The 57,671-nt window shown below is 63.3% G+C and carries 40 protein-coding genes (2 of these 40 running past the window's edge); 26 read left to right on the top strand and 14 right to left on the bottom strand.

Features of this window, described 5'->3' with window-relative positions:
• The 4 genes from AC0IYS_RS15650 to AC0IYS_RS15665 all read left to right on the top strand — a co-directional run.
• A protein-coding gene (locus AC0IYS_RS15650) for an arsenate reductase ArsC (RefSeq protein ID WP_471706010.1) crosses the window boundary here: on the top strand, positions 1-440 show its 3' portion. Its footprint begins 55 nt before the window's first position; the window shows 440 of its 495 coding nt (coding positions 56-495); the start codon falls outside the window, past its left edge; the stop codon is at positions 438-440.
• A 25-nt stretch (positions 441-465) separates the two neighbouring features.
• The gene (locus AC0IYS_RS15655; protein WP_471706011.1) at positions 466-1,746 is read left to right on the top strand and encodes an arsenic transporter; all 1,281 of its coding nucleotides are present in this window, start codon (positions 466-468) and stop codon (positions 1,744-1,746) included.
• A 25-nt stretch (positions 1,747-1,771) separates the two neighbouring features.
• A complete protein-coding gene (gene arsH / locus AC0IYS_RS15660) occupies positions 1,772-2,488 on the top strand; it encodes an arsenical resistance protein ArsH (RefSeq protein ID WP_471706012.1) in 717 nt (238 codons plus the stop codon).
• Positions 2,489-2,642: 154 nt separating this feature from the next.
• The gene (locus AC0IYS_RS15665; protein WP_471706013.1) at positions 2,643-4,856 is read left to right on the top strand and encodes an OsmC domain/YcaO domain-containing protein; all 2,214 of its coding nucleotides are present in this window, start codon (positions 2,643-2,645) and stop codon (positions 4,854-4,856) included.
• A 466-nt stretch (positions 4,857-5,322) separates the two neighbouring features.
• Here AC0IYS_RS15665 and AC0IYS_RS15670 read toward each other — a convergent pair whose 3' ends face one another.
• Together AC0IYS_RS15670 and AC0IYS_RS15675 are read right to left on the bottom strand one after the other, a co-directional pair.
• Entirely contained in the window at positions 5,323-6,291 is a 969-nt protein-coding gene (locus tag AC0IYS_RS15670) for a hypothetical protein (protein ID WP_471706015.1), read from the bottom strand.
• A gap of 133 nt (positions 6,292-6,424) precedes the next feature.
• A complete protein-coding gene (locus AC0IYS_RS15675; RefSeq protein ID WP_471708885.1) occupies positions 6,425-6,916 on the bottom strand; it encodes a rolling circle replication-associated protein in 492 nt (163 codons plus the stop codon).
• Positions 6,917-7,196: 280 nt separating this feature from the next.
• On the opposite strand from AC0IYS_RS15675, the gene AC0IYS_RS15680 reads away from it, so the two are divergent.
• The gene (locus AC0IYS_RS15680) at positions 7,197-7,334 is read left to right on the top strand and encodes a winged helix-turn-helix transcriptional regulator (RefSeq protein ID WP_471706016.1); all 138 of its coding nucleotides are present in this window, start codon (positions 7,197-7,199) and stop codon (positions 7,332-7,334) included.
• Between the two features lie 275 nt (positions 7,335-7,609).
• On the opposite strand, the gene AC0IYS_RS15685 is transcribed toward AC0IYS_RS15680, so the two are convergent.
• The 3 genes from AC0IYS_RS15685 to AC0IYS_RS15695 all read right to left on the bottom strand — a co-directional run bounded on the left by AC0IYS_RS15685 (position 7,610) and on the right by AC0IYS_RS15695 (position 11,155).
• Positions 7,610-8,086 carry a helix-turn-helix domain-containing protein gene (locus tag AC0IYS_RS15685; protein WP_471706017.1) on the bottom strand — a complete coding sequence of 159 codons (477 nt, stop codon included), beginning with the start codon at positions 8,084-8,086 and terminating at the stop codon, positions 7,610-7,612.
• Between the two features lie 70 nt (positions 8,087-8,156).
• On the bottom strand, positions 8,157-9,599 hold the full coding sequence (locus AC0IYS_RS15690; protein ID WP_471706018.1) for a DUF1593 domain-containing protein: 1,443 nt from the start codon (positions 9,597-9,599) through the stop codon (positions 8,157-8,159).
• A gap of 47 nt (positions 9,600-9,646) precedes the next feature.
• Complete coding sequence (locus AC0IYS_RS15695) at positions 9,647-11,155, bottom strand: tryptophan halogenase family protein (RefSeq protein ID WP_471706019.1); 1,509 nt, start codon at positions 11,153-11,155, stop codon at positions 9,647-9,649.
• Positions 11,156-11,399: 244 nt separating this feature from the next.
• Here AC0IYS_RS15695 and AC0IYS_RS15700 point away from each other — a divergent pair, with 244 nt between their 5' ends.
• From AC0IYS_RS15700 to AC0IYS_RS15735, 8 genes are all read left to right on the top strand, one after another.
• The gene (locus tag AC0IYS_RS15700; RefSeq protein WP_471706020.1) at positions 11,400-12,686 is read left to right on the top strand and encodes a hypothetical protein; all 1,287 of its coding nucleotides are present in this window, start codon (positions 11,400-11,402) and stop codon (positions 12,684-12,686) included.
• A gap of 50 nt (positions 12,687-12,736) precedes the next feature.
• The gene (locus AC0IYS_RS15705; RefSeq protein ID WP_471706021.1) at positions 12,737-15,895 is read left to right on the top strand and encodes a TonB-dependent receptor; all 3,159 of its coding nucleotides are present in this window, start codon (positions 12,737-12,739) and stop codon (positions 15,893-15,895) included.
• Positions 15,896-15,970: 75 nt separating this feature from the next.
• Positions 15,971-19,042 carry a family 43 glycosylhydrolase gene (locus AC0IYS_RS15710; RefSeq protein ID WP_471706022.1) on the top strand — a complete coding sequence of 1,024 codons (3,072 nt, stop codon included), beginning with the start codon at positions 15,971-15,973 and terminating at the stop codon, positions 19,040-19,042.
• Positions 19,043-19,178: 136 nt separating this feature from the next.
• Positions 19,179-20,705 carry an alpha-N-arabinofuranosidase gene (locus AC0IYS_RS15715; RefSeq protein WP_471706024.1) on the top strand — a complete coding sequence of 509 codons (1,527 nt, stop codon included), beginning with the start codon at positions 19,179-19,181 and terminating at the stop codon, positions 20,703-20,705.
• Positions 20,706-20,779: 74 nt separating this feature from the next.
• Positions 20,780-22,393, top strand: a complete 1,614-nt coding sequence (locus AC0IYS_RS15720) for a cellulase family glycosylhydrolase (RefSeq protein WP_471706025.1) — start codon at positions 20,780-20,782, stop codon at positions 22,391-22,393.
• Positions 22,394-22,524: 131 nt separating this feature from the next.
• Entirely contained in the window at positions 22,525-24,504 is a 1,980-nt protein-coding gene (locus AC0IYS_RS15725) for a peptidase U32 family protein (protein WP_471706026.1), read from the top strand.
• Positions 24,505-24,830: 326 nt separating this feature from the next.
• Positions 24,831-27,917: a TonB-dependent receptor gene (locus AC0IYS_RS15730; protein ID WP_471706027.1), complete on the top strand. Its 3,087-nt coding sequence runs from the start codon at positions 24,831-24,833 to the stop codon at positions 27,915-27,917.
• A gap of 32 nt (positions 27,918-27,949) precedes the next feature.
• Positions 27,950-29,608: a glycoside hydrolase family 43 protein gene (locus AC0IYS_RS15735; protein WP_471706028.1), complete on the top strand. Its 1,659-nt coding sequence runs from the start codon at positions 27,950-27,952 to the stop codon at positions 29,606-29,608.
• Positions 29,609-29,651: 43 nt separating this feature from the next.
• On the opposite strand, the gene AC0IYS_RS15740 is transcribed toward AC0IYS_RS15735, so the two are convergent.
• The gene (locus AC0IYS_RS15740; RefSeq protein ID WP_471706029.1) at positions 29,652-30,587 is read right to left on the bottom strand and encodes a DNA-binding protein; all 936 of its coding nucleotides are present in this window, start codon (positions 30,585-30,587) and stop codon (positions 29,652-29,654) included.
• A gap of 196 nt (positions 30,588-30,783) precedes the next feature.
• Between AC0IYS_RS15740 and AC0IYS_RS15745 the strand changes: the two genes are divergently transcribed.
• On the top strand, positions 30,784-31,182 hold the full coding sequence (locus tag AC0IYS_RS15745; protein ID WP_471706030.1) for an ACT domain-containing protein: 399 nt from the start codon (positions 30,784-30,786) through the stop codon (positions 31,180-31,182).
• Positions 31,183-31,187: 5 nt separating this feature from the next.
• Here the strand turns inward: AC0IYS_RS15745 and AC0IYS_RS15750 are convergent, their stop codons facing one another.
• Complete coding sequence (locus AC0IYS_RS15750; RefSeq protein WP_471706031.1) at positions 31,188-31,817, bottom strand: FxDxF family PEP-CTERM protein; 630 nt, start codon at positions 31,815-31,817, stop codon at positions 31,188-31,190.
• 219 nt (positions 31,818-32,036) lie between these two features.
• Here AC0IYS_RS15750 and kefC point away from each other — a divergent pair, with 219 nt between their 5' ends.
• On the top strand, positions 32,037-33,878 hold the full coding sequence (gene kefC / locus AC0IYS_RS15755; RefSeq protein ID WP_471706032.1) for a glutathione-regulated potassium-efflux system protein KefC: 1,842 nt from the start codon (positions 32,037-32,039) through the stop codon (positions 33,876-33,878).
• A 104-nt stretch (positions 33,879-33,982) separates the two neighbouring features.
• Here kefC and AC0IYS_RS15760 read toward each other — a convergent pair whose 3' ends face one another.
• Positions 33,983-36,265, bottom strand: a complete 2,283-nt coding sequence (locus tag AC0IYS_RS15760) for a putative bifunctional diguanylate cyclase/phosphodiesterase (protein ID WP_471706033.1) — start codon at positions 36,263-36,265, stop codon at positions 33,983-33,985.
• Positions 36,266-36,597: 332 nt separating this feature from the next.
• Here AC0IYS_RS15760 and AC0IYS_RS15765 point away from each other — a divergent pair, with 332 nt between their 5' ends.
• From AC0IYS_RS15765 to AC0IYS_RS15775, 3 genes are all read left to right on the top strand, one after another.
• On the top strand, positions 36,598-37,518 hold the full coding sequence (locus AC0IYS_RS15765; protein WP_471706034.1) for a hypothetical protein: 921 nt from the start codon (positions 36,598-36,600) through the stop codon (positions 37,516-37,518).
• Positions 37,519-37,550: 32 nt separating this feature from the next.
• Positions 37,551-38,042, top strand: coding sequence for a hypothetical protein (locus AC0IYS_RS15770; RefSeq protein WP_471706035.1), 492 nt, complete (start codon positions 37,551-37,553; stop codon positions 38,040-38,042).
• A gap of 307 nt (positions 38,043-38,349) precedes the next feature.
• A complete protein-coding gene (locus AC0IYS_RS15775; RefSeq protein WP_471706036.1) occupies positions 38,350-39,882 on the top strand; it encodes a CitMHS family transporter in 1,533 nt (510 codons plus the stop codon).
• 2 nt (positions 39,883-39,884) lie between these two features.
• Here the strand turns inward: AC0IYS_RS15775 and AC0IYS_RS15780 are convergent, their stop codons facing one another.
• From AC0IYS_RS15780 to AC0IYS_RS15790, 3 genes are read right to left on the bottom strand one after another with little or no spacing between them, the layout of a single operon-like run.
• Positions 39,885-41,327 (bottom strand): efflux transporter outer membrane subunit, encoded by a 1,443-nt coding sequence (locus AC0IYS_RS15780; protein WP_471706037.1) that lies wholly within the window; start codon positions 41,325-41,327, stop codon positions 39,885-39,887.
• The gene (locus AC0IYS_RS15785) at positions 41,324-44,443 is read right to left on the bottom strand and encodes an efflux RND transporter permease subunit (RefSeq protein ID WP_471706038.1); all 3,120 of its coding nucleotides are present in this window, start codon (positions 44,441-44,443) and stop codon (positions 41,324-41,326) included. The genes AC0IYS_RS15780 and AC0IYS_RS15785 overlap by 4 nt, the downstream gene beginning before the upstream one ends.
• A complete protein-coding gene (locus tag AC0IYS_RS15790) occupies positions 44,436-45,572 on the bottom strand; it encodes an efflux RND transporter periplasmic adaptor subunit (RefSeq protein ID WP_471706039.1) in 1,137 nt (378 codons plus the stop codon). The genes AC0IYS_RS15785 and AC0IYS_RS15790 overlap by 8 nt, the downstream gene beginning before the upstream one ends.
• 116 nt (positions 45,573-45,688) lie before the next feature.
• On the opposite strand from AC0IYS_RS15790, the gene AC0IYS_RS15795 reads away from it, so the two are divergent.
• Positions 45,689-46,381 carry a response regulator transcription factor gene (locus tag AC0IYS_RS15795; RefSeq protein ID WP_471706040.1) on the top strand — a complete coding sequence of 231 codons (693 nt, stop codon included), beginning with the start codon at positions 45,689-45,691 and terminating at the stop codon, positions 46,379-46,381.
• Positions 46,374-47,771, top strand: coding sequence for a sensor histidine kinase (locus AC0IYS_RS15800; protein ID WP_471706041.1), 1,398 nt, complete (start codon positions 46,374-46,376; stop codon positions 47,769-47,771). The genes AC0IYS_RS15795 and AC0IYS_RS15800 overlap by 8 nt, the downstream gene beginning before the upstream one ends.
• Positions 47,772-47,800: 29 nt before the next feature.
• Here AC0IYS_RS15800 and AC0IYS_RS15805 read toward each other — a convergent pair whose 3' ends face one another.
• Complete coding sequence (locus tag AC0IYS_RS15805; protein WP_471706042.1) at positions 47,801-49,144, bottom strand: carbohydrate porin; 1,344 nt, start codon at positions 49,142-49,144, stop codon at positions 47,801-47,803.
• Between the two features lie 264 nt (positions 49,145-49,408).
• Positions 49,409-50,353 (bottom strand): carbohydrate kinase family protein, encoded by a 945-nt coding sequence (locus AC0IYS_RS15810; RefSeq protein WP_471706043.1) that lies wholly within the window; start codon positions 50,351-50,353, stop codon positions 49,409-49,411.
• 209 nt (positions 50,354-50,562) lie between these two features.
• On the opposite strand from AC0IYS_RS15810, the gene AC0IYS_RS15815 reads away from it, so the two are divergent.
• From AC0IYS_RS15815 to AC0IYS_RS15840, 6 genes are all read left to right on the top strand, one after another.
• Positions 50,563-51,534, top strand: coding sequence for a substrate-binding domain-containing protein (locus AC0IYS_RS15815; protein ID WP_471706044.1), 972 nt, complete (start codon positions 50,563-50,565; stop codon positions 51,532-51,534).
• 60 nt (positions 51,535-51,594) lie between these two features.
• A complete protein-coding gene (locus AC0IYS_RS15820) occupies positions 51,595-52,554 on the top strand; it encodes an ABC transporter permease (protein ID WP_471708887.1) in 960 nt (319 codons plus the stop codon).
• 2 nt (positions 52,555-52,556) lie between these two features.
• The gene (locus AC0IYS_RS15825) at positions 52,557-53,351 is read left to right on the top strand and encodes an ATP-binding cassette domain-containing protein (protein WP_471706045.1); all 795 of its coding nucleotides are present in this window, start codon (positions 52,557-52,559) and stop codon (positions 53,349-53,351) included.
• On the top strand, positions 53,344-53,796 hold the full coding sequence (locus AC0IYS_RS15830) for an RbsD/FucU family protein (RefSeq protein ID WP_471706046.1): 453 nt from the start codon (positions 53,344-53,346) through the stop codon (positions 53,794-53,796). The genes AC0IYS_RS15825 and AC0IYS_RS15830 overlap by 8 nt, the downstream gene beginning before the upstream one ends.
• Before the next feature lie 109 nt (positions 53,797-53,905).
• On the top strand, positions 53,906-55,069 hold the full coding sequence (locus AC0IYS_RS15835) for an ROK family transcriptional regulator (protein ID WP_471706047.1): 1,164 nt from the start codon (positions 53,906-53,908) through the stop codon (positions 55,067-55,069).
• Positions 55,070-55,281: 212 nt separating this feature from the next.
• Positions 55,282-55,782: a hypothetical protein gene (locus AC0IYS_RS15840; protein ID WP_471706048.1), complete on the top strand. Its 501-nt coding sequence runs from the start codon at positions 55,282-55,284 to the stop codon at positions 55,780-55,782.
• A gap of 87 nt (positions 55,783-55,869) precedes the next feature.
• Here AC0IYS_RS15840 and AC0IYS_RS15845 read toward each other — a convergent pair whose 3' ends face one another.
• Positions 55,870-57,671, bottom strand: partial view of a beta-glucosidase gene (locus AC0IYS_RS15845; RefSeq protein WP_471706049.1) — the 3' portion only. It continues 478 nt past the right edge of the window; only the last 1,802 of its 2,280 coding nucleotides appear in the window; its start codon lies beyond the right edge, outside the window; it ends in the stop codon at positions 55,870-55,872.

Here is a 57,671-nt window from a genome sequence, read left to right on the forward strand (position 1 = left end):
CCGTCCTCTCCGAAGCGACCTTCAACCACCTCGCGCCGGCGGGACTGAAGGCGATCAGCGCCGGCAGCCAACCGGCCGGCAAACTGCATCCGCGCGCGGTATCGCTACTGGCCAGCAAGGGCATCTCGACCGAGGGCTATTTCAGCAAGTCCTGGAACGATCTGCTGGTGACACCGGATATCGTCGTCACCGTTTGCGGCAGCGCCGCCGGAGAAACCTGCCCGGCCTACCTGGGACCGGTGACGCGCACGCATTGGGGTGTCGACGACCCCGGCCACGTGGTCGGCACGGAGGAGGAGATCGACATTGCGTTCGAGCACACTTACGGCATCATCCGCGCCCGCATCGAAGCCTTCCTCGCGTTGCCGCTGGCGGAGCTTATGATAGACAAGACCGCACTGAAGGCCGAGCTCGAAAAAATCGGTCACATCACCGGCTAATCCAAATCCGTTCCAAGGACTCGCCGTGTGTGCTGCATTTTTGATTTTCCTTTTTACATTGATCCTCGTTATCTGGCAGCCGCGCGGGCTGGGCATCGGTTGGAGCGCGGCCGCCGGGGCTGGCGTGGCGCTGCTGGCGGGTGTGATTCATGTCGCCGATATTCCGGTGGTGTGGCACATCGTCTGGAACGCGACCGGCACTTTTGTGGCCGTGATTATCATTAGCTTGTTGCTGGATAAGGCCGGCTTCTTCGAGTGGGCCGCGCTGCACGTGGCACGCTGGGGCGGCGGCAGCGGCACGCGCTTGTTCGTGCTGCTGGTCCTGCTGGGCGCCGCCGTCGCCGCGCTGTTCGCCAACGACGGCGCAGCGCTGATCCTGACGCCGATCGTCATCGCCATGTTGCGCGCGCTGCGTTTCTCCGCCAAGGCCACCCTGGCCTTCGCGATGGCGGCCGGCTTCATCGCCGACACGGCCAGCCTGCCGCTGGTGGTGTCCAACCTGGTCAATATCGTGTCGGCCGATTACTTTGATATCGGTTTCGCCCGCTACGCCGCCGTCATGGTGCCGGTCAACCTGGTCTCCGTGGCCGCCACGCTGGCCGCGCTCATGTGGTTCTTCCGCAAGGACATTCCGGCCAACTACGAGCTGGCCCACTTGAAGGCGCCGCATGAGGCGATCCATGACCGCGCCACCTTTATCACCGGCTGGTGGGTGCTCGCGCTGTTGTTGGTCGGCTTCTTCTGGCTGGACCAATTGGGCGTGCCGATCAGCGCTGTCGCTGCGGCCGGCGCGGCCTTGCTGCTGGTGGTCGCGGCGCGTGGCCACAAGATTTCGACGCGCGACGTAGTTCGCAACGCGCCCTGGCAGATCGTGGTCTTCTCGCTTGGCATGTATCTGGTGGTTTATGGCTTGCGCAACGCCGGCCTGACCGATTATCTGACCGGCGTGCTGAATCAATGCGCCGGCTACGGTGTGTGGGGCGCGGCGCTGGGGACCGGCCTGATCACGGCGTTGCTTTCCTCGATTATGAACAATATGCCGACCGTGCTGATCGGAGCGCTGTCGATCGACGCGACCACTGCACAAGGCGCGGTGCGCGAGGCGATGATCTATGCCAATGTCATCGGTAGCGACCTCGGCCCGAAAATCACGCCGATCGGCAGCCTTGCCACCTTGTTGTGGCTGCACGTGCTGTCGAGCAAGGACATCGAGATATCGTGGGGCTACTATTTCCGCGTCGGCATCGTGTTGACCTTGCCGGTGCTGTTGATCACCCTGGCCGCGCTGGCCTTGAGACTCGCTTGAGAACCCTGAACAACCCGGACCAATCATGGAAAAGATCACCAACCTGCCCAACATCAATCCAGACCAGCTCGACTTGCCAACGATGGACAAGCTGGCCCAAGCCGGCGAGCTGAGCCACCCGCCACGCATCCTGATGCTTTACGGTTCGCTGCGGGAGCGCTCGTTCAGCCGCTTCCTGACCGAGGAGGCCGCACGCATCCTGGAACACTTCGGCGCCGAAGTGAAGATCTTCGATCCAATCGCGTTGCCGATGGCGGGCAGCGTGGCGAAAGACCATCCGAAAGTGGTCGAGCTGCGCGAACTGTGCCTATGGTCAGAGGGCCAGGTATGGTGCAGCCCGGAACGTCACGGCGCCGTCACCGCCGTGATGAAGAACCAGATCGACTGGATTCCGCTGGAGATGGGCGCGGTCCGCCCGAGCCAGGGACGCACCCTGGCCGTGATGCAAGTGTGCGGCGGATCACAGTCGTTCAACGTGGTCAATACGCTGCGCCTGCTCGGGCGCTGGATGCGTATGTTCACCATTCCCAACCAGTCGTCGGTGCCGATGGCGTACAAGGAGTTCGACGACGCGGGGCGCATGCGGCCTTCCGCCTACTACGACCGGGTGGTGGATGTGATGGAAGAACTGTTCAAAATGACGTTGTTGCTGCGCGGCCGGTCGGATTACCTGACGGACCGCTACAGCGAGCGCAACGAACGGCAAATGAAGTTGATCGACGCGGCTGTCAGAAAAATATAAGCGCGCAGTAATGTCAGCGCCCCGCGCAGCAACTCAGTGAACCGCCCCCGATCAGGATTCTGCCGGCCGCGTCCGCCAACCGTCCTTTGCCTGACGGCCAAAACAACGGATAATGGCGGCCAACTCATTTTTGCGCACCAGATTGGAAATCCCCATGGAAATCAAGGTCAATTTTCTCGATAAGCTACGTCTCGAAGCTAAGTTCGACGATTTCACGGTCATCGCCGACCAGCCCATCCGCTACAAGGGCGACGGTTCGGCGCCAGGTCCGTTCGACTATTTCCTTGCCTCGTCGGCGTTGTGCGCCGCTTACTTCGTCAAATTATATTGCGTAACGCGCAATATTCCGACCGAAAACATCCGTCTGTCGCAGAACAATATTGTCGATCCAGAAAACCGCTACCAGCAGATTTTCAAGATCCAGGTCGAACTGCCGGCGGATATTTCGGAAAAGGACCGCCAGGGTATCCTGCGTTCCATCGACCGTTGCACGGTTAAAAAGGTGGTGCAGGCAGGCCCCGAGTTCGTCATCGAAGAGGTCGAAAACCTGGATGCCGACGCCCAGGCGTTACTGACCATGAAACCGGCAGGGGAGGCCAACACCTATATCGCCGGCAAAGACCTGCCGCTGGAGCAAACCATCGCCAACATGTCCGGCGTTCTCGCGGGCCTTGGCATCAAAATCGAAATCGCGTCGTGGCGCAATATCGTTCCCAACGTCTGGTCGCTGCATATCCGCGATGCGCATTCGCCGATGTGCTTCACCAACGGCAAGGGATCGACCAAGGAAAGCGCGTTGGCGTCTGCCTTGGGCGAGTATATCGAGCGTCTGAACTGCAATCACTTCTACGCCGGCGCGTATTGGGGCGAAGACATCGCCAACGCCGCCTTCGTCCACTACCCGAACGAACGCTGGTTCAAGCCCGGCCGCAAGGATGCGCTGCCGACCGAAATCCTCGATGAGTACTGCCTGGAAATCTACAATGCCGATCGCGAATTACGTGCCTCGCATCTGTACGACACCAACTCGGGCAACAAGGAACGCGGCATCTGTTCGCTGCCGTTTGTGCGGCAGACGGACGCCGCGGTCGTGTATTTCCCGTCGAATCTGGTTGAAAACCTGTATGTCAGCAACGGCATGAGCGCCGGCAACACGCTGGCGGAGGCCCAAGTGCAATGCCTGTCGGAGATCTTCGAGAGGGCGGTTAAACGCGAAATCCTGGAAGGCGAGATCGCCTTGCCGGACGTGCCGCAGGAGGTCTTGGCGAAATACCCGGGCATCGTGGCCGGTATTCAAGGGCTGGAAGAGCAGGGCTTCCCGGTGCTGGTCAAGGATGCGTCGCTGGGTGGGATTTACCCGGTGATGTGCGTGACCCTAATGAATCCACGCACGGGCGGCGTATTCGCCTCGTTCGGCGCGCACCCGAGCCTGGAAGTGGCGCTGGAGCGCAGCCTGACCGAACTGCTGCAAGGCCGCAGCTTTGAAGGCTTGAACGATCTGCCTCGGCCGACGTTTGTCAGTAACGCCGTGACCGAGCCGAATAACTTCGTCGAACACTTCATCGATTCGAGCGGCATCGTTTCGTGGCGCTTCTTCAGCGCCAAATCCGATTACGATTTCGTCGAATGGGATTTCTCCGGTCAGGGTGAAAACTCCAACGTCCAGGAAGCCGAGACCTTGTTCGGCATTTTGGAAGAGATGGGCAAAGAGGTCTACATGGCCGTCTACGACCAATTAGGCTCGACCGCGTGCCGGATTCTGGTGCCGGGTTATTCGGAAGTGTATCCGGTTGAGGATCTGATTTGGGATAACACCAACAAATCGCTGTTGTTCCGTTCGGACGTGTTGAACTTGCATAGCCTGGACGATGCCGCGCTCGAGGCGCTGCTCGAACGTCTGGACGATAACGAATTGGACGAATACGGCGACATCGCCACGTTGATCGGCGTCGAATTCGACGAAAACACGCCTTGGGGCCAGTTGACGACGCTGGAGTTGAAGCTGTTGATCAACCTGGTCTTGCAGCAGTTTGAGGAGGCAAAAGAGCTGGTGGAAGCCTTCCTGCAATACAACGACAACTCGCTCGAGCGTGGCCTGTTCTATCAAGCCTTGAATGTGGTGCTGGAGGTGGAGCTGGACGACGATCTGGAGTTGGACGATTACGTGGTCAATTTCCGCCGCATGTTCGGCGACGAGAGGATGGACGCGGTGCTGGGATCGATGGACGGCAGCGTGCGGTTCTACGGCTTGACGCCGACCAGCATGAAGCTGGAAGGTCTCGACCGGCACGCGCGTCTGATCGACAGCTACAAGAAATTGCACGCTGCGCGGGCGAAGGCGGCGGTTACCGGCAAGACCGATGCCTGATTTCGCTACTTTTTTGTAGCCCGAAGCGGCTATTGAGGAAGATCGGATGGTGGAATGTGTTTAACTTCACTTTCGCATAATTTATATTATGTCAAATTGGTTGCGTAGACTGGCCCGCCGTTTAGGGACAAAATTGGCATGGTTTAAACGGGTGTCGATGCCTACTGCACTTCGACCGGCAGCAAGCTAATAGGTCCAAAATCTCACGCTTTGATACGCCTACCATGAGTAGGCGTTTTTTTTGGGCCGCCACCAATCGATAGTGCTTTCTCGCCTTGGCCTGGCCCCACCTCGCAGCGCGTAGATTCCTGAGATGCCAGTAGCTATGCCTGATGGACCGATAAATCAGTTCAAGCTCCCCCGGTGTTACGGGTTCAAGCGGAAATAAGTCGAGTTGCATAGCGACAATATAGCGCCTAAGGCAACACCAAGCAACCGAGCTCTATCCGTCTCTGTAGGCCTAAAATCAACCGGCCAGCGTGGCGTTTAAATTACGTAGAGCATCCTTAGCCTGCGCCCGCATTTGGATTGTGCTCTTGGACAGTTCGTCGGTATTGGTAGGCAGGTCCAGTTCACGCCTCATTAAAATGACCAACTCGTCCGTGCAGGAATGTACTTTTTCCAATCCAAGCAACACAAACTCAAAATATGCAGTCTGCTGAACAGTCAGCCTTTCATATAACTTAGCGCTATTATCAGCAAAAATCTGTGCATTTGCTTGCTCGCTTCTTAACTCCGCAGTCAACCGTGCCGAATCAGCCGAGTACTGAAGTTGGCCAGCGGCGAGCGCGGTAAGATCACTAATAAGACGACGAGCATTTTGCGTTGATTCATCAGCCAAACGATTTTGATCCCCGATATCAGTCTTAAGAGACGAAATCGGAAGCGTCAAAGGGAGAGCCTGAACAAACAATTGATTTATCAAGCCTAGCACCTCGCGACTTTTTAACAAAGTGTCCATGTTCCCTAAAATCGCAATTTGCGCGACAGCAACGCCGAGATCTTTGAGTTGTTCCAGAGTCTCAGGATCATCACGCTGCCTAGTTGGTAAGCTACCGATCAACGCGTGAGATTGGACGATCTGCTTGGCGGCGATCAAATAGACATTACGGCGAGACTCAGTGATCCGCTCCATATGCGCCTCTGCCGAAGCATGCTTTCTGTTGGCCGAAGCTTCATCGATTGCATCTTGACGAACCAAAGCAGCGTGCCGCAGTTCCTTTCTCATCCGCCACACCCCAACGCACACTGTCATGAGAACACCGATAAAACCAAGTAGCGCTACATAAAATGTGCTGGTTTCCAACCAAGGTGGACTATGCACAGGGGCCGGCTGCAATGTTACATTTAACACCACCGGTTTCGGTGGCAATTGAAAACCACTTAACGATGTAAGATCGAGAGAAACGCTATCTTGCTTTACGTTGTTGACCATAATGATTGCCCCGTTAATACAACACGATTAAAAATTTATAAGAGAGTTTATCAGAATGGACAAGACGGAAGAGCTGGAACGCCGGGTGCAGTAGCAAGATAAACGACGCCAAGCGCATTATTACACCAAGTTATCAGCCCCTCCATAGTGTGCCCCTCAACGGCTCTAAATGCGGCGTGGACGGCATCGAGCATGTTCGTACAGTTCGGCAGACGCCAGTACTGAACTTCAGGCACCACGATACCCCTGGACCTAAAATAACGCTTCTGGTCAAGCTCGCGGCAATCCATTTGCTTACCGCAGTATTTAGCGATGTACGCCGCCAGCCGGTGAGCACCCTTGACGCCAAAGCCAAATGAGTTAGGATCCCGTACGTTGACCTGACCCATCTGCTGACCGTCAGGCCCAAGGCCAAGAACGCTTTGCCAGATCGAGCGCAGCAAAGCATACATCTGGCGCCCACGCGCACGGCCACATGAAAGTGCAGCGCGCCTCGTTCTTGCTCCTCAATCACGGCGACGTAGTGAAACTGTTTGTGCTTGCCCATCTTGCGGCAAAAGGCCTTCCAGTGCTTGAGCGCGGTTTCGCGGTCGACCATGTTTTCGCGGTACGTAAGTGTCACCATGCGATCAACAGAAATAGCCTTGCAGCACTCCGATACCTTTTGCTTTGCGCGACGACCGGCGATTTCTTCGCTGGCCTCCCGATTCTCCGACTCACCGCGCTTAGCCTTCAGGCGAGTCTGTGCAGGGCCTACAAAGAAGCGATCCTTAGTTACGGTCACAACACACTGGCCGTCTGTTGATTTGCAGCGAAATATGACCCACTTCGCCTCATAATTTGCAAACGAATCTGACCCACGTTTAGGACACAATCCTGCTCATGACATTGAGCGGGGAATTGGAGTGATCGACGTTGCATTACTAGGCATTATTCGACGCTGGCACATTCGCGAGCAGATCCCATTGAGAGAGCTAGCCAGGCGGTTGGGCATCTCCAGAAACACCGTCCGGCGCTACCTGCGCTCGGATCGGATACCATAGAGCCAGCCTAAGCTGAGCGGCGCTCCACCCGCGCCATCGACAAATACGCGTTCCAGCTTTCAGCGCTCCTCAAGACCGAGGCAGCCAAGTCGCGCAAGCAGCGGCGCACGCTCGAACAGATCCATGAGGACCTAAAGGAATTAGGGTTCGAGGGGTCTTACGACAGGGGCGCGGCGTTCGCGAGGATCTGGAGGGAGGGTCAATCTGAGAGGGTCAATCCGGCCAGCAAACGAACAGCGTCTCCCAGCTGCGGGGAATTCCGGGCTTGCCGGCCATCACCAAACCGTTCTGCATACTTTCCATTGCTTCGCCCATATACTGAGGTGTTTCATGATTTTTTTGGCTGGCACATCAGGCGTCGCCGCCTCGCCCACGGCTTTCACCACGACGGGCAGCGGCGTTTCATCAAGCAGAGCCATCAAATGTGGCTGGAACTGTTCAGGCGCCTCGCCGGAACGCAGCATCATCGACAACATGTCCGGCGTCACCACCTCCCGGTAACTGGTACTGATGCTGCGCGCAGCGACCGCCAGCGCGCTTTTCAGGCTGGACGGTTGCACGGTCTCCATGTCGAGGCCCAGAACATCCATCACGGCCTTTAGCTTGGTGTAACCAAGGTCCTTAAGCGTTCCATTCTCCAACTGGTTGATCGTCACCCGGGACAGACCGGCGAACTTGGCCACGTGCTCCTGCAGCAGGCCCGCCTGAATACGCTTGCTATGGATTTCGCCGCCGATCTGTGCCAAGTTCATTTGATCTATCCATTCATGTTAAGTATATTTAACATTATAGTCCCAATGACCCAATTCCCAGCCAGGCCTCTCATGGCGTGGCCGGCACTATAGTGACGATCACCCGCCGATAACGCGTCAGCGCCGGACTACCCCTATCGCTCACCTTCACGATAAAGTGCGCGGTCTCCGCCTTGCTGACCACCGGCGCCTGCCCCGAGACGGTATGATAATTCTCCGCATACCCCAGCTTGATCTCCTGTTTGTAGCTGCCGGCTTCGGGATACTGAAACCACAGGTAGCTCAAGCTGTCCCCATCCCGGTCCGAGCTGCCGGCGGCGCTCATCGTGAAGTTTTCGCCGGATTTGACGGTCAGGCGGTCGCCCTGGTTGAGCTTGACGACCGGCGGATGATTCGCCTCTTTGTACGGCTTGGTGGTCCAATCCATGCGCGCCGCGAAATCGTTCTGGAAATCTTTGCGCCAGCGCCAGATGGTGGTCCGGTATCCGGTGGAGACCTTGTCGTGCGGCTTGACGTTGCGGCCATAGTCCTGATGCACCCATGGCCTGTAACTATCCACGGCATTGGTCCAGATGGCGCGCGGCTCCTGCAGAACAGGCACGTTGCCGGTAAAGCCCTTCGGATCGGTGGTCTCCAGCGCCGGCGTGTACAACTCGTAGCGCCCTCCCCAGCCGCCCCAGTCCGGATGCTCCGGTGCGTTCAGGCCGTTCGGTATCAAGGACATGAACGATGGCGTGTCGCCCTCCACGCCAAACGAGACGTCCGGATACACCGCGCCCAGCGGTCCATGCCCCTGTTGGATATGCTCTGCGATCCAGTGGTTGCTGATCTCCGTGCTGTCGAAACCCGGCTCGGTCGAGTGCATGCCCGTCCAGGTGCCATTGCCATAGCCGCCGGGGCTGACGATGTAAAACAGCTCGGGAAGCCTGGTGCGCATCCAGATACCAGAATCGTCCTGATCGGAAATCGTGTAGACGCGCAGCTTGTTCACCAGGCGGGCGGCCTGCTCCGGCGTCCGGTCGTGGCCGATCCGATACAACGCTTGGGCGAGCGTGTTGGCGCCGCCCCAGACCGCCACCCATAACGGCCGCGCATCGTCCTTCTCCAGCGCCTTGATGATGGCGTCCGATCCCGGCGAGTCCTTGCCATCGCCCACACCTTGCATGCCGTAGAGTTGCGAGCCGGCGCGCACCAGCGCTTTCAGCGCTGCCGCTTTCGGGAAACCCGGTTCGTGCTTCAACAGATTGGGCTGTACCCGGCCGTAGGCGTCGATGATCGCCTGCATGGATGCCGGCGCGATACGCGACTTTTGATGGGTAGAGGTGGTGGCGACGAGGCCCTCGATATCGATCTGGTTCGCGTACAGAAGCAAGCGCACCAGCGATTGGCTGTCGTCGGGATCGGCCTCGATATCGCTGAGCACTATCAGGCGTTGTTTGGGTTCGGCCAGGCCGATGGCAGGCGCGCAGGTCAAAAACGCCGCTAGCGTGGCAGTGATTGGCAGTAGTCGCATCGTGTCTTTCATAAATTAGAGGATTGGCTCGTAGGCCAGAGTGTAGTTCAGCAGCCAAGCATGCCGCGCAAATAGGCGTCGTGGTGCGGCATGGCCGCCACTGCTGTGGCGATGCATTCGCGGCGCCACAGCAATCCTTGCAGCGCCACCGCGCGCTCGACGTCGCCCAGCGAAGGATCGGCGCGCTCGGGCCAATGCCCCATGCCGGCATGGATGGCCAGCCAGCTGGTCGCGTCGAAGCCCTCCAGGTCGTACTGGTGCAGCGCGCCGGCCTGGCGCCATGCATGCAGCTTGAACGCCAGCGTCTCGGGCAGCTCCATGGTCGCCATCGCCCGCCACAGCGCGCTGTCGCGGCGCGCGCTCAGGCTGTAGTGCAGGATGATGAAATCGCGCACGCGCGCGAACTGGCGTGCGACTTCACCGTTGTAGTCGGCCATTACCCGCTCGGTGAGCGGCGCGCCCGACAACAGCAAATCGATCAGCCGCCCCATGGCGCGCTGGACCAGGAAGATGCTGGTCGATTCGAGCGGCTCCAGGAAGCCTCCCGCCAGGCCCAGCGCGACCACATTGTGCACCCAGGCGCGCGCGCGGTGGCCGGTCTGGAAGCGCAGCAGGCGCGGTTCGGCCAGCGCCGGGCCGTCCAGTTGCTCCAGCAACTGTTCGCGCGCGCGCTCCTCGTCGATGTAGCGGCTGGCGAACACGTGGCCGTTGCCGGTGCGGCTTTGCAGCGGAATCCGCCACGCCCAGCCCGCCTCCAGCGCGGTGGCGCGCGTGTACGGCGTCAGGTCGGTCCCGATCCGTTCGGTCGGACAGGCCCAGGCCCGGTCCACCGGCAGCCAGTGGCTGAAGTCGACGAACGGCTCGGCCAGGGTACGCCCCAGCAGCAGCGACGTGAAGCCCGAGCAGTCGATGTACAGGTCGCCGGCCACCACGCGCCCGTCGGCCAGGGTGAGCCGGTCGACGCCGCCGTCGGCGCGCCGCGCCACGTCGACGATGCGTCCTTCGGTGCGGCGTACGCCGCGCCGCTCCGCCAGCTTGCGCAGGAAGGCGGCGTACAACGCGGCGTCGAAGTGGTAGGCGTAATCGTAGCGGTCGGCTTCACCCGGCAGCGCGAAGCGCCCCTGCTCGGCCATCACGCTCGACAGGCATTGCTCGCCCAGCGACCCCAGGCCGGCCTCGCCCAGCCGGCGGTACTGGCCCCACACCGCGTGCGATCCGCTCAGTTCGCCGAAATCGCCGAAGGTGTGGAAATAGCGTTCGCCTTCCGCGCGCCAGCCGCAAAACTGGATGCCCAGCTTGTAAGTGCCGTTGGTGGCGCGCAGGAACTCGGCCTCGTCGATGCCGAGCAGCCGGTGGAAATTGCGGATGGAAGGAAAGGTCGCCTCCCCTACGCCGACGATGCCGATCTCCTCCGACTCCACCAGCTCGACGACGGTGCCGCCTTCGACCGCGGTGGCCAGCGCGGTGGCCGTCATCCACCCGGCCGCGCCGCCGCCCACCACCACGATGCGGTTGAAGGGAGGCTTCAAGGCGTGGCCGACGTGGCTGGTTTGCATGGCTTGCGGTCCTGTTTAAACGTGCTGGGAAGGCATGCTGCGCGTCCGCAAGCGCGCTGTCAATGACGGGGGCGCATTACCGAATTTCATCTGTTGTATTGAGTTTTTTTGTAATTGCAGCAACGATTTTCACTCCACATAATATCCAGTCAGGCAGCGCGGCGTCGGCAAATTTTTACTCGGCGGCGGCGTCGCCGATGACGAGCGGCTCGTAGTAAACGCAACAGAGAGGAACGATAAAATCATGAGGGGACAACAAATGAAATTCCAGTTCACGGCCATCGGGCTGGCCTGCGCCACGCTGCTGGCGGCCTGCGGAGGCGGTGGCGGCGGAGGTGGCGGCGGCGAAGGCGGGATGGCGCAATCGGTTTCCTTCCCGTTCCCGGGCGGGGAAGTGATCGGTGTGCCGCCGACCATCGCGACCATCACCCTGAAGGCGACGGCCAGTTCCGGCGGCCCGGTCACCTACGTATCGAACACGCCGGGAACCTGTTCCATCAGCGGCGCCACGGTGTCGCTGCTCAAGGCGGGCGAGTGTTCGTTGAACGCCAATCAGGCCGGTGGCGACGGCTACGCCCCGGCCACGGCGCGCCAGCTATTCGTCATTCCCAAGCGGCCGGCGTCGGTCTCCTTCCGTAACCCGGGCGGGCTGCCGCTGGACACGGCGCCCGTGCCGCTGGTGGCAAGCTCCAATGCAGCCCTCCCGGTCGTTTTTACCGCCAGCACGCCGGAGGTGTGCTCGGTCAGCGGCAACACGATGCAAAAGCTCGCCAACGGGTTGTGCGTCGTCACCGCCACGGCGGACGGCGCCGATATCTACGAGACGGCGAAAGTGGTCAAGACCATACCAGTCGGCAGCGCGCTGGCGCCCGAGATTAAGTTCTTGAGCGGCTACAAGAACACGACCACCACCAACGAGGATGGCAAAGTCGATCCGCACGGCGGCAGCAGCACCAGGGATTGGTGGTGTAACGGCTGGTGCGATGCCAGCGTGTCGGCGAACGGCGCCAGCATCAGCGATACCTACACGTGGAAGCAGGAGCCCTACACCGACGGACGCTGGTGGAAGGTATTCGCGGAACTGGACGTCTACGCGCCCAAGGTCACGCAGATCTCGACCACGGGGGACACGCCGGACGGCGTGCGCATCGATGCGCAAGCGGCGGTCATGTTCAACCTCTCGCAGAACCAGGAATGGTTCGACACGGGCGACAACGTGGTCGAAGTCGATTTGATCCTCGGCCACTACAACCGTAAGAAGGACAACGGCAACTGCAACGTGCGGGTGCGGGCGAGTTTCAAGCCGAACTCCCCGGCGCCGGCCAGCTACAGCCTCAACCTCAAGGACTTCACCGTCTCGGAGTCGTGCGAATTGACCGATCTGAACCCCTGGTTCGAGATGCAGGATTATCCGGTCGTCGCCATACGGTTCGCCTCCGCGAACGGCAACGCCAAAGTGCCGAGCAGGACTTTGCCGGCGCCGAATTACCCGACCACGATCACGCTGACCGGACCGATCACGATCCAGTGATGGCGCGCGGCCAGACAAAACAACTACAAGATTTCAACAGGACGGAGACAATGAAGACAATCGGAACCAAGATCAAGCAGGAACCCTTGCGGATGACCGCGCTGGCGCTCGCGGCGGCGCAGGTCGCCGCGCTCTACAGCAGCGCGGCGCAGGCGCAAACGGCGCCCGCCGCGCCGCCGGCCAAGGATGAGGAAGTCGTCAGCGTGGTCGTCAGCGGCCAGCGCGCGGCGATGCAGTCGGCCACCAAGCTCAAACAGAACGCCGAGGAGATCGTCGACGGCGTCGTCGCCGAAGAAGCCGGCAAGCTGCCCGACAAGTCGATCACCGAGGTGCTGCAGCGCATCGTCGGTGTGACGATGGACCGCAACCGCTCGCGCGGCGACCCGGAGCATTTCTCGGTCGAGGGCTCCGGCATCTCGGTGCGCGGCCTGACCTGGGGTTCGTCCACCCTGAACGGCCGCGAATCGTTCTCGGCCGGCTATCCGGGGCGCGAGTTGAGCTGGGGCGACATTCCGGCCGAACTGATGTCGGCCGTGGTGGTGCACAAGAACCCGCCGGCGGACTTGATCGAAGGCGGCGTCAGCGGCCAGGTCGACTTGCGCACCGCGCTGCCGTTCGACTACAAGGGCGATAAATTCGCCGCATCGAGCTACTTGAACTATAACGAGCTTGGCGCGAAGACCTCGCCCGCCCTGTCCGGCCTGGTGTCGAAACGCTGGGAAAACGACTTCGGCCAATGGGGCGCGCTGCTCAACCTGTCGGGCAACCGGACCAATTCCCACAACGACACCGTGCAAGTCGACGCCTACTTCCCGCGCACCGACTTCGCCCCCGGACAAACCATGTGGGTGCCCAAATCGGCCTCGTGGCGCACCAACACCAGCAAAAACGACCGCGTCGGCGCATACGGCGCGCTGCAGTGGAAAAAGGGCGGCCTTCAGTCCGCCCTCACCTATTTCCACTCCGCCTACAAGGAAACCGGCACCGAGAACGCGCTGTACACGGGTGTCGAGGACCCGTACAAGACCAAGCTGATCGATCCGGTGTTCGATAGCCGGGGCGTGCTGCAATCGGCCAGGTACACCTATCCGACCGGCGGCCGTGGCTCGAACAATTTCGTCGAGGGCGGGCTGGGTTTCAACTCCAACCAGACTTATAGCGACCGGCGCTCGCAGACGCGGGAAATCGCCTGGAACGCCAAGTGGAATATCGACGAGCGCTGGTCGTTGCAGAACGACCTGCAATGGGTTCATTCGACCAACAAGAGTTGGAACGGCAACATCACCTTGGCCACCTTCGTGCCGAGCATGAATATCGACCTGACCGGCAATCCCGGCCAGATCACCTTCGACGACAAGGCCAAGGCCTTCCTCAAGGATCCGGGCAACTACTACCTGGAGAACTTCATGCCGGGCAAGAACAAGGCCGAGGCCGACTTGTATGCGTGGAAGACCGACGTGCGCTTCAAGTTCAACCATCCGATCCTGCGCGACCTGCGCTTCGGCGTGCGCGCCACCCGGCGCAAGGCGGAGCGCGTCGAGGCAAGCGGATCGACCTGGTACAGCGCCTCGCTGCCATGGGAAGTCAAGCCGACGTCCACGCCGGGGCAGCCGGCCCTGGCGACGGACCCGGGCGGCGGCAGTCGCGCCAATTTCAGTTACCTGAGCGACCCGCGCTACGCGGCGCTGACGCCGACCACCACCTACGACTTTAAGAACTTCTTCAACGGCAAGATCCCGACGCCGGGCGCGCTGGTGGTGCCGACGCTGGCCTCGGTCAAGGACTATCCCAACGCCTACGCGGGTGTGAACGACCTGAAGAAGATGCAATGCCAGGACGCCAACGTGGCGTTCGGCACCAACCGCGACTGCTCGGCCATGGACGACCCCTGGAAGCCGCTGGTCTACGACGGCGCGCCGTCCAAAACCAGCCGCCAGGCGGAGCGGACCGAAGCCGGCTACCTGTCGACGCGCTTCGGCTTCGACGATCTGCGCTTCCCGGTCGAGGGCAGCGCCGGCGTGCGCGTGGTCCATACCAAGACGGTGGCCCACGGCTACACCGTGTTCCTGCCGGTCTACAGCACCAACGCGCCGCCGTCGGTGCCGAAGTTCGGACCGATCAACCAGCCGATCAACGACGGCAAAAGCGCCGTCGACGTGCTGCCGAGCGTTAACCTGAAGGTGGAATTCACCCCGCAGGTGCAAGCGCGCTTCGCCTTCGGCAAGTCGATGTATCGGCCGAGTTTTGCCGACCTGAACGAGTACATCGAGCTGAAGCAGAATGTGATCTATGCGCCCGACGGCGGCCCCCTGCAGAACGTCAATTACCGGGGCGAGAACAAGGGCAACGTCCATTTGAAGCCCACCAAGGCCAACAGTTTCGACCTGGCGCTCGAGTGGTATCCTGGCAACGGCAGTTCGCTGACGGCCACCGCCTTCTACAAAAGGGTGACCGACATCATCATGCGCTCGGCCTATACGCGCGATTACAACGATCTGGCCGGCAATGCGCAAACCTTCACGATCACCGCGCCGGACAATGCGTCCGACGGTTCGGTGACCGGTTTGGAACTCGCCGGCCAGACTTACTTCAACAACGTGCCGGGGTTGTCGCGCGTGCTGCCGGATTGGGCCAAGGGCTTTGGCGTCTCGGCGAACTACACGTATATCAAGAGCAAGCAGACGCTGCACCATCCGTTCGATCTGAAGTACTGCCCGGCCGCCGGTTCGTTCAACAACAGTTCGCTGAACGTGCTGGGCTGCGACACCAACGGCCTGCCGTTCACCGACATGCCATTGCAGTACCTGTCGAAAAACGCCTACAACTTCATGCTGATGTACGACCAGGGGCCGATGTCGATGCGCCTGGCCTACAGCTGGCGCAGCCGCTTCCTGCAGGGCGTCTCCGTCAACGGCACGCAGGGCGACACCGGCACCAGCGCCGATCCGACCCGCGCCACGGTGGTCGATGGCAAGACGGTCTATCCGCGCGACGTCGGCTGGGGCTTGCCGACCTGGCAGGAAGCGGCTGGACAGCTGGACTTCGGCTTCGACTACCGCTTCAACGACCACATCCAGGCCAGTTTTTCGGCAAGCAACCTGCTGGACGACGTTGTTAGGCAGACCCAACAGCAAACCATCGGCAACATGAACCGCGCCTGGTTCGAGCCAGGCCGCAGTTATCGCCTGTCGTTGCGCTACACGTACTAGGACGTGGCGAGGCGGCTCCCCCTTTCTTGCGGGGGCCGCTTCTCTACCGGCCAAACGCTCCCTTTTCGCTTCCCCATGAAAAAATCCACCCGCTCCGCTGCTGTTCTCCTGTCCGCGTTGACGTCGCTGCCCTTGTTGTCGTTCGCGCTCAACCCGGTCATTCAAACGATGTACACCGCCGATCCGGCCCCGATGGTCCATAACGGCACGCTCTACCTGTTTTCCAGCCACGACGAAGACGTCGGCGAAAAGAACAACTTCAACATGAAGAACTGGGTGCTCGCCACGACCACGGATATGGTGAACTGGACCCAGCATGGCGTGATCGCCTCGCTCAAGGATTTCCCGTGGGCGGCCAAGGACATCTCCGGCTGGGACGGTGTCGACAACGGCGCCTGGGCGCCCCAGGCGATCGAGCGGGATGGCAAATGGTATCTCTATGCCCCTGTGCACGGCCGGGGCATCGGCGTGCTGGTGGCCGACAGTCCGCTCGGCCCCTACACCGACCCGATCAAGAAACCGCTGATCGCCGGCCAGGCCGGCGGCCTGTACGACAGCATCGATCCGACCGTCACCATCGACGACAAGGGCCAGGCCTATCTCGCCTGGGGCAATCCCAACCTGTGGTCGGTAAAGCTGAACAAAGACATGATTTCCTACGACACCAGCGTGGGGGAGAACGGCATCATTCGCCATCCGATGACCGTCAAGGCCCTGGGCGAGCGCAACCCTCCGGACACAGCGGGCGTGACGCTGCCGAAGCCCGCCTTGCGCGGCACCTTCTATGAGGAAGGTCCCTGGCTGTACAAGCGCAAGAATCTCAATTACCTGTTTTTTGCCGGCGGCCCTATACCCGAGCATCTCGCCTACTCGACCGGCCCCACGCCGGAAGGCCCGTGGACTTACGGCGGCGTTGTCATGCCGCCGCAAAGCGCCTTCACCAACCATGCAGGCGTGGTCGATTACAAGGGCAAGACCTACCTCTTCTACCACAACGCTGCGCTGCCGGGAGGCGACGGCTTCAAGCGTTCCGTGGCTGTCGATGAGTTGAAGTTCAATCCGGATGGCTCGGTTCAGACGGTGCAGCCGACCAGGGAGGGGCCGGCGCCGGTTGCCACGCTCGATCCCTACAAGCGCGTGGAGGCGGAGACCATCGCCTGGTCGTCCGGTGTCAAAATCGAGCCCAACAGCGCCGGCGGCCAGAATGTGCGCGACATCCACGACGGCGACCACATCCAGGTGCGGAATGTCGATTTCGGTACCGACGGCGCGCGCGCCTTCATGGCCAGCCTCTCCAGCAAAGCCAAGGCGAACGAGAACGCCGGCGCGAGGATCGAGATCCGGTTGGACCAGCTCGACGGACAGTTGATCGGTACGTTGCCGGTCCGGGGCACCGGCGGCGAGTGGAAGCGACTGTCCGCCAGGATCTCCGCAGCCGCCGGCGTCCACGATCTCTACTTCGTGTTCCGCGGCGCGGCTGGCGAAGAATTGTTCAAGTTCGATTACTGGCAGTTTTCCCGGCACGATCCCGCAATCGCCTCCCGGCCCCGTGCGGCGGCAAGCGCCAACCTTGCCCACAATCCGCTGATCTGGGCCGACGTCCCGGACATCGCGGTCATCCGTGTCGGTAAGACCTACTACATGAGCAGTACGACGATGCACATGAGCCCGGGCCTGCCGATCATGAAATCGACCGACCTGGTCAACTGGAGCATGGCTTCCTACGCGTATGAGACCCTGGTCGACGACGAAGCCTTCCGCCTCGAAAACGGCAAAAATGCCTACGGTTCGGGTTCCTGGGCCAGCAGCCTGCGTTACCACGACGGCGTGTTCCATGCCTCGACTTTTTCCGCCAACACGGAACGCACCCACATCTACACCACGCGTGATCCGGATCGCGGCCCGTGGAAAGAGACCAGTTTCAAGCCGTCGCTGGGCGACCACAGCCTGTTTTTCGACGACGACCGCCGCGTGTACATGGTGCAAGGGGGCGGCCGCATCTCGCTGATCGAGCTGCTCCCCGATCTTTCCGGCATCAAGCCCGGCGGCGTGAACCAGGTCATCGTCGAAAACGTCAACGCCCTGTTCGGCCCCGACCAGGGCGGACTTAAAGGCGAGGGCTCGCAGCTCTCCAAGATCAACGGCCGCTACTACCTCTTCAACATCGCCTCGCCCGGCAGCCGCTGGGCGCGTACCGCCATCGTCCATCGCGCCGACACCATCACCGGTCCCTACGAGGGACGCATCGCGCTCGACGATCGCGGCATCGCCCAGGGCGGCCTGATCGACACGCCGGACGGCAAATGGTATGCCTATCTGTTCAAGGACAACGGCGCCGTCGGCCGCATCCCCTATCTGGTACCTGTGACCTGGACGGATGGCTGGCCCGTGCTCGGCCAGGACGGCGAGGTGCCCATGACGCTCGACATCGCCGCCGGAGGACAGGGCGCGTCCGGCGCCTCCGGCATTGTCGCCTCCGACGAGTTCGACCGCCGGCCGGGCGCCCCCGCCCTGCCCCTGGCCTGGCAATGGAATCACAATCCCGAGCCGCGCAACTGGTCGCTGACCAAGCGCCCGGGCTACCTGAGCCTGGTCACCAGCCGCCTCGATGCCGCCTTGCCCGAGGCCAGGAATACCCTCACCCAGCGCACCTTCGGCCCCGACAGTTCCGCCACCACCAGCATCGACGTGCGCGGCATGAAAGACGGCGACTGGGCCGGCCTGTCCGCTTTTCAGAAAAACTATGGTTTCGTCGGCGTGAAGATGAGCGGCGGCGCCAAATCGCTCGTCATGGTCAGCGCCGACTCCGGCCAGCCCGAGGAGATCGCCGCCATTCCGCTTTCCGGCAACACCGTTCACCTCAAGGTCGACAGCACATTCCAGTCCGCGCCGGAAGACGCGCGCTTCAGCGCCGACGAGGGTCGCGGCAAGACCTACGGCTTACCAGGCGCGCCTGAAGTGGCCCGCTTCTCCTACAGCCTCGACGGCAAATCCTGGACGCCCATCGGCCGTCCCTCACGCCTGGTCTACACCTTCCCGCACTTCATGGGGTACCGCTACGCGCTGTTCTTCTATTCGACCAGGACCGCCGGCGGCCGGGTCGACTTCGATTACTACCGGGTCGGACAAAACGGCGGTGCCCGGTGAAGCGCTACGCCATCGTGCTCGTGATTCTGCTGCCGACCGCCGGCAGGCACGCTGGCCGCGCTTCTGCCCAAAGAATGAGCCTTGTAGCAGTCGGGTTCATAGCAATCCTCAATACCAACTGTCTGGAGACACCTGCATGAATAGCATCAAACACAGCCTCGCCGTTCTGGGCATGATCGTGGCGCCGGCATTCGCCGCCGGCCAGGTCAGCGTCAGCATCGACGCCGGCAAACCCGGTCCGGTCATCAACAAGTATGTGTACGGCCAATTCGCCGAACAGCTCGGCACCGGCGTCTACGAAGGCATGTGGGTCGGTGCGAAGTCGACCATTCCCAACACCAACGGCTGGCGCAACGACGTCGTCGGCGCCCTCAAGGAGTTGCATGTGCCGCTGGTGCGCTGGCCCGGCGGCTGCTTCGCCGACACCTACCATTGGCGCGACGGCGTCGGCCCGCAGGACAAGCGCCCGAGCAACATCCACGGTGACCGCGTGGACCAGTTCAACGCCGTCGGCACCCACGAATTCTTCGACCTGATCGACATGCTGGGCGCCGATGCTTACATCAACGGCAACGTCGGCACCGGCACCGTGCAGGAAATGTCCGATTGGGTCGAGTACATGACGTCGGACGGCGGCTCGCCCCTGGCCAGGCTGCGCGCCCAGAACGGCCGCGCCAAGCCGTGGAAAGTCGCCTTCTTCGGTATCGGCAACGAGATGTGGGGTTGCGGCGGCAACGTCAAGCCCGAGTATTACGCCGGCCTGTACCGGAATTACGAGAACTTCCTGAGGGCGCCGGAGCCAAACAAGCCGAAAATGATCGCTGCAGGCGGCGACTTGTCGTGGACCGAGATCCTGAGCAAGGAACTGAAGGGGCGCACGGCGGGCATCACCATCCACCAATATACGGTCCCGACCGGCAACTGGGATGTCAAGGGCAAGGCGGTCGGCTTCGACGAGGGCGAATGGATATCGACGCTTGCCAATGCCTCGAAAATGGATCGGATGATCAAAGACCACCTGGCCGTACTGGACAAGAACGATCCCGAGAAGAAGATTGGGCTGATGGTCGACGAATGGGGCACATGGTATGCCGATGCGGACACCAGCAGCAGCGCCCTGTTCCAGCAGAACTCCCTGCGCGACGCGCTGGTGGCGGCGCTCACCTTCAACATCTTCCATGAGCACGCGGAGCGGGTCACCATGACCACCATCGCGCAGATGGTCAACGTCCTGCAGGCGATGATCCTCACCGACAAGGACAAGATGGTCCTGACGCCGACCTACTACGCGTTCCAGATGTATGTGCCGTTCCAGGACGCCAAGTCGCTGCCGCTGGCAATCAAGGACAACACCAGCTATACCCTCGGCGCGACGACCATTCCCGGCGTGAGCGCGACGGCGGCGCGCGCCAAGGACGGCAAGGTGTACCTGGCGCTGGTTAACACCGATCCGCAGAAGGCGGTGGATGTCGCCGTCGATGTCGCCGGCACAAAAGTAAAGGGCGCGGCCGGCAAGGTGCTGACCTCGGCCGCGATGGATGCGCACAACTCGTTCCAGCATCCGCAGGTCATCAAGCCGGCGGCGTTCAGCACGCGCGCGGCGGGTGGCAAGCTCTCGATCAAGGTGCCTTCCAAGGCTGTGATGGTGGTCGCTTTGGAGTAGTAAGCGCTTGGCGCGTGCACCACCCGCGCGCTGGGATTTCAGTTCAACAATATTAATAAATCGGAGACATTGAAATGAAGAAACCAAATTTAGTCGTTCAGACCATGCTTGTCGCGCTGTTAGGAAGCGTCGCGAGCGTGCACGCCCAGACGCCCTATCCGAATTACAACACCAGTCCTGCCGCCCCCAACGCGACTGGCATGAGCAGTAACGCCGTACAGTTGGCCGCCAAGGTGAAGCTGGGAACGAATATTGGCAACACCCTGGACGCTTACGGTTGCAGCACTCCGGGCGAGACTTGCTGGGGCAATCCTGCCGTTTCCGCCGCCTATGTCAAATTGGTGAAAGACAGCGGTTTCGACGCCATCCGGATTCCCGTCTCCTGGGATCAGTATGCCGATCAGACCACCGGAAAAATTAGCGACGCCTGGCTCAACCGCGTGAAGCAAGTGGTGCAGTACGCGGTGGATAACGGGCTTTACGTGATCGTCAACATTCATTGGGACGGCGGTTGGCTGGAGCGGAACATCACCGAAGAAAAGAAAGTTGCCGTCAACGCCAAACAAAAAGCCTACTGGGAGCAAATTGCGACGAAGCTGCGTGACTTTGACGAGCATGTCCTATTTGCCAGCGCCAACGAACCCGAAGCGAAAACCTCTGAGCAAATAGCCATCCTCGACGGCTTTCACCAAACATTTGTCAACGCGGTTCGTTCGACGGGCGGTAAAAACGCTTATCGCGTGCTGGTGATTCAAGCCCCGTTGACCGATATCGATCGTGCCGCCGTTGATTGGCATGCGATGCCCTCGGATACTGTGGCCGGCCGCCAAATGGCCGAAGTCCATTTCTACCCGTGGAGTTTCACCAACCAGGCTGAAGACGCGGATTACTCGCAGGTGTTCTATTACTGGGGAAATGGCTACCATTCGACCACCGATCCTTATCGCAACTCCACGCGTGAGGAAGAGCCATATGTCGATGCGCAATTCGCCAAAATGAAGACGAAGTTTGTGGACCAAGGGATTCCGGTCGTGCTGGGGGAATTTGCGGCAACATTGCGCACGCAATTGACCGGGGCCGACCTTGCCCTGCATCGCGCGTCGCGAGCGTATTACTCTCAATATGTGACCAAGGCGGCGTTGGCGAATGGCATGTTGCCGTTCTATTGGGAGATCGGGATGGATCCGGGCCTGCTGTTTAACCGCACCACTCCGGCCGTGGGCGATCAGCAAATATTGGACGGGCTGTTAGTCGGAGCCGGGAAAGCCGTCATCCTGCCCACGGGTCCAAATAGCTGGACCTTGGGTGGTGGCGCGACAAATAGCAGTACAGCCTCCAATATGCAATTCACCCTCAACCAGGCTGGAGCCGGTGCGACCTATAATTTTACCCATCCGGTGAATTGGAGCGGCGCGACTTTGAACATGGTGCTGAATTTCGATCAAGCGTTTATCTCGAATCGAAATGGCGGAGCCGATGGCTTCTTGCAGTTCTTTACTTATTCCGCCAATTGGGCGGCTTACGAATTTAAGTGCTGGACGGCCAATAAAGTGCTGGTTGCCGGGCAGGATACGGCATTCACGTGTTCGGGTTTTAGCGTCCAGAATGCGGTCGGCGTAGGTATCCAATTCCCCGGAACGGCGGGTTCCGTGGCCATCAAAAGAGCGACCATCAAGCTGGCTCAATAAAGTTTACGCCTGGCAGCCGGCTTCGTGCAGGAAGCCGGCTTTTAGCCGATGGTGCTGTTCTCACCAGAAAGGCGTTTGTTGAAGGGGGTGATCTCGCTATAATTGCTGCTTTCATCGCAACGGATCACGCCATGACTTTGCTAGCCCATCAGCTCGAACTGCTGTCGCCCGCCAAAACCGCTGAAATCGGCCGCGAAGCCATTTTGCACGGCGCCGACGCTGTCTATATCGGCGGCCCCGCCTTCGGCGCGCGCCATAACGCCAGCAACTCGATCGAGGAAATCTCCAAACTGGTGGCGTTCGCGCACCGCTACCGTTCGCGCATCTTTGTCACGCTCAACACTATCCTGCATGACGCCGAGCTGGACGCCGCCCGCGCGCAGATCTGGCAGCTGTACGAAGCCGGTGTGGACGCGCTGATCGTGCAGGACATGGGCCTGCTGGAGATGGACCTGCCGCCGATCCAGCTGCACGCCAGTACCCAGTGCGACATCCGCACGATGGAAAAGGCCAAGTTCCTCGGCGACGTCGGCTTCTCGCAGCTGGTGCTGGCGCGCGAGCTGACCATCGAACAAATCCGCAAGATCCGCGCCGAGGTCGACACCCCGCTCGAATACTTCATTCATGGCGCGCTGTGCGTGGCCTATTCCGGCCAATGCTACATTTCGCACGCCGACACCGGCCGCAGCGCCAATCGCGGCGACTGCTCGCAGGCCTGCCGCCTGCCGTACACGCTGAGCGACACCAAAGGCCGCGTCGTGGCATACGAAAAACACCTGCTGTCGATGAAGGACAACGACCAGAGCCGCAATCTCGAGGCGCTGGTCGACGCCGGCATCCGCTCGTTCAAGATCGAGGGCCGCTACAAGGACATGGGCTACGTGAAAAACATCACGGCCCACTACCGCCTGCTGCTCGACGAAATTCTGGAGCGCCGCACGGAATTCACGCGCGCCGCCAGCGGCCGCACCGAGATCATGTTCACGCCCGATGTGGACAAAACCTTCCACCGGGGCCATACGGATTACTTCGCCCACGGCCGCGAGGAAGGAGATATCGGCGCCTTCGACAGCCCGAAATATGTTGGCGTGGAACTGGGTACGGTCACCCGCATCGCCACCGACCACTTCGACATCACCACCAACGCGCCGATGGCCAACGGCGACGGCTTGAATTACATGTACAAGCGCGAGTCGTTCGGCATCCAGGCCAACACGGTGAAGAAAATCGGCGCCAGCGCCGATGGCGAGCAGTGGCGCGTGTTCCCGAACGAGACGATCGGCCTGCTGACCGGCTTCAAGGTTGGAGCCTCCATCCTGCGCAACCGCGATCATCACTGGGAAGGCGCGCTGAGCAAGAAATCCGCCGACCGCAAGGTCGACCTGCACCTGGCTTTGAGCGAACAAAATGACGGCCTGCGCCTGTCCCTGCGGGACGAAGACGGCATCGTCAGTTTGACCGACGCGGCCATAGCTTTCCAGCCCGCACAGCAAGCCGAGCAGGCGGAAACCTCGCTGCGCGGCAGCCTGGGCAAGCTCGGTGGCACGATGTTCTCGGCCGCGAGCGTGCAACTGGACCTGTCCGAGCCGTGGTTCGTGCCGGCGGCCGCCATCAACGCGCTGCGCCGCGACGCCATCGAAGCACACGAAGCCGCGCGCCTGGCCGCATGGGACCGTCCGACGCGCAAGCCTGCTGCCGAACCGCCGGCGGTCTATCCCGATACCCAGCTCAGCTACCTCGCCAACGTCTACAACGAGAAGGCGCGCGCGTTCTACCACAAGCACGGCGTGAAACTGGTCGCCGCCGCCTACGAATCGCACGAGGAACCGGGCGAAGTGCCGCTGATGATCACCAAGCACTGCCTGCGGTTCTCGTTCAACCTGTGCCCGAAGCAGGCCAAGGGCGTGCAAGGCGTGCAGGGCCAGGTCCGTGCAGAGCCGATGACCCTGGTCAGCGGCGACCACACCTACACCTTGCGTTTCGACTGCAAACCCTGCGAGATGCACGTGGTTGGCGCCATGAAGCCGAACATCCTGAAGTCCCCGCCTCCGTCGAATATCCCGTACAGCCCCCTGGTCTTCCACCGCCAGCGCCCGCGCGCCACGACCTGAAAACCTCCGGGGTCAAGTCTGTCATTCGGACACGGGTTCGACCGTAGAACGCTCTACTGTCCAGCTCCTGTCTGAATGACAGACTTGACCCCGGGGTTTATGGGGCCAAATGGTTACGCATATCAAACCGCGCTTCACACTTCGTTTCCGCACCGCATAACACAGACCGATACCCCGCCACGCCTTGTGTTGTTCAAAATGGTTGCGCTTATCAAATTTTGTTTGAAGTTGTTGACTTTGCTCAAGCCGCCTCCTAGACTTGGCGCTGTCGTGCTAAAAAAATACAGGAAAAGCACGCCAGGTACCGATAAAACAGGAGACCAGCAATGAATCAACGAACGACCGCCAGCCGGCGCGCCGCGCTTGGGCTGACCGTCATGGCCAGCATGATCGCCCAGGCCTACGCCCAGCAAACCGCCCCAGCCCCCGCCGCGGAAACCACCGCCACCACGCCCGCTGCCACCGCGGAGGCGCCGATCACCAGCGTCCAGGTCACCGGTTACCGCAACAGCTTGCTGTCCTCGGCCCGCGACAAGAAGGAATCCGTCGGCTTCCAGGATTCGATCAACGCCGAAGATTTTGGTAAATTCCCGGACAAAAACCTGGCCGAGTCGCTCAGCCGCGTTCCTGGCGTCGGCGTGTCGCGCGACGTCACCGGCGAGGGCATGACCATCCAGATCCGTGGCCTGGGTTCGTCGTTCACCAAGATTCTGCTGAATAATTCCCCGATCGCCGTGGCCTCCTCCGGCCCGATTGATGGCGCTAACACGAACCGCGAAGTCGATCTGGACCTGCTGCCGACCGACCTGTTCACCAAGCTCACCGTCAGCAAGAGCCCGACCGCCGGCCAGATCGAGGGCGGCGCCGCCGGTGTCGTCAACCTGCGCAGCGCGCGGCCGTTCGACAAGGAAGGCAAACAGCTTTCCATGGGCCTGACGGGCACCAAGCAGCAGATCGCCGACAAGGCCGGCATGCGCGGCAATATCATCGGCAGCAACACCTGGGACGGCAAGTTCGGTCTCCTGGGCGGTATCTCTTTCTCGCGCCAGCAGGCCCGCACCACCGGCTTCGAGACCGTGGGCTGGACCAATCCCAACCTGACCGCGTCGCAGAGCAGCTCGCCGTCCCGCAACAACACCGGCGGCGGCAACTGGACCATCCCGGCGACCGTACCGGCCGGCGCCGGCAACGGCCTGGTGGCGGGCACGCCGATCGACCAGGCGTTCCTGCTGGCGCACAATCCGGGCCTGACCATCGGCCAAATTGATAACGCCATCATTCCGCGCCTCGGCCGCACCATGGAGTACTACGGCACCAAGGACAAGATCTCGGGCGTGCTCGCGGCCGAATACCGTCCGACTCAAGACCTGCACTTCTATCTGGACACCATGTACAGCAAGAAGGACGACGACATGACGCGCAACGGCTACACGTGGGCCGTGCGTAACAATGGCGCCATCCCGCTGAACATGACGGTCGACAAGACGGACTGCACCAACGGTTGCACGGTGACTTCCGGTACCTTCGCCAACTCGCTCAACTTTATCGAGTTTGGCCCGCGCAAAGACAAGGTCGACCTGCTGGGCATCAACCCGGGCATGGAATGGAAGATCACGCCGAAGCTGTCGCTCGACGTCGCCGGTAACTGGAACCGCAGCCGCTTCACGCACGAGGCGCCGACGGTCATGCCGATCACCGCGCCCAACAGCGGCAACACGATCACCTACTCGAACGGTGGCGGCGTGCCGTCCATCGTCTCGAACATGGACTTGAACAATCCGGCCAACTACCAGTGGGTCGGCGGCCGCGTCAACGTGCAGAACGAGTTGCGCGAGACCGAGACCAAGGGTTTCCACACCAACCTGGCCTGGGGCGACAAGAAGCTGACCGTCAAGGGCGGCTTCGCCTGGGATGACATCGACCGCACCATCCGTGGCCAGGACAACTCCGCCGCCTGGCAGGCTGCCGTCTGCGGCAACAATCCGTCGGTGTTCCTGCAAGGCCCGAACGGCGCGCCGCCATGCAACGGCGCCAGCACCCCGGGCGCCAGCGCCGCCGGCCTGTATCCAGGTTACGGCACCGGCTACACGGCCGGCCAGACCGCGCCCCTCACCTACCAGGGTTCGCTGATCACCAACGCGGCGCTGCCGGGCTATCTGACGCCCGGCCAGTACGGCAACCTGGCGCTGGACTGGGATCGCTTCCGCCAAGATTCCAAGTATGACTACTTCAACAGCACCGCGCCGGACACGGGCGCCTCGTCGACCGGCGCCAGCGCCGGCTACATCCGGGAGAAGTCGAAGGCGGTCTACCTGGAAGCGAGCGGCGAATTGGCGCCAGCCGGCTTCAACACCCGCTGGAACGTGGGCGTGCGCTACGTGCGTACCCAGCAGCAGGTCGGTTCGCGCAATTCGTTCAGCGATCCGCGCAACGCCACCTTGCCGCTGAACGGCAGCAAGTATCCGAACATCGATTCTTGGGTCTACCAGGATTCGGAATACAGCAACACGCTGCCGTCGGGTACCATCGCCGTTGACGTAATGAAGGACGTGGTGGTGCGCGCCGCGCTGTCGCGCAGCATGACGCGCGTGAATCCGAATTCGCTGCGTCCGGGCGTTAACTTCTCCGGCGTGTCGGCGGACACCGGCACTCAGGGCAATCCGAACCTGAAGCCTTACCTGTCGGATAACATCGACCTGGGCATCGACTGGTACACCGGCCGCGAGGGCTATGTCTCGGTTACCGGCTTCCAGAAGCGTGTCAACGGCTTTACCATCGACGAGAACGTCACCCTGCCATTCTCCGCGCTGGCACAGTACGGCATCAACTACGGCACCCTGATTCCGACCCAGCAGCTGGCGATCGATTCGCGCGGCGGCCCTGACGTCGCCACCGTCGTGATGACCCGTCCACGCAACGCCGAGGGCATCCTGCGCATCCGCGGCCTGGAAGTGGGCTGGGTCCAGCCGCTCGACAAGCTGCTGCCGATCAAGGGCTTCGGTTTCAACGAAACGCTGACCCTGATCAACCAGAAGGCCAGCGGCGAAGGCTCGAACGGTTTCATCGCACTGGGCGTGCCGAAGAAAACCAACAACTTCGGCGTCTACTACGAGAACCACGGCTACATGGCGCGCTTCATGCACACCTACTCGCAGGGCAGCCAGGTGGCGACGGCGAACCAGAGCGGCATCACCCAGGCGGCGCTGTTCAGCGACACCTACAAGCAGTGGGACTTCTCGTCGAGCATCGAGCTCGACCAGGTGTTCGACCGCGAGGGCCTGCCGATGATCACCTTCGACATCGTCAACCTGAACAAGGCCAAGCGTCGCGGTTACTTCCAGTTCCCGAACGCCACGATGTCCCAGTATGATCCGGGCCGTACCTTCGCCGTCGGTCTGCGCATGAAGTTCTAACGCAGCCAGTGCCGCACTTTTAGGGTTAATTCATGAATCAAAAAATCTTACTTGTCGCGGCACTGTGCGCGGTGTCGGGGGCTCAGGCCGCCGACACCGCCGCGAGCGCGCGCTTCGAGCGCTTCAGCTACGCGGGCAAGTCGCAGGAGCAGGCCAAGCCGCGCGCCGGCGAATTCCTCAATCCCATCCTGTCGGGCTATTTCCCCGACCCGTCGATTGCCCGCGTGGGTGACGACTACTATATCGTCAACTCCTCGTTCACCAATTTCCCCGGTTTGCCGATCATGCATTCCAGGGATCTGGTCACGTGGACGCAAATCGGCAACGCGCTGGACCGCCCCGAGCAGGTCGATTTCACCGGCGTGCGCGGTTCGCAGGGTATTTATGCGCCGGACATCTCGTTCCACAACGGCCGCTACCATATCATCACCACCTGTTCCAGCTGCCCAGGCGGCATGGGCAACTTCGTCATCACGGCGGACAAGCCGTCCGGGCCGTGGTCCAAACCGGTCACCATCAAAGGTTTGAACGGCATCGACCCGTCGATCTTCTGGGACGGCGACAAGGCCTACGTCGTCCATAACGACGCGCCCGTCGGGACGCCGCGCTACGACGGCCACCGCGCCATCTGGATCACCGAGATCGACCCGACCAGCTTCCAGCGCATCGGCACGCCGAAGGTGCTGATCGACGGCGGCGTGGTGCCGGCCAAGAATCCGATCTGGATCGAAGGCCCGCATTTGCTGAAGAAGGACGGCTACTATTATTTGATGTGCGCCGAAGGCGGGACCGGGGACAACCACTCCGAAGTGATCCTGCGTTCCAAGGACGTCATGGGGCCGTATGTGCCCGGCCCTTCCAACCCCATCCTGACCCAGCGCGACCTGGATCCCGCGCGGGCCAATCCGGTCACCACCACCGGCCACGCCAAGCTGGTGCAGACCCAGCAAGGCGACTGGTGGGCCGTTTTCCTGGCCACCCGCCCCTATCCCGGCAATTTCTACAATATCGGCCGCGAAACCTTCCTGCTGCCGGTGACGTGGAAAGACGGCTGGCCGATGATACTCGAACAAGGCAAGCCGGTGCCGTACACGCTGGCCAAGCCTAAGCTGGCGGCCCAGCCGGCGCCCGCGTTGCCGATGAATGGCGATTTCAGCTACGTCGATGAATTCGACAAGCCGCTTTCCGCCGCCTGGATCGGCATGCGCACGCCGCGCAGCCAGCTCTACAAGATCGACAAGGGCGACCTGGTGCTGCAATCCGGCCAGCCGCTGGGCAAGCTTGAAGGCGTGCCAGGCTTTATCGGCCGACGCCAGCAACACCACGACGCCACAGTCTCCACCGTGGTCGACTACGCGCCACGGCACGACGGCGACCGCGCCGGCCTGGTCGCCATCCAGAACGACGCCAACTATCTGTTCATGGGCGTGACGCAGACGGCCGGCCGCCGCATGGTTGCGCTGTACAAATACGAGGATGGCAAGGAAACCTTGCTGGAATCCGCACCGGTCACGGACAAGCGCGTCGAGCTGATCATGGAGATGCGCGGTGGCCGTTCGGCTTACAGCTACCGCAGCGGCGGCCAGGTCAAGGCGCTCAAGAAGGACGTCGATGTGACATTCCTGTCCACGCAAAAAGCCAAGGGCTTTGTCGGCGTCATCATCGGCCCCTATGTTCAAGCGGCTGAATAAGCTTTTAGGGGTGACCGCTTCTTGCCGGCAGCTACTCGGAAGGTTATTGAGCTTTAGTCTTTGAACCCGCCGTCATTTTGTCGAGATAGGCCTGCATCTGCTCGCCTATCTGGTCCTGTGCCTCAGCCTTGGCATTCGCCTGCGCGAGTAACAGCTCAAATTCGCGTGCCTTTGCCTTGGCAGGTTCCAGTTGCGCCTCGGCGGCCTTCAATTGCTCGCTCAGCACCTCGGCTTCCGCCATCTTGCTGACAAGCTGGCGCTCGAGATCGCCGGTGTGCACATGGGCTGCCTGAAGCTGTTCGATTTTCTGTTCCAGCTTGCGGCCGTTTGTCAGCTGCTCGTAAAGCGACTGCTTTGTGTGGGAGAGCTCCAGCACCAGGCGCGCGCCCTCTTGGTTGAGCTTGCTGATTTCGTCCTGCTTGCCCCGCACAGCCAGTTGCTGCTGGCGCACCTCTATCTTGGTTTGCTCCAGACGGTCCTTTAAGTCGGTGACCTGCTGTCCGGCCGTATGGCGCGCGACGGTTTCGGCCTGCAAAGCGGCACGCGTCTTGGCGTGGCCGGTCATTTCGCTCAGCAGGCGTGTCTCAAGACTGTCATTGGCCTGTCGCGCGGCCTGCAGGTCCCTCTCCAGCTGCTGGATGGCTTGCGCATGGACTTCCTCCTTGGCGCGGAACTCATCGTTCAACTGCTCGATCCGCACCTCGGCTTCTTCGGTAAGCCGTGCGGCCAGGCGTTCGACAAGGTCCTGCAGCGCTGCGCTGATTGAGGCCTTGTGGCCGCCGTGGTCGCCCTCTTCCTCGTCAAGCTCCTTGAGGTACTTGTGGATGGTGGTCTTGGAGCCTGTATTGCCGAGCGCAATTCGAACGGCGTCCACCGACGGGTACTGTGACTGCGCGATTAAGCCGTCCCGCGCCCTTTTCACGTCCAATTTTTCCAGTCCCGCTCTCGCCATGCTCTCCCCGAATTGATAGTGTAACATATTACATACCACGTATTATGTACTATCTCTGGCTGATCAGGGAACTATTTTGGGAGGTGGCTCAAGTCAACAACCCTTGCTTGGCGCATGGTGGATGGTGCCATTAGCGGGGTGAATGGGCGGTGAAAATTATTGACTGGACGGCCGGGCGGCATCGCCCTATCGTGACGCCATCATTTTGAGGCCAGGAACCCACATGCATCAGATCACGCTAGAGCAAGACCCGCACCCCTACGCCGTCAGCCGTCTCGGGCCCGATCAGGCGATCCCAGCCTGGGCCGACGGCGACGGCTTCGTCACCATCAGCCGCTCGCGACACGAGCTATCCATTGTGTGCCGGTCCGGGCGTGTGCCGGCCGGCGTACAGTCGGAACAGGATTGGGTATGCTGGCGGTTTGTCGGCCCGTTCGCCTTCGGCGCCACCGGCATCGTGTTGTCGGTGATCGAGCCGCTGTCGCGCGGCGGCATCGGCATATTCGTGGTGTCGACCTTCGACGGCGATCACTTGCTGGTGCAGCGCGGCGACCTCGAACGGGCCGTGCCGCTGCTGGTCGCCGCCGGCCACCGCCTGGCCGATTTCAATCCGGCACCGTAAAAAGGTCAGCCCTCGGCGCGCGCGCGGCGGCGGGCCACCATGCCCAGCATGCCCAGTCCGGCGAGCAACATCCCATAGGTCGCCGGTTCCGGCACGGCCGTGACATTGATGTTGGCGTTCGGCGCGAAGTCCGCCAGCCGGCCGAGTCCGGCGACGTTGGTGTCGATCGACCACACGGTCCAGGTGTAGTCCTTGAACGCCAGGCCGTTCGATGGCAACAACGATGCCGATACGGTGGCGAAAATCCGGTTGCCGGCGATTTGCTCGGTGATCGGCGTCGCACCGACGCCGGCCGTGCCGTTGGCGCGCAAGGTCACCGTGCGGTTGAACACCGCGCCCGGCAGGCCGACCGACGTGAACGGCGCGACGGTGGTGCCGCCGGCGTCCAGGCCGAAGACGTAAGCGGCACCGTTGACGCCGGCGATCGCGCCCGCCGCCGTGGTGCTGAACACGAACTCATTGGTGGCGGCGTTGAAGCTGACGTCGGCCGACAGCACGTCGAAGGCGGCATCGCGGCTGCCGGTGTAGCCTGCCAGGAAATCGCCGGACACATCGGTCACCGCGTGGGCGTTGGCGGAAAGGGCCAGGGCGGCCACGGCGGCCACGGCCAAAGTCTTGCGTAACAGCTTATTCATTGTTGTCATCCTTATCGTTGTGGGAGGCGCCGGTCGGCTGCCGTACCGTACATTCCCGAGAACTTGGGAAGAGTTCAATAAACTTGTCACTTTTTTACGGATGCCGCCCTTCCCTCCCCATTCAGGTGGTGGACGCCACGGTCCGCCGGATGAGATACTGGCAAGCTCGTTGCAAGCTCGACAATCAGCGCCGGCAGCGGCGCGCATCAATGGACCCCTATGGCACACGGCTTTCTCTTACACATGGTGTTTTATCTGGTGGCGGCCGTCGTGCTGGTGCCGCTGGCCAAGCGGGCCGGCATGGGCGCGGTGCTCGGCTATCTGGCCGCCGGCGCCCTCATCGGCCCGTGGGGCCTGTCGCTGATCGGTAACGTCGAGGACGTGCTGAGCGTGTCCGAGTTCGGCGTGGTGCTGATGCTGTTCCTGATCGGCCTCGAGCTGGAGCCGAAAAAGCTGTGGTCGCTGCGCCGGCCCATCTTCGGCTGGGGTGGCGTGCAGGTGCTCATCGTCAGCGCCGCGCTCACGGCGGCGGCCATGGCGTTCGGCGTCGACTGGAAAATCGCGCTGGTCGCCGGCCTCGGCATGTCGCTATCGTCGACCGCCATCGTGCTGGCCACCCTGGGCGAGCGCAAGCTGATGCCCAGCCCGGCCGGCTCGGCCAGCTTTTCCATCTTGCTGTTCCAGGACATCGCGGCGATCCCGATGATCGCGCTGGTGCCGTTGCTGGCCGGTGTGGCCGCCGAGCATGCCAGCGGCGGCTGGATGCGCGCCGTCAAGCTGGTGGCGGTGCTGCTGACCCTGGTCGCCTTCGGCCGCTGCCTGGTCAATCCGGTGATGCGCTTCCTGGCGCGCACCGGCCTGCGCGAGCTGTTTACGGCCTTCGCGCTGCTGCTGGTGATCGGCATCTGCCTGCTGATGGAATCGGTCGGGCTGTCGCTGGCGCTGGGCACCTTCACCGCCGGCGTGCTGCTGGCCGACTCGGAATACCGCCATCAACTCGTCAGCGACCTGGAACCGTTCAAGGGGCTGCTGCTGGGCCTGTTCTTCATGGCGGTCGGCATGTCGGCCGACTTCGGCGTGCTGCTGGCCCATCCGTTGCTGGTGGTGGGGCTGACCTGCGGGCTGTTATTGCTCAAGGGCGGCCTGCTGTACGGCATGTCCTTCTGGTTCGACATTCCGCGCGGCCAGCGCCTGTTCTTCGCGCTGCTGATGTCGCAGGGCGGCGAATTCGCCTTCGTGGTGTTCGGCACGGCCGTCGAGGCCAGGGTGCTGGCACCGGAGACCTCGGCCATGCTGGTGATGGTGGTGACCTTGTCGATGGTGGCCACGCCGCTGTTGCTGCTGCTGTACGACAAGCTGGCGGCGCCGCGCCTGCGCACGGCGAAAAAGAAGCGCGAGGCCGACAAGATCACGGTCGAGCATCCGGTCATCATCGCCGGTTTCGGGCGTTTCGGCCAGATCATCGGCCGTTTGCTCTCGGCCAACCGCCTCGGCGTGACGGTGCTCGATCACGATCCCGACCAGATCGAGTTGCTGCGCAAATTCGGCTACGAGGTATTTTACGGCGACGCCACCCGCATCGACTTGCTGGAGGCGGCCGGCATCGGCAAGGCCACCACCCTGGTGATCGCGATCGACAACGTCGACGACAGCCTGGCGCTGGTCGACGCCGTGCGCGAGCGCTACCCCGCGCTGACGATCCTGGCCCGGGCGCGCAACGTCAGCCACTACTACGAACTGCTCGACCGTGGCGTCACGTTGATCGAGCGCGAAACCTTCGAAGCGTCGCTGCAGCTGGGCGCCAAGGTGTTGCAGCAGCTCGGCTTCGCCGCCGAGCGCGCCGAGCACGCCGCCCGCACCTTCCGCACGCACAACCTCAAGATGCTGATGGAAGTGTATCCGCACCAGCAAGACCAGGACGAAATGGTCTCGCTCACGCGCAAGGGCCGGCTGGAGCTGGAGGAGATGTTCGCCGGCGACGCCGCCGCCTTCAAAAACGCCGAAAACCATCCGGGGTCAGGTCCACCAATTCTACACGAGCCCGACGCTGGCAAGCCCTAGGGCCGAGCTCGTGTAGAAATGGCGGACCTGACCCCGGAGTTGCTTTAGTTGACGGCTGCGCTGGCGATCGCGTGCTCGACCAGGTTAAAGACCGGCACGGTTACTCAAAGCAGAACGGTGGGCGGCGGCTCGGCCTCGGACGGGACGGCGAACAGCGGCAGCGCCGCCGCGCCGACCGGCCGCGAGATATGGTATCCCTGCAAGTAATGACAGCCCATGGCTTCGAGCGCGCGCGCCTGGCCCGCCGTCTCCACGCCCTCGGCCACTAGTTGCAGGCCCAGGCTGTGGCCCATGGCGATGATGGTGGCCACCAGCGCGTTGCTGCGCGGACTGTCGACCATGTCGGTGACGAAGGCGCGGTCGATCTTGAGCGTGTTGATCTGGAATTGCGTCAGGTAGCTGAGCGACGAGTAACCGGTGCCGAAATCGTCGAGCGACAGGCTGACACCCAACTCGCGCAACCTGCCCAGCGCCACCCTAACCTGCGCGCCGTCGCTGATGAGCACGCGCTCGGTCAACTCGAGCTCCAGCCGCCCGGGCGCCAGGCCGTTGGCCGACAAGGCGCGCTCGACCATGCCGAAAAACGCCGGGTCCAGCAACTGCCGCGCGGACACGTTGATGCTGACCACTAGTTCCGGCAGGCTGTCGCGCCAGCCCGCCAGCTGGCGGCAGGCCTCGTCGAGCACCCAGGCGCCCAATTCGATGATCAGGCCGCTGTCCTCGGCCACCGGAATGAAGCGGTCCGGCGCGACCGTGCCCAGCGAGGCGCTGTGCCAGCGCAGCAGCGCCTCGACCTTGTCCATGCGGCCGCTGGCGGCGTTGGTGATCGGCTGGTACGCAAGGCTGAGCTCACCGGCCAGGATGGCGCCGCGCAGCGCGCCGTCGATCACCAGCGCGTCGCGCGTGTACGCGCTCATGGCCGCATCGAAGAAGCGCAGCTCGCCCCGGCCGGACTGCTTGACGTCGTGCATGGCGATGTCGGCGTTGCGGGTCAGCGTGTCGGCGTCGTCGCCGTCGGCCGGAAAGCACGCGACGCCGATGCTGGCCGAGACCGTGATCAGTTGCGGCGACAGCTGGAAGCCGCCGCCCAGCGCGCGCAGAATGTGCCGCCCGCGCGCCGCCGCCGCGCCGGCGACGTCGGCCTTCCGCACTCCCTGCAACACCACGACGAACTCGTCGCCCCCGAAGCGGGCCAGCAGATCGCCGCCGCGCGCCAGATCGCGCAGCAGATGCGCCATCTGGCTCAGCAACTGGTCGCCGGCTGCATGGCCGAAGCAATCGTTGACCCGCTTGAACTTGTCGATGTCGATGAACAGCACCGCGCAGGCGTTGCCGCCGGCGCGCGCCTGCGACAGCGCCGCGGCCAGCCGCACCGACAGGCCGTGCCGGTTCAGCAAGCCGGTCACGCTGTCATAGTTGGCGGCGCGCTGCAGCAAGTCGTCGTTCTTCTTGCGCTCGGTGATGTCCATCACCAACATCATGCAATGGAGCTGGCCGCGCTCGTAATGCGGCGATGCGATCACCTCGAGCGGCAGCTCGCGCCCGGCGCCGTCGGTGATGAGCGCCGTTTCGACGTGGGGATAGCGCGCGGCGGCGGCGAAACGTTGGAAGTGGGCGGCAACGTGCCGGCGGCTGACGGACGGCAGCCAATCGACGACACGCGTGCCGAGCAGTTGCTTGACGCCTGGGGCGCCGAGCAGGCTGGCGCTGCTTTCGTTGGCCGAGTGGATGCGGCCGTCGCTGTCGAGCACCAGGAAACCCTTGCTCAGGCTGTCGATCGCGTGGGTGTAGCGCTGCTGCACCTTTTCCTGCACCGCATGGATCAGGCACAACATCGAGCTCGCCTTGACCAGGAAGGACCAGAGGAACCAGAATTCGAACACCGCCGGCACCAGGTCCATGCCGTTTGCAAGGTTGAACACGCCGCGCGCCACCATGATCAGGCCCAGCAACCGGTATTGGTTGCGCTTTCCCGCCAGACGCCAGCCGACCCAGAGGAAGGTCAGGCCGTAGGTGTAGGCGGTGATGGTCTCGACCGATCGCTCCAGCGTAGTCCACGCCGCATAGACGGCGCAGCCGAACAGCACGAACGACAACGCGGCGACACGCACATGGCGGCGTTTGAGGTTACCAAGGAAAAACTCGGTACCGGCCCAGTATCCGGCCACGGCGACGGTGAGCGTGACGGCCGCGAGCGCGTGCCGCGGCCAGTCCGGCGGCCCCATGTACCAAAAAAGGCTGCCAGCGGTCATCGCCAGTTGGCCCGCCGCCCAAGCGATCGCATGCTTTTCGTCGCTATGACGCCACCACAGGAACACCAGCACCGCGCACAAAATAAGATCGGCGCCGAGCGAAAACAGGATATAGGTGTGGGGCGATACATTCATAAATAAGCAATATGCCTTAGCACCGGGTATTAATCAATGCCGAAGCGCCATAGCCCGACGACCTCGGGCATTTAAGCCTCCCCTATCGCACGCTTCGCCTGCGATCTCCCACAAGCGTGGGCGCTCGCGCGCCCGGCGATCAGCCCCAGACTTGGTACGAATATAATGTTTACAAAAAGATATGTCGGGGATATACTTTTTTTGCGTCAACAATCCCAAGCCGGAAGCCAGCGATCGACGCATTCAGGATAGTAATGACCATAGCCGTATTTTTGGTGAAATGCTGATTCACAGACTGATCTTGCAACTCCATCCCACAAATAGGAAAAATAATGGCATCAACACTTTCTCAAAGCTTCAAACCGCTGCGCGTCGCGGCCGCCGTCCTCGCCTGCGGTGTCGCGCTACAGGCCTCGGCGGCGCACAGTTACACGGACAAACTGGTCGCCGGTGAAAGCCTGCAGGCCAACGAATTCCTGAAGCCGGTTGACAACAACCTGGTCAATCTGGTGCAGCAAGGCGACGGCAACCTGGTGCTGTACCGCCTGACGGACGGCGCGGCCCTGTGGCATGCCAACAGCTATAACCATCCCGGCGCCGTGACCGTGATGCAAGGCGACGGCAACCTGGTCATCTACGGCACGAATCCGGGCGAGGCGCTGTTCAACACCGGCACCTGGAACAACCCCGGCGCCTACCTGCAGTTGCTGTCGAACGGCAACCTGGTAGTCAAATCGGCCAACAACACCGTGCTATGGGCGAGTAACACCACAATCCAGCCCGCCCCGACCTACTCGACGCCGTCGTATCAGCCAGCCTTCTGGAACGATGGCAGCAACATCCAGCGCAATAACAACTGCTACAACTACGCCAACAACAAGCGCACGGACACCTTTGCCCAGCCTGGCCGCGCGCATGGCGTGACCGGCTATGCCATGACCAGCCAGGCCTTGTACAACGCCGCCGTCGCGGACGGCCTGGTGCCGACCACCAGCGCGGGCACTTCGCCCGACGGCAAAACCAAAATCGCGCTGGTGGTCGCGCCGGGCATTGACTACCATTGGTATCGCCAGGACGCGGACGGCCGCTGGACCCACAAGCCCGGCCAAACCCGCGCGACCAACGTCGACAATAGCGGCGTCACGATCTTCAATCCGGAAACGGCGAATCGCGGCATGTACACCTCGTTCGTGGGCTATTTCTTCACGCCGTCGAACGCGGTCGAAGGCCAGGGCAAAGCGGACATCCGCTAATCCGATCACCCACTTAAAATAGGACATTCCATATGAAGCAATCCTCTATCAAGCACGCGCTCCTGGTGGCCGGTACATTTTGCGTTCTGGCCGGCGCGCAAGCGGGAGAAATCGTGAAGTCGCTGAACGTCGAACTGCTGGTCTTCTCCGGTCGCCCCAACCCAACCTTCGTGGTCACCGACCCGGCCCAGATCAAGGAGATCCTCGCCTTGGCGAAGAATCTGCCGCAGAAAAAAAGCGCGGCCCTCGGCGAGGAGAACCAACCGGAACCCAAGCTGGGTTACCAGGGTTTCGTCGTGACCAACAATTCGGACATCTCGTCCGATGTCAAGTCGTTCGTCGTGCACGGTTCCGAGGTCCGCCTGGCGTTGGTCACGGGGAGCAAGCAAGCCGGCAAGTCGAGCCTCGTGCGTGCCGAAGGCATCGATTCCGACGCCCGGCTGGAAAACAAGCTGCTCGCGCATGTGAAGAACCACGGCGTGGTGGATGAAAAAGTGCTTGAGTTTATCGAAAGCTCCAAATAAGCCTTGGCCGTTCGGGAGAGCGCCGCAACCCGGCGCTCTCTCCTGCTGTCGGCGTCGGCCGACAACCCATCTCCAGGTCAAATGCCGGCCCCTCCCCTCCGCACTCCGCCGCGCTGAGAAAAAATCAACCCCGTCAATGCCGCGGCCCCGGGCAGTTTTTACCGCGAAGCCGACCGCACGATAGGCCATTGAAAGTCAATTGAAAGCTTGGGCCAATTATAGTATTCGCATAACTTATGCAGCTTATGCATAAAAACTATAACGCCGGCAAGCCATCACGCCGGTGGATGATACTGAGGAGAATTAAATGTTGACCCTACTCGCCTACTCGATGGTCGTAGTCTTTATGTTTTTGATCATGACCAAGCGCCTGCCGGCGATGGTCGCGCTGATCCTGGTGCCGATCGGTTTCGGCCTGATCGGCGGCTTCGGCGGCGAGCTGGGCCCGATGATGCTCGCGGGCATCAAACAGCTGGCGCCCACCGGCGTCATGCTGATGTTCGCCATCCTTTACTTCGGCGTCATGATCGACGCCGGCCTGTTCGACCCGGTCGTGCGGCTCATCCTCAAACTGGTCAAGGGCGACCCGATGAAGATCGTGGTCGGCACCGCCGTGCTGACGATGATCGTCTCGCTCGACGGCGACGGCGCCACCACCTATATGATCACCGTCTCGGCCATGCTGCCGCTGTACCAGCGCCTGGGCATCAGCCGACTGGTCATGGCGTGCGTGATCATGCTGGCCGGCGGCGTGTTCAACATCCTGCCTTGGGGCGGCCCGACCGCCCGCGCCGCCAGCGCGCTGGGCGTCGAGGTCAGCGACATCTTCGTGCCGATGATTCCGGCCATGATCGCCGGCGTCTGCTGGGTGCTGTTCGTCGCCTATGTGCTCGGCCGCAAAGAGCGCAACCGTCTCGGCGTGGTCGAGATGCTGCCGTCGAAGGCCACCAAGGCCGTGGCGGCGGAAGTCGACGCCGTCGGCGTGCAGCCGGCCTACACCGGCGTCGCCCAGCTGCAGCAAGTGAACGCCGCCATGGGCATGCACGGGACGATGGGCGGCTCGGGCCAAATCGGCATCGCCGGCCGTCCGCGCAACGCCGCCGCCGATCAGGCCCCGGCGTTCGGCAAGGTGGTGCACCTGCACGGCGCGCCGACCACGGGCGCCGACAGCGGCGGCTCCGACGACGAGATCAACCTGACCGACCCGCAAACCGCGCGGCCTAAACTGATCTGGATTAACCTCGCGCTGACCCTGCTGCTGATGGGTATGCTGATCAAGGGCGTGCTGCCGCTGCCGGTGCTGTTCATGATCGCCTTCGCGATCGCCATCATGATTAACTATCCTAAGCTGGAAGACCAGAAGGAACGCCTGACGGCCCACGCGGCCAACGTGTTGCCGGTCGTGTCGCTGATCTTTGCCGCCGGTATCTTCGTCGGCATCCTGCAGGGCACCAAGATGGTCGACGCCATCGCCGCCAGCGTGATCACCGCCATTCCGACCTGGATGGGACCGTACCTGGCCATCGTCACCGGCATCCTGAGCATCCCGTTCACCTTCTTCATCTCGAACGACGCGTTCTACTTCGGCGTGGTGCCGATCCTGGCCAAGGCGGCCGCCGTGTATGGCATCACCGGCGCCGAAATCGGCCGCGCTTCCATCATCGGCCAGCCGGTCCACCTGCTCAGCCCGCTGGTCGCGTCGACCTATCTGCTGGTGGGGATGGCGAAAATCGAGTTCGGCGACCATCAGCGCTACACCTTGATGTGGGCCATCTCCGCCTCGCTGGTCATGCTCACCGCCGCGCTGGTGTGTGGTGTGATTCCTTTCATGGGCCGTTGAGCTCAACCGCCCAGCGCCTGGAACAAGGCGACGGTGTCGGCGTAGTGCGCGGCGCGGGCCGGTATCAAGGCGATCGCCGCCTGTTGATATGCCTGCTGGGCCTGGAGGACGGCCGGATAGGCGATCGCGCCCAACCGCCACTGCCGCTGGGCGATCGTCAGGCTCTTGCGGGCGGCGCGCTCGGTGGCCGACGCCGCCTGCAAGGTTTTGGCGTCCGCTTCGATCGCGTGCAGCGCGCCGGCGACGTTCTGGAACGCCAGCAGCACCACCGAGCGATACTGGGCGGCGGCTTGTTCGTAGGTCGCCTCGGCGGCCCGCTGCTGATGCATCAGCGTCCCACCCTTAAATAGCGGCTGCAGCAGATCGGCGCCGATGCTCCAGAAGCCGGTGCCGGCCTTGAACAGCGTGCCGGCGCTCAGCGCCGAGCTGCCCACGGTGGCCGTCAACGAAATATTCGGCAGCCGGGCCGCTTGTGCGATGCCGATCTGCGCGCTGGCCGCGTGCAGCTGGGCTTCGGCGGCGCGAATGTCCGGCCGCCGCTCCACCAGCCGCGCCGGCAGGCTCAGTGGCAAGGTCTCCGTCAACGTCAGGCTGTCGAAGGCAACGCGCGGCGAATCACCCTCGCTGGGCAGGCGCCCGGCCAGCACGGCCAGCAGGTCGCCTTGCTGGGCCAGCTGCTTTTCCAGCGGCGGCAGGCCGCCTTCCATCTGGGCCACCAGCGCCTCCTGCGCCGCCACGTCGGCCGCGCCCAACTGGCCGGCGTGCTGCTGCTTGCGCGCGGCGTCGAGCTGCGCGCGCGCCATGTCCACCAGTTCGCGCGTGGCCTCGAGTTGGGCGCGCAGCGCCGCCTCGCCGATGACGGTTGCGACCAGGTTGGAAATCAGCGTCGAGCTGGCCGCGTCGCGCTGGAAGCGCGTCACGTCGGTCTGCGCATCGGCCGCCTCGACCTGGCGCCGCACGCCGCCGAAGACGTCCGGCGCGTAGCCGACGCTGAGTTGCGCGGTATGCAGCGTGTACAGATTGGCGCCCGACGCGGTCGGGCTGGAGAGCGGATCGGCAATCCGCTGGCGGGTCGGCGTCAGATGCAGGTCGACCCCGGGGAAGAATGCGCCGCGTTGCGCGGCGGCGGTTTCCTGCGCAGCGCGCAGGCCCGCTTCCGCTGCCGCCACGTCCGGATTGGCCGCCAGCGCCGCGTCGACCAATCGGTTCAAATCGTCGGAGCCGAACGCCGTCCACCAATGCGCCGGCAACTCCTGCCCCTCGACGAAGCGCTGGGCCGCACCGCCGCCTACCGCTGCGGCGGCGGTTTCCGGCGCCAGCGGCTCGGCGGTGTAGCGCTGCGCCACCGGGGCGGCCGGTTTTACGAAATCGGGACCGGCCGCGCAGCCGGTCACCAGGGCCGCCGACAACATGGCGACCAGTTTTACTGGTAAAGTTTTCTTCATGCGCCTTCTCCTTCGACCGCTTCCATGGTCGCATTGCCTGCCCGGCGCTGGCGCCGCGAGACGTATTCCTCTATCAGGTAGTACAGCGCCGGCAGCAGGACCAGCGTCAGCACCGTCGCCGTCAGCAGCCCGCCCACGACCACCGTCGCCAACGGGCGCTGGACGTCGCTGCCCAGGCCATGGGCCAGCGCCGCCGGCACCAGGCCAAGCGCCGCCACGGTGGCGGTGGTCAGCACCGGGCGCACCCGCTCGCGCGCGCCGTTGATGACGGCGGAGCGCAGATCGTTCGGCAGCAGCCCGCGCCAGCGGTTCAGGTTCGACAGCATCACCACCGCGTTCAGCACCGAGACGCCGAACAAGGCGATGAACCCGACCGCGGACGACACGTTCAAGGTCATGCCGCGCAATTGCAGCGCCACCAGCCCGCCCAGCAACGACAGCGGCACCGCCAAAAGGATCAACCCCGGCTGGCGCAGATTGCCGAACGCCGAAAACAGCATCACGAACATCAGCGCCAGCACCGCCGGCACAATCACTGCCAGGCGGGCCTGGGCGCGCTGCTGGTTTTCGAACTGGCCGCCCCAGGTGATCTGGTAGTGCGCGTGATCGTAAGGGATCTCGCGCTCGATCCGCCCTTGGGCCTCGGCCAGGAAGGTCGACAGGTCGCGGCCCCGCAAGTTGGTGCGCACGGTCAGGTGGCGCCGGTTCATCTCGCGCGTGATGGTGGTTTCGCCTTCGGCAAGGCCGATATGCGCCACCTGCGACAGCGCCACCTGCGCGCCGTTGGCGGCGCTCAGCACCAAGTCGCCGATGGCCTGCGGGTCGTTGCGCGTGGCGCCGCTGAAGCGCGCGGCGACGTCGTAGCTGCGGTCGTCCACATAGACCTGCGTCACCGGGCTGCCGCCGATGCCGGTCTGGATCAGCGCCATGATGTCGGCCACGTTGATGCCCAGCCGCGCGGCGGCGGCGCGGTCGACGTCGATGCGCACCTGCGGCAGCGGCGGTTCCTGGTCGATGATCACGTCCTGGGCGCCCGGCACGCCGCGCAGCAGATGCTCGACGGCGCCGGCCAGCTTGCGCGTCTCGCGGAAATCCTCGCCGTAGACCTTGACCACCAGATCGCTGTGGGCGCCGGCCAGTTTATCGAGCACACCGTCGATCATCGGCTGGGAGAATCCCACCTCGGTGCGCGGCAGCTCGCGGAAGCGCGCCGACAGCTTGTCGACCAGGTCCTGCTTGACCATGCCGGACGGCCATTCGCTGTACGGATGCAGGGTCACCGCGCATTCGATGTGCGACGGCGTGAACGGGTCGGTGCCCTCGTCGTTGCGGCCCAGTTGCGTGACCACGTGCGCGACCTGCGGCTCCTTGAGCGTCGCTTCGCGCAGCGCGTCCGCCATTTGCGTGGCCTTGGCCAGCGAAATCCCCGGCGGCAGCGTCACCTGCAGCCAGATCGAACCCTCGTCGAGGGTCGGCAGGAAGTCGCGGCCGATGGCGCCACCCAGCACGATCACCGCCACCAGCGTCGCCGCAGCCATGGCCAACACCAGCCGCGTCTTGCCGACCAGCCGGCGCAGCAGCCCTTCGTAGCGCGGCAACAGCCATGCCAGCACGGGATTGTGGAAGATCTTGCGCGGCTTGCGGAAGGCCTGGTAGGCCATGCCGGGTATCAGCATCATCGTCATCAGCAAGGCGCCCAGCAGGGCGAAGCCCACCGCGAACGCCATCGGCGAAAACAGCTTGTACTCGATGCGCTGGAACGCGAACAGCGGCAGGTAGGCGACCATGATGACCAGCATGCCGAAGCACGTCGGTTTCATCACCTGCAAGGCGGCGCCGGTCGCGTCCTCCGCGCTCATGATGCCCTCGGGCTGTTCCTCGCGGCGGCGCAGCACCGCTTCGAGCACGAAGATGGCGCCGTCGACGATGATGCCGAAGTCGATCGCGCCCAGCGACAGCAGGTTGGCCGGGATCTTAAAGTGGTGCATCAGGACGAAGGCGACCATCAGCGACACCGGGATGGCGGCCGCCGCGATCAGCGCCGCGCGCACGCTGCCCAGGAACAGCGCCAGCACCAGCGTCACCAGCACCACGCCTTCGATCAGGGTCTTGCCGACCGTGTGCACGGTGGCTTCCACCAGGGTGCTGCGGTCCATGTACGGCACCACTTTGACGTCCTTGGGCAGCAGGTGGTCGTTCAACTCGCGCACCGCTTCGTGCACGCCGGCGATCACGCGCGACGGATTCTCGTTCTTCAACAGCAGCACGATGCCGGACACGGTATCCGACACATGGTCCTTGCCCAGCACCCCGTGCCGCTCCTGGTTACCCAAGCTGACGTTGCCCAGGTCCTTGACCAGCACCGGCACGCCGTTCTTCTGCGCGACGACGATGTTACCCAGGTCGTCCAGGCTGTGGATCAGGCCCACGCCGCGCACCACCAGGCCTTGTTCGCCGCGCGTCATCACGCTGCCGCCGGCGTTGGCGTTGTTGGCGGCGATGGCCTGCGTGATCTGCGTCAGCGACAGGTGGTATTTGGACAGCTTGAGCGGATCGAACTCCAGCAGGAACTGCGTGCTCAGGCCACCGAAGTTGGTGACATCGACCACGCCGGCCGCCTGCTTCAGGCGCGGGATCACCTTCCAGCGCTGAAGCTCGGACAGTTCGCGCAGGCTGCGCGTCTTCGATTCCAGCGTGTAGCGGTAGATCTCGCCGATCGGCGACGTCAGGGCGTCGAGGCCCGGCTGCGCGCCGTAAGGCAGGCTGACGGCGGCGATGCGCTCCTGCAGGCGCTGGCGCGACCAATAATCTTCAGCGCCGTCTTCGAACACCACCGTGATCAGCGACAGCCCGAAGGTGGACTTCGAGCGCATCACATGCATGCCGGGCGTGCCCATGATCTCGCGTTCGAGCGGAATGGTGATCTGCTGCTCGACTTCCTCGGCGGCCAGGCCGTTGACCTGGGTGACCACCTGCGAGGTGGTGTCGGCGATGTCCGGGTAGGCTTCGAGCGGCAATTGGGTCCAGCAATAGCCGCCATACAGCGTCACCAGCAGGAAGATCAGCGCGACGATGCCGCGCCGCTCGAAGCACAGGGTGACGATGCGATCAATCATTGAGCAGCACTCCATCCTTGACGACGATGCGCTCGCCCGCCTTTAACCCGTCCAACACCTCGACCTGCTGGCCGATCTGGGCGCCCAGTTTGACCTCGCGCGGGGCGAAGCGCCATGGCGAGACCTCGACGAAAGCGTGGCTGGAAAATCCGCCCTGGACCACCGCCGCCATCGGCACCAGGATGCCTTGGTGCGGCTGCGACGACAACGTGGCCTCGGCGAACATGCCGGGTTTGAGGCGGCCATCGCGGTTGTCGAACGGCAGACGGACCTTGACCGTGCGGGTCTCCGCATCCAGCAGGTCGCCGACGTAGCGCACCTGGCCGGTCAGCGGCGCAGCATAGGCATCCAGCTTGACGCTGGCCTGCTGGCCCACATAGAGCCGCGCCAAGTCCTTTTCCTGCGCGTTGGCGCTGACGAAGACGCGGGACAGGTCGGCCACCGTCATCAGCGGCGCTGTGGCGTCGTTCCAGTAGGCGCCTTCAGCGGCCGCCAGGTCCACCACGCGGCCGGCGATCGGCGAACGTACCGCCAGCTTGCCATCGGCGGCGGCGCCGCCGGCGCCGGTCTGGCGCAGCCGGGCCTCGGCCCGCGCCGCCTCGCTGGTGGCTTGCGCGAAGTCGCTCTGCGCCTGTTCCAGATCGCGGCGGACGGCGAGGTCCGACTTGTCGAGTTCACGCTGGCGCTCCAGTCCATGCGCGGCCAGGGTCAACGCGGCGCGTGCCTTGGCCGCGTCGGCGGTGGCCTGGGCGAAATCCGGGGAATCCATCGTAAACAAGACGTCGCCGGCTTTGACCTGGTCGCCCAGCTGTTTGTTGAGCTTAACGATGCGGCCCGACAGCGGCGGCATCACCTTGACCAGGCGCGCCGGATCGGCTTCCACCACGGCGGGCAAGGTGAACAGCACCGCGACGCTTTGCTGCGACACCGGGGCCACCAACAGCGATTTTCTGAGCGGGGATTTTTCCGGTATCAGCAGCGCATCCCCGTCGTGAACAAGGACCGGCGCGACGGCTTCCGGCGGCGCCTCCTTGGCGTGCAGGCCAAGCAGCCCCCAGCCGGTCAGTCCGAATGCGGCCAGACCCAAGAAACCGGGCAAGATTGCTTTGTGCAGTGATGGTTTTTTCATGTGGTTCTCCCTTGGGCCGGGATGTTACGAAATTTTGCTGCACTGCATCCTGAATTCTTCTTCAGGAAAGGGCCGTGCCGACGCTGCTATACTCCGGCTCTTGCCGAGGACGTTTTATGCATATTCTGTTGGTGGAAGACGATCACAAAGCGGCGCGGCTGCTGGCGCGCGGTCTGGAGGAGGAAGGTTTCCAGGTCGTGGTCGCGCACTCGGCGCAGGAAGCCGCCACCCACGCGCTGGCGCGGTTCGACATGGCCATCCTCGACTGGATGATGCCGGGTAAAGACGGCGTCGCGCTGTGCGCCGAATGGCGCCAGGCCGGACACCTGCTTCCGGTATTGATGCTGACCGCGCGCGACGCGGTGGCCGACCGCATCACCGGCCTCAATACGGGCGCCGACGACTACCTGACCAAGCCTTTCGTCTTCGATGAGCTGCTGGCGCGCGTGCGGGCGCTGCTGCGGCGCACCGAACGCGCGCAGCCGGCCACGCTGCGGGTGGCGGATCTATGGCTCGATCCGGGCACGCGGGCCGCCGGCCGCGCCGCCGCCGGTTTCGACCTCACGCCCAAGGAGTACGCCATCCTGGAGCTCTTGATGCGGCGTCCCGGCGCCGTCGTCAGCCGGCTGCAACTGGCGGAGCATGTCTGGCATGCGGACTTGATCGCCATCGACAATCTCATCGACGTGCATATGAAGAACCTGCGCCGCAAGGTCGACCCGCCCGAACTGCCGGCGCTGATCGAAACGATGCGCGGCCGTGGCTTCCGCCTCGCCGCGCCCGACGCGCCGGAGGCCGGCGATGCTTAGCATGCGTCGGCGGCTGGTGCTGCTGCACATGCTGGCGATCCTGGTCGCCGTCGGCGCCACGGCGGGCGCGGGCTGGTGGATGATGTCGCGTTCCGTCAACCGTCAACTGGACGGCGCGCTGCTGGCCCTGGCCGAAGCCGAGGCGGCCATGCTGGCGGACAGCGACGGTGTGGCCATCCACGTTCATGAGGCGCCGGTCGGCAGCGCGCCGCCCTCGTTGACGCGGCTCGACCGCCTGGTCCAGATCATCGATGGCCAGGGCCGCGTGGTGGCCCGCAGCGCCAATCTGGGCTCGGAGAACCTGCCCGCCCTTCCCCATCTGCTGGAACAGCTCTCCGCCGGCAAGACCGTGTTTGAAACGCTGCCCGACACCAGCGAGGAACCGCTGCGCATGGTGTCGCTGCCCACGCGGGTGGGCGGCCAGCGCTTCGCCGTGCAGGTGGCCGGCTCGCTGGACGACGTGAACCAGATCCTGCGCTCGGCCGCCATGCTGTTCGCCTTGATGGCGGCGGCTTTGCTCGCAGCCCTGGGCTGGGCAGGCGCCCGCCTCTCCAGCAAACTGTTCGTCGCCATCGAGAACATCGTCGACCAGGCCCGCGAGATCGAGGACGGCAACCTGCATCGGCGCTTGCCGCATCCGGGCGACGACGACGAGATCGGCCACTTGGTCCAGACCCTGAACGCGATGCTGGAACGGATCGAGCACGCGTTCGATACGCAACGCCGCTTCACGGCCGACGCCTCGCATGAATTGCGCTCGCCTTTGTCACGGCTGCGCGCCGAGATCGAAATCACGCTGCGGCGTCCGCGCGACAGTGGCGACTATGTCACCGCGCTGCGTTCGTGCCTGGAGGAAGTCGAACGCCTGACAACCTTGGTCGAAGAGTTGCTGATGCTGGCCCGGATCGACGCCGGCCAGGAACGCGGATCGGCCGAGCCGGTGTCGCTGGCCGGGCTGGCGCGCGAGACAATCGAGCGGCTGGCGCCGCACACGCGCGAGCGCGGCATCGACGTCGTGCTGATCGACGAGTTGCCGGAGGCAGTGGAGGTGGACGGCGCGCCACTCGGACTGGTGTTGCGCAACATCCTCGACAACGCCATCAAGTTCTCGCCGCCGGGCGGCCGCATCGACGTGCGCATCGCCGGTGGCGCGACCGGAACGGTGCTGACGGTGGCCGACCAGGGACCGGGCATCGGCGATGACGAACTGCCGTTCCTGTTCGATCGGTTTTTCCGTGGCGATGGTGCGCGCGCCGACGGCATCGACGGTGTCGGCTTGGGGCTGGCCCTGTGCCAGGCCATCCTGCGCGCCACCGGCGGAAGAATCGAGGTGGCGAACCAGCCGCAAGGCGGAGCGCTCTTCAGCGTTTGGCTACCGCGAAAGAAATAGCCCGACTTGCGGCCAGTGACGCCCCCCGGTTAGAAGCAGACGTCGGCCTGCACGCCGATCATCGAACCGGATTTGGCCACGCCGAACGCGCCCGTCGAGGACAATGCGCTGCCCGGAGCGGCGCTGTCGGCGGCCATCAGTGCCGCGTCGTTCCATTTGGCGTAAGTGTAGAACAGGCGCAAATCGGGCCGCGCGGTCAGGCCGGGACCCGACGAGATGGTCGGGGCGATGGTGAACTTGGTCATCCTGCGCGGGGGGCCGTCGTCCGGCCGGATGGTGTCGACACCCAGATCCATGCCGATCTTGAAGCGCCGCGAGATGCCGTAGACCAGATGTCCGCCCAGGCTGGTCCACACCTTGTTCTCGGCCACGCCCAACACGGTGCGGTCGGCGGTGAAACCCTTGTCCTTCTGGTAGATTGCCACCAGTTCGGCGCCCCAACGCGGGGTGAACTGAGTATACAAGCCTTCGACCACCCTCAGGCGGCTGACGTTCGTGTCGTCGCGCAGGTTGCCGATTGCGCCGATGGCTTGGTCGGCGCCGCCGGTGCCCGGTCCTTTGCCGTATTGAAGCGCGAACTTGTTCTCGCCATCGCCGTTGATGCCGGACTGGCGGTGCTGGATCGTCACGCCATAGCCGGAGTGGAGGCGATCGGCCGATTCTTCGGCGTTGCCCTTGGCATCCTTGACGATGAAGCTCATGCCCAGCTCCAGGGCGCCGCCGTTGTTGACGGGAATGCCGCGCAGTTGAACGTCATGACGGGTGGCCGAGTTGCTGCCGTTGTCGGCCAGCGCGCCGGTCGCCGGCAGCAGGCCGCTGGTGGTGGTGACCAGATTATCCTTGCGCAGCAAGGCGTAGCTGAACTTCAAGTCGCCCACCACCGGCACGTCCTCCACGCCGCCGCCGAAGCCGCGCCCGCTCCAGTAGATAAAGTCGTTGGCGCCCAAGCCTTCGCGCTTGTAGTATTTGCGGCCCAGCCATACGCTGCCGCCGTTGAGTTCGGGAATTTTATCGCCTTGTACGTAGATCTGCGGCAGGTCGGCGTCGGAATTCGATGACGCGTTCGGGCTGTAATAGGACAGCATGATGTTGGCGTTGAAGACGGCGCCATCGTCGGCGACCTTCCCGACTTGCTGGCCCAGCCAGAACTCGCCGTAGACCTCGCATTCGTTGCCGAGGCGGTATTTGGCCAGCGCGCCCGCCAGTTGGAAGCAGCTGGCGCCGCCGTGGGATGAATTGGAACCGGCCAACGCGCGGAAGTAGCCTTGATAGTCAAGTGCGACCGCCGGCAGGCAGCATGCCATGGCGCCTGCCGCCAGCGCCGTTTGCATCAGGGGGAATTTGGGTGTGAAGCGCTGCATGATATTTTTCATTTGTCTGGTCTCCAATGTTTGTTGTCTTGTCTGTTGTTATTTGTTCTGGTGGTATTTGGCGCGTCCACGCCGGGTACGGCTTTGCTATCAAAATTCAGGCATAGCGCTCCCCCTGGCGCACTCAAGGCCATTTTTTTGGTTGCTCATTTAAATCGCGAATTACGTAGGGCGGATTAGCGCAGCGTAATCCGCCATGCCTGCGTCTCGACGGCTCATGCATTGGCGGATTACGGCGTTCCGCCTAATCCGCCCTACGTGTCTCCGTCAGCAGGTTTCGAATTGCACAGTTTCCTCCCACGTGGCCGGATCGCATCCGGCGCGCGTGACGTTGATGCTGGCTGCGCAAATGGCGTGTTTGAGTGCGCCGCGCAGCGTTTCCTCGTTGAGCTCTTGCAGCGCAGCGGCGCTGGACAACGCTCCTTCCCGATACAGATACGCGATCAGGCCGGCCTGGAAGCAGTCGCCTGCGCCGACAGTGTCGACCAGCGCCAGGTTGGCCGGTGTCGGCAACTCGATCCGGCGGTTGCGCGACATCAGTGCTGCCGCCAGTCCGCCGCGCGTGACGGCAATCAATTGCACCGGCGATTCTTGGAACAGCGCGTCGGCGACTTCCTGCAAATTGGCGGCATCCAGCCCCAGATGCGCCAGGTCCTCGTCGCTGACCTTGACGATATGCGCTTGCTTCAGCGCTCGCCTGACGGCGTCCAGGTAGCGCGGCAAATCGTCGGCTACCAGCGGCCGCAGGTTGGCGTCGATGGAGATCAGCGCGCCTCGTTCGGCGGCGGCACGCAGCGCCGGCAACAGCGTCTCGCTGTCCTCCGGCACCAGCGCCAGCCCGCCTGTGTGCAGCAGCGCCAGTTGCGGGGGAAAGCTGGCGATCAGCGACGCGGCGCTGACGTCGCGGTCGGCCACCCGCTCCCGGTGGAAGGCGTAGGTCGGCGCGCCGTTGGCGTCGATGCTGACAACGGCAAGCGAAGTCGGCCGTGGGCTGGGTGCGCGCGCGGCCGGCAGCACGTCGCTGGCGCGCAGCAGCGCTGCGAACCTGCCGCCGAATTTGTCCGTCGACACGGGGTTGAGATAAGCGGTGGGCACGCCCTGCCGCGCCAGCCCAATGGCGGAGTTAAAAACCGAACCGCCCAGGCAGGCCTGGAAGCGTCCGTCGGGCTGTTCGATCATGTCCACCAAGGCCTCGCCTAAGGTTGCGATCATCATGTCCTCGTAAGTTGCATTAGGAAAACTACTCTAGCCGGCACGCCAGAAGCGTGTGTTGGGTCGGCGGTTTAATTAATAAAACAACTTGATTTATTAATTTGTTGCGAATATATTCCTAATCGGTTCGGTAGTAAAGCGTTATCACTTCTACCGGATCGTGCCCCGCCGACAGGCGCGGCGACCCAGAAAATCAGAGGAGACATCGCATGAAATTGAAATCTTTCCTGGCGCTGAGTGCGCTCAGCTCCGTCACGGCCATGGCCGTCGCCGCAGAGCAGCCGGTGATCGGCTTGATCACCAAGACCGAGATCAACCCCTTCTTCGTCAAGATGAAGGAAGGCGCGCAGCAGGCGGCCCAGGCCGGCGGCGCCAAGCTGCTGACCGGCGCCGGCAAATCCGACGGCGACAACGCCGGCCAGGTCACCGCCATCGAGAACATGATCGCGGCCGGCGCCAAGACCATCCTCATCACACCGAGCGACGCCAAGGCCATCGTGCCGTCGATCAAAAAAGCACGCGACAAAGGCGTGATGGTGATCGCCATGGACAGCCCGACCGAACCGATGGACGCCGCCGACGCCCTCTTCAGCACCGACAACCACAAGGCCGGCGTGCTGATCGGACGCTACGCCAAGGCCGCGTTCGCCGGCAAGCCGGTCAAGATCGCCGCGCTCGACCTGTTCCCCGGCCACCCGGTCGGCATCCAGCGCCTGGCCGGCTTCCTGGAAGGCTTCGGCATCAAGAAAGGCGACGCCAGCATCGTCTGCATGCAGGACAGCTACGGTGACCAGGCCAAGGGCCAGACCGCGATGGAAAACTGCCTGCAGAAGAACCCCGGCATCAACCTGGTCTACGCCATCAACGAACCGGCCGCCGCCGGCGCGTTCAAGGCGCTGAAGGCCGCCGGCAAGGACAAGGGCGTTTTGCTGGTGTCGGTCGACGGCGGCTGCACCGGTGTGCGCGATGTCAAAAGCGGCAAGATCGCGGCGACTGCGCAGCAGTACCCGCTGAAGATGGCGGCGCTCGGCGTCGAAGCCGGCCTGCTCTACGCCAGGACCGGCAAGAAGGCCAGCGGCTATGTCGACACCGGCGTCACCTTGATCACCGACAAGCCGGTGGCAGGTGTGGACAGCAAGGACACCCAGGCCGGCCTCGACGCCTGCTGGGGCCGTAAATAAGGAGCCGCGACCATGAATACCCGCCTGCAGGGCTCCCTGCCCCTCACCAAGGACGCCACCATGAACGCCCGCCTGCTCGACCGTCTGCCACCCGTTTCCACGCTCGGGCCGTTCATCGCCCTGGTGGTCGCCTCGCTGTTCTTCGCGTCGCAATCGGACCGCTTTTTGAGCGGCCAGAACTTCTCGCTGATCCTGCAACAGGTGATGATCGTCGGCGTGATCGCCGTCGGCCAAACCTTGATCGTGCTGACCGCCGGCATCGACCTGTCGTGCGGCATGGTGATGGCGCTCGGCTCGGTCGTGATGAGCAAGTTCGCCGTCGACATGGGCATCGATCCCTATGTTGCCATCGCCTGCGGCATCGCCGTTTGCACCGCCATCGGCGCGCTCAACGGCGCGCTGGTGACCCGGATTAAACTGCCCGCCTTTATCGTTACCTTGGGCACGATGAACATCGCCTTCGCGCTGACGCAAATCTACTCGGGCGCGCAAACCGTCACCGACGTGCCGGACTCGATGATGTTCTTCGGGAACACCTTCCAGCTCGGCCAGACCGCGATCACCTACGGCACGGTGCTGATGATCGCGCTGTACATCCTGACCTGGCTGTTCCTGCGCGATACGGCGCCGGGCCGTCACGTCTACGCCGTCGGCAACAATCCCGAGTCGGCGCGGCTGACCGGCATCGCCACGGGCAAGGTCATGCTGGGCGTGTACATGGCTGCGGGCCTGTTCTACGGCATCGCCTCGATGTTGTCGGTGGCCCGCATGGGCGTCGGCGATCCGCAGGCCGGCGCCACGGACAACCTCGACAGCATCACCGCAGTCGTCATCGGCGGCACCAGCCTGTTCGGCGGTCGCGGTTCGATCGTCGGCACCCTGATCGGCGTGCTGATCGTCGGCGTGTTCCGCAATGGTTTGACGCTGATGGGCGTGCCATCGGTGTATCAGGTACTGGTCACGGGCGTGCTGGTGATCCTGGCTGTGGCCACCGACCAACTCACCCACAAGAAGGGTTAATCATGACGATCTCCCATGCAACCCCGGTGTTCCAGGCGCGCGGCCTGACCAAGCGCTACGGCAACGTCACCGCCCTCGACGGCACCGATTTCGAACTGCGCGCCGGTGAAATCCTGGCCGTGATCGGCGACAACGGCGCCGGCAAATCCAGCCTGATCAAGGCCTTGTCGGGCGCCATCGTGCCGGACACGGGCGAACTGCTGCTCGACGGCAAGGCCGTCCACTTCGGTTCGCCGATAGACGCCCGCCGCCACGGCATCGAAACGGTGTATCAGGACCTGGCCGTCGCGCCGGCGATGACCATCGCCGAGAACCTGTTCCTCGGCCGCGAGATCCTCAAGCCCGGCATCATGGGCAAATGCTTCCGCGTCATCGACAAGAAAAAGATGCTGTCCGAGGCGATCCGCCACATGCAGGATCTGAAGATCGGCATCCGCTCGATGCAGCAGGCGGTCGAAACCCTGTCCGGCGGCCAGCGCCAGGGCGTGGCGGTGGCGCGCAGCACGGCGTTCGCCCGCCACGTCGTCATCCTCGACGAACCGACCGCCGCGCTGGGCGTCAAGGAAGGCAATATGGTGCTGGAACTGATCCGCCGCGTGCGCGACCGTGGCCTGGCGGTGGTGCTGATCAGCCACAACATGCCGCACGTGTTCGAGATCGCCGACCGCATCCACATCCAGCGGCTGGGACGGCGCGCCGCCGTGGTCAATCCCAAGACCATCAGCATGTCCGACACCGTCGCCGTGATGACCGGCGCCAAGGACCCCGCCCACCTGCCGGAAGATGCCCATGCTTAAAGGAATCGATGCCGCGCTCACGCCCGAGTTGCTGAAGGTGTTGTGCGAGATGGGGCACGGCGACGAGATCGTGCTGGTGGACGCCAACTTCACGGCCGCGTCGCTGGGCCGTGGCAAGCCGGTCATCCGCATGCCGAGCATCGATCTGCACCGCGCCTGCCAGGCGGTGCTGTCGGTGTTCCCGCTGGACCAGTCGGTGGAGCAACCGGTGGCCTACATGAAGGTCGAGCATACGCCCGAAGGCTACGCCTCCGCCGTGCAGCGCTCGGTCATCGCGCTGGCCGGCGAACTGGCCTCGGCGGCGCCCGGACAATGCGCCGCCGTCGAGCGTTTCGCCTTCTACGACCGGGTCGGCGGCGCCTACGCCATCGTGCAAACCGGCGAGGCGCAACCGTACGCCAACTTCATTTTTAAGAAGGGCGTGATCGGTGCCGCTCTGGCATAATTAAATAATGCCAAACAATCAAAAATTACAAAGAGAGACCGCGCCTGGTGGGGTTTCCACCGAGGCTGACATCCGGACGCTGCGCCCGCGCGGCTCCAACCAGATCGGCATGAGCCAGTTCAACGAACGGGTCGTGCTGCAAACCATCCGCTTGCAGGGCCCAATGCCGAAAGCCGATCTGGCCAGGCAGACCAATCTCAGCACGCAGACCATCTCGCTGATCATCAATCGCCTGCTCGAAGAAGGTTTGGTGCTTAAGCTAGAAGCGCTGCGCGGCAAGGTCGGGCAACCGTCGGTGCCGATCGCGCTGGACCCGGACGGCGCGTTTTCGATCGGCATCAAGATCGCGCGGCGCAGCCTGGACGTGCTGCTGATCGATTTCGTCGGCAAGACACGCGAGCGCTCGTCGCTGTCGTACACCTTCCCCGATCCGGACACGCTGTTCGTCGAAATCGAAAAGCAGCTGGCGCTGATCCATGAGCGGCTCGGCCCGGCGCGCGCCAAGCGCCTGAGCGGGATCGGCATCGCCGCCCCGCTGGCCCTTGGCGGCTGGCAGAAGTTGCTCGGCATCGCCCCCGAGCAGGCGGAAAAATGGAACCGCATCGACATCCGCGAACGGGTGCAGGCGATGACCGGCTTGCCGGTGCAATTCGTCAAGGACACCGCGGCCGCCTGCGTGGCCGAACTGGTCGCCGGGCGCGGACGCAGCGTCAAGAGTTTCCTGTACGTGTACGTCGACACCTTTATCGGCGGCGGCCTGGTCATCGACAGCAATTTGCGCGGCGGCCTGCACGGCAACGCCGGCGCCATCGGCTCGATCCCGCTTGGCCTGGCCCGGCGCGGCGACGCCACGCAACCGGCGCAACTGCTCAGCGACGCCTCCTTGTTCAGCCTGGAGCGATCGTTCATCGCCGCCGGGCTCGACGAGGCAGCCTGTTTCGACGGCCGCGCGCTGCGCGAACCGTGGCGACCGCACACGATGGCCTGGCTGGACCACGCCGCCCGCGCCATCGCGCTGACCATCAACAGCGCCGCCTGCCTGCTGGACATCGACAGCGTGATCATCGACGGCTCGTGCGAGCGCAGCCTGCTCGACGAGCTGCTGCCGCAGGTGGAGGCCGCGCTGGGCTACTACAGCTGGGAAGGCGTGTCGCGGCCGTCGGTGCTGGGCGGCACCATCGGCTCGGACGCCCGCGCCATCGGCGGCGCCCTGCTCCCGCTGTACGCCAACTTCGCCCCGGACAGCGACCTGTTCCTCAAGTCCGACAAGTAAGGCGTACAGTCCATCTCCGCGTCGCGGGTCATGCTGGTCGCCGGGCTGGTCTTTGGCGTGATTCCTTTCATGGGGCCGTTGACACCATCGCTGATCGGCCCGCGTTGCGCATCGCCAGCTAAACATGCGTGGAATTGGATGATCAGCTTGAAAAACTGATTTCCTGGCGGTACATTTTGAAGACAATAAAATTGTCCCAAAGGAGACTGAACATGCATACGCGTCGCGCTTTCATTACCGCCGTGGCGGGGCTGGCGGCATCGCTGCTGGCCACCCCGCTGTTTGCCCAAACGCCCGGCAAGCCTTTCGTGGCCTACGACGACGGATTGGCCAACGGTTGGCAAAACTGGAGCTGGGCCATGGTCGAGCTGGCCAAGCCCATCGGCGGCGCCAAGCCAATCCGGGTCGAAGGCGATCCTTGGACCGCGCTGGCGCTGCATCACGATGCCTTCGCCACCGTCGGCTACAGCAAACTCACCTTCAGCATCAATGGCGGCGCCAGCGGCGGCCAGACCCTGGCGATCAAGGCCATGGTCGATGGCAAGGCGGTCGAATCGGCGGTCGCCATCGAGCCCAAGGCCAAGACCTGGGTCCAGGTCGAGATTCCGCTCAAGGAGCTTGGCGTGGAAGGCAAAACCATCGACGGCATCAGCTGGCAGGGACAGGCCAATCCATACGGCGCCTACTACATCACCAGAATTCAATTCGAGTAGCCGGGCGACGGCGGCCTGCGCCGCGGTTGAAATGCGGCCGCGCCGCGTCCTCAATGCTGGTTCGGGAAACGCGGGGCGCGCGGCGGGCTAGTTGTCGACGGGTTTTCCGGCCAGATCGAGCGTGCTTGCCGCCAGCTCGATCGTGACGGTTGCCGCGTCGGCGCCACCGGCGTCGCGCGCGAGCAGCACTTTATAGGCGCCCTTGGCGATGTGCCAGGTTTTTCTGCCGCTATCGTAAGTCGCCAACAGGCGCGGGTCGACGCTGACGCTGATCTGCGTGCTTTCCCCGGGCGCCAGCGCCACCTTGTCCCAGCCGGCCAGCCGCTTGGGCGCTTCCCACGTCGCCTCGAGCGGCGCGATGTAGATCTGCGGCACGTCCTTGCCCGCCACATCGCCGCTGTTGCGCACATTGAAGCGCAACGTCAAGCGGCCGCCTTGCAGGCTGGCGGCCAGTCCCGAATAGCTGAAGCGCGTGTAAGACAAGCCATGACCGAACGGGAACAACGGCTTGATGCCCTTCAGGTCGAACCACTTGTAGCCGACCGCCGCGCCCTCGTGATAATCGACGCTGAAGCGTTTGGTCTCGTTTTTCGGATCGCCGTCCAGCACCGGCCGGGGCAACTGGCTGTCGGCGACCGGGAAGGTGGCGGGCAGGCGACCGGAGGGATTGACGTCGCCAAACAGCACCCGCGCGATGGCGTCGCCGCCGCTGGTGCCGGGATACCATGCCTCCAGCACGGCGCCGCTGTGCGCGATCCACGGCATGGTGACCGGCCCGCCCGTTTCCAGCACCACCACGGTGCGCGGTTGCGCCCGCGCGACGGCGTCGATCAGGCCATCCTGGCCGTCCGGCAGCGACAGCGTGGCCGCGTCGAACGCCTCGCCCATCCATTGGTGGGCGAACACCAGCGCCACGTCTGCGCCGGCGGCCAGGCGCGCGGCGCGCGCAGGATCGGTGCCATCGTCGTAGACCACCGTGGCGCCCGGCGCGCGCGCCTGTATCGCCTTCAACGGCGACGACGGATGGTAGACAACCGGCCCCGGCCAGTTCTGCGGACCGAGTCCCTCGACCGCGTTGCCGCCCACGGGATATACCGCCGACGAGCCGGCGCCGGCCAGCACGCCCACATCCGCGTGCCCACCGATGACGACAATCTTCTGCGCGCCGCGCTTGAGCGGCAGCAGGCCGCCGGCGTTTTTGAGCAGCACCATGCCCTCCTCCGCACCGGTGCGGCTGACCAGGCCATGGGCGGCGAAATCGATGGTGCCCCCGGGCGCCACCGGATGGTCCAGCACGCCCTTGGCGAACATGGCGCGCAGCACGCGGCGCGCCATGTCGTCCAGCCGCGCCGGCGGCACGTGGCCGTTTTCCACCGCCTCCTCGAGCGCGCCGCCGAAGTACTGCGATTTGTCGAACTCCCAGCCCGATTGCTGGTCCAGGCCGGCCATCGCGGCGGCGACGGTGCTGTGCGTGGCGCCCCAGTCGGACATCACGAAACCGGCGTAGCCCCAATCCTTTTTCAGTACCTGGTTCAGCAGGTAATCGTTTTCGCAGGCGTAGACGCCGTTCAAGCGGTTGTACGAGCACATCACGGCGCCCGGATCGGACTGCTCGACCACCAGCTGCATCGCCAGCAGGTCGGAGCTGCGGTTGGCCGCCTCGTCTATTCGCGAATTGACCACGAACCGGCCCGTCTCCTGTGCGTTGACGGCGAAATGCTTCATCGTCGCGATCAGATGGTTCGACTCGATGCCGCGAATCTGCTGCGCGACCATGGTCCCGGCCAACAGCGGATCTTCGCCGCTGTATTCGAAATTGCGGCCGTTGCGCGGCTCGCGCAGCAGATTGACGCCGCCGGCGAGCATCACATTGAATCCGGAGGCGCGCG

The sequence above is a fragment of the Duganella sp. AC237 genome, from assembly GCF_979254035.1.

What these genes read in the sequence shown, in the direction of transcription:
- arsH (WP_471706012.1), top strand. Translation starts at nt 1,772, where the DNA reads ATGGAAAAGATCACCAACCTGCCCAACATCAATCCAGACCAGCTCGAC.
- AC0IYS_RS15665 (WP_471706013.1), top strand. Translation starts at nt 2,643, where the DNA reads ATGGAAATCAAGGTCAATTTTCTCGATAAGCTACGTCTCGAAGCTAAG.
- AC0IYS_RS15670 (WP_471706015.1), bottom strand. Translation starts at nt 6,291, where the DNA reads ATGGTCAACAACGTAAAGCAAGATAGCGTTTCTCTCGATCTTACATCG.
- AC0IYS_RS15675 (WP_471708885.1), bottom strand. Translation starts at nt 6,916, where the DNA reads ATGGTGACACTTACGTACCGCGAAAACATGGTCGACCGCGAAACCGCG.
- AC0IYS_RS15685 (WP_471706017.1), bottom strand. Translation starts at nt 8,086, where the DNA reads ATGAACTTGGCACAGATCGGCGGCGAAATCCATAGCAAGCGTATTCAG.
- AC0IYS_RS15690 (WP_471706018.1), bottom strand. Translation starts at nt 9,599, where the DNA reads ATGCGACTACTGCCAATCACTGCCACGCTAGCGGCGTTTTTGACCTGC.
- AC0IYS_RS15695 (WP_471706019.1), bottom strand. Translation starts at nt 11,155, where the DNA reads ATGCAAACCAGCCACGTCGGCCACGCCTTGAAGCCTCCCTTCAACCGC.
- AC0IYS_RS15700 (WP_471706020.1), top strand. Translation starts at nt 11,400, where the DNA reads ATGAGGGGACAACAAATGAAATTCCAGTTCACGGCCATCGGGCTGGCC.
- AC0IYS_RS15705 (WP_471706021.1), top strand. Translation starts at nt 12,737, where the DNA reads ATGAAGACAATCGGAACCAAGATCAAGCAGGAACCCTTGCGGATGACC.
- AC0IYS_RS15710 (WP_471706022.1), top strand. Translation starts at nt 15,971, where the DNA reads ATGAAAAAATCCACCCGCTCCGCTGCTGTTCTCCTGTCCGCGTTGACG.
- AC0IYS_RS15715 (WP_471706024.1), top strand. Translation starts at nt 19,179, where the DNA reads ATGAATAGCATCAAACACAGCCTCGCCGTTCTGGGCATGATCGTGGCG.
- AC0IYS_RS15720 (WP_471706025.1), top strand. Translation starts at nt 20,780, where the DNA reads ATGAAGAAACCAAATTTAGTCGTTCAGACCATGCTTGTCGCGCTGTTA.
- AC0IYS_RS15725 (WP_471706026.1), top strand. Translation starts at nt 22,525, where the DNA reads ATGACTTTGCTAGCCCATCAGCTCGAACTGCTGTCGCCCGCCAAAACC.
- AC0IYS_RS15730 (WP_471706027.1), top strand. Translation starts at nt 24,831, where the DNA reads ATGAATCAACGAACGACCGCCAGCCGGCGCGCCGCGCTTGGGCTGACC.
- AC0IYS_RS15735 (WP_471706028.1), top strand. Translation starts at nt 27,950, where the DNA reads ATGAATCAAAAAATCTTACTTGTCGCGGCACTGTGCGCGGTGTCGGGG.
- AC0IYS_RS15740 (WP_471706029.1), bottom strand. Translation starts at nt 30,587, where the DNA reads ATGTTACACTATCAATTCGGGGAGAGCATGGCGAGAGCGGGACTGGAA.
- AC0IYS_RS15745 (WP_471706030.1), top strand. Translation starts at nt 30,784, where the DNA reads ATGCATCAGATCACGCTAGAGCAAGACCCGCACCCCTACGCCGTCAGC.
- AC0IYS_RS15750 (WP_471706031.1), bottom strand. Translation starts at nt 31,817, where the DNA reads ATGAATAAGCTGTTACGCAAGACTTTGGCCGTGGCCGCCGTGGCCGCC.
- kefC (WP_471706032.1), top strand. Translation starts at nt 32,037, where the DNA reads ATGGCACACGGCTTTCTCTTACACATGGTGTTTTATCTGGTGGCGGCC.
- AC0IYS_RS15760 (WP_471706033.1), bottom strand. Translation starts at nt 36,265, where the DNA reads ATGAATGTATCGCCCCACACCTATATCCTGTTTTCGCTCGGCGCCGAT.
- AC0IYS_RS15765 (WP_471706034.1), top strand. Translation starts at nt 36,598, where the DNA reads ATGGCATCAACACTTTCTCAAAGCTTCAAACCGCTGCGCGTCGCGGCC.
- AC0IYS_RS15770 (WP_471706035.1), top strand. Translation starts at nt 37,551, where the DNA reads ATGAAGCAATCCTCTATCAAGCACGCGCTCCTGGTGGCCGGTACATTT.
- AC0IYS_RS15775 (WP_471706036.1), top strand. Translation starts at nt 38,350, where the DNA reads ATGTTGACCCTACTCGCCTACTCGATGGTCGTAGTCTTTATGTTTTTG.
- AC0IYS_RS15780 (WP_471706037.1), bottom strand. Translation starts at nt 41,327, where the DNA reads ATGAAGAAAACTTTACCAGTAAAACTGGTCGCCATGTTGTCGGCGGCC.
- AC0IYS_RS15785 (WP_471706038.1), bottom strand. Translation starts at nt 44,443, where the DNA reads ATGATTGATCGCATCGTCACCCTGTGCTTCGAGCGGCGCGGCATCGTC.
- AC0IYS_RS15790 (WP_471706039.1), bottom strand. Translation starts at nt 45,572, where the DNA reads ATGAAAAAACCATCACTGCACAAAGCAATCTTGCCCGGTTTCTTGGGT.
- AC0IYS_RS15795 (WP_471706040.1), top strand. Translation starts at nt 45,689, where the DNA reads ATGCATATTCTGTTGGTGGAAGACGATCACAAAGCGGCGCGGCTGCTG.
- AC0IYS_RS15800 (WP_471706041.1), top strand. Translation starts at nt 46,374, where the DNA reads ATGCTTAGCATGCGTCGGCGGCTGGTGCTGCTGCACATGCTGGCGATC.
- AC0IYS_RS15805 (WP_471706042.1), bottom strand. Translation starts at nt 49,144, where the DNA reads ATGAAAAATATCATGCAGCGCTTCACACCCAAATTCCCCCTGATGCAA.
- AC0IYS_RS15810 (WP_471706043.1), bottom strand. Translation starts at nt 50,353, where the DNA reads ATGATCGCAACCTTAGGCGAGGCCTTGGTGGACATGATCGAACAGCCC.
- AC0IYS_RS15815 (WP_471706044.1), top strand. Translation starts at nt 50,563, where the DNA reads ATGAAATTGAAATCTTTCCTGGCGCTGAGTGCGCTCAGCTCCGTCACG.
- AC0IYS_RS15820 (WP_471708887.1), top strand. Translation starts at nt 51,595, where the DNA reads ATGAACGCCCGCCTGCTCGACCGTCTGCCACCCGTTTCCACGCTCGGG.
- AC0IYS_RS15825 (WP_471706045.1), top strand. Translation starts at nt 52,557, where the DNA reads ATGACGATCTCCCATGCAACCCCGGTGTTCCAGGCGCGCGGCCTGACC.
- AC0IYS_RS15830 (WP_471706046.1), top strand. Translation starts at nt 53,344, where the DNA reads ATGCTTAAAGGAATCGATGCCGCGCTCACGCCCGAGTTGCTGAAGGTG.
- AC0IYS_RS15835 (WP_471706047.1), top strand. Translation starts at nt 53,906, where the DNA reads ATGAGCCAGTTCAACGAACGGGTCGTGCTGCAAACCATCCGCTTGCAG.
- AC0IYS_RS15840 (WP_471706048.1), top strand. Translation starts at nt 55,282, where the DNA reads ATGCATACGCGTCGCGCTTTCATTACCGCCGTGGCGGGGCTGGCGGCA.